Source organism: Microbacterium sp. NPDC089189 (assembly GCF_040685095.1).
Lineage (GTDB): Bacteria > Actinomycetota > Actinomycetes > Actinomycetales > Microbacteriaceae > Microbacterium.
Genome location: NZ_JBFBHG010000001.1, coordinates 170993 through 227334 on the forward strand (window position 1 = coordinate 170993; position 56342 = coordinate 227334).

The 56342-nt window shown below is 70.4% G+C and carries 57 protein-coding genes and 4 tRNA genes (2 of these 61 running past the window's edge); 42 read left to right on the plus strand and 19 right to left on the minus strand.

Going from position 1 to position 56342, the window contains the following annotated elements:
* The 5 genes in view from AB0N73_RS00830 to AB0N73_RS00850 are tightly spaced (at most 13 nt apart) and all read left to right on the plus strand, a layout consistent with a single transcriptional unit that may run on beyond the window.
* On the plus strand, nt 1-516 hold the 3' end of the coding sequence (locus AB0N73_RS00830) for an RNA polymerase sigma factor (RefSeq protein ID WP_363559363.1). The gene continues 810 nt to the left of window position 1, outside the view; only the last 516 of its 1326 coding nucleotides appear in the window; its start codon lies beyond the left edge, outside the window; it ends in the stop codon at nt 514-516.
* Between the two features lie 7 nt (nt 517-523).
* Nucleotides 524-1822 (plus strand): MurT ligase domain-containing protein, encoded by a 1299-nt coding sequence (locus tag AB0N73_RS00835; RefSeq protein WP_363559365.1) that lies wholly within the window; start codon nt 524-526, stop codon nt 1820-1822.
* Nucleotides 1819-2565 carry a glutamine amidotransferase gene (locus AB0N73_RS00840; RefSeq protein ID WP_363559367.1) on the plus strand — a complete coding sequence of 249 codons (747 nt, stop codon included), beginning with the start codon at nt 1819-1821 and terminating at the stop codon, nt 2563-2565. Before AB0N73_RS00835 ends, AB0N73_RS00840 begins: the two co-directional genes overlap by 4 nt.
* A 13-nt stretch (nt 2566-2578) precedes the next feature.
* Nucleotides 2579-3247, plus strand: a complete 669-nt coding sequence (locus AB0N73_RS00845; RefSeq protein ID WP_363559369.1) for an alanine racemase C-terminal domain-containing protein — start codon at nt 2579-2581, stop codon at nt 3245-3247.
* Complete coding sequence (locus tag AB0N73_RS00850; protein ID WP_363559371.1) at nt 3244-4278, plus strand: alanine racemase; 1035 nt, start codon at nt 3244-3246, stop codon at nt 4276-4278. Before AB0N73_RS00845 ends, AB0N73_RS00850 begins: the two co-directional genes overlap by 4 nt.
* A 7-nt stretch (nt 4279-4285) precedes the next feature.
* Here the strand turns inward: AB0N73_RS00850 and AB0N73_RS00855 are convergent, their stop codons facing one another.
* On the minus strand, nt 4286-4510 hold the full coding sequence (locus tag AB0N73_RS00855) for a hypothetical protein (RefSeq protein WP_363559373.1): 225 nt from the start codon (nt 4508-4510) through the stop codon (nt 4286-4288).
* A 162-nt stretch (nt 4511-4672) separates the two neighbouring features.
* Here AB0N73_RS00855 and AB0N73_RS00860 point away from each other — a divergent pair, with 162 nt between their 5' ends.
* Nucleotides 4673-6763: a DNA topoisomerase IV subunit B gene (locus AB0N73_RS00860; RefSeq protein ID WP_363559486.1), complete on the plus strand. Its 2091-nt coding sequence runs from the start codon at nt 4673-4675 to the stop codon at nt 6761-6763.
* A 9-nt stretch (nt 6764-6772) separates the two neighbouring features.
* On the opposite strand, the gene AB0N73_RS00865 is transcribed toward AB0N73_RS00860, so the two are convergent.
* Nucleotides 6773-9232 carry a DNA topoisomerase IV subunit A gene (locus AB0N73_RS00865; RefSeq protein WP_363559375.1) on the minus strand — a complete coding sequence of 820 codons (2460 nt, stop codon included), beginning with the start codon at nt 9230-9232 and terminating at the stop codon, nt 6773-6775.
* Nucleotides 9233-9287: 55 nt separating this feature from the next.
* Between AB0N73_RS00865 and AB0N73_RS00870 the strand changes: the two genes are divergently transcribed.
* The gene (locus tag AB0N73_RS00870) at nt 9288-10415 is read left to right on the plus strand and encodes an alkaline phosphatase family protein (RefSeq protein ID WP_363559377.1); all 1128 of its coding nucleotides are present in this window, start codon (nt 9288-9290) and stop codon (nt 10413-10415) included.
* Between the two features lie 18 nt (nt 10416-10433).
* On the opposite strand, the gene sepH is transcribed toward AB0N73_RS00870, so the two are convergent.
* Nucleotides 10434-11468 carry a septation protein SepH gene (gene sepH / locus AB0N73_RS00875; protein WP_363559379.1) on the minus strand — a complete coding sequence of 345 codons (1035 nt, stop codon included), beginning with the start codon at nt 11466-11468 and terminating at the stop codon, nt 10434-10436.
* Nucleotides 11469-11682: 214 nt separating this feature from the next.
* On the opposite strand from sepH, the gene AB0N73_RS00880 reads away from it, so the two are divergent.
* On the plus strand, nt 11683-11976 hold the full coding sequence (locus tag AB0N73_RS00880) for a DUF4193 domain-containing protein (protein ID WP_363559381.1): 294 nt from the start codon (nt 11683-11685) through the stop codon (nt 11974-11976).
* Here the strand turns inward: AB0N73_RS00880 and AB0N73_RS00885 are convergent.
* Complete coding sequence (locus AB0N73_RS00885; protein WP_363559383.1) at nt 11951-12424, minus strand: DUF3093 family protein; 474 nt, start codon at nt 12422-12424, stop codon at nt 11951-11953. The two genes, AB0N73_RS00880 and AB0N73_RS00885, sit on opposite strands and share 26 nt — an antisense overlap.
* A gap of 21 nt (nt 12425-12445) precedes the next feature.
* Here AB0N73_RS00885 and dut point away from each other — a divergent pair, with 21 nt between their 5' ends.
* From dut to dxs, 5 genes are all read left to right on the plus strand, one after another.
* On the plus strand, nt 12446-12901 hold the full coding sequence (gene dut / locus AB0N73_RS00890; RefSeq protein WP_363559385.1) for a dUTP diphosphatase: 456 nt from the start codon (nt 12446-12448) through the stop codon (nt 12899-12901).
* A complete protein-coding gene (locus AB0N73_RS00895; RefSeq protein ID WP_363559387.1) occupies nt 12898-13497 on the plus strand; it encodes a DUF3710 domain-containing protein in 600 nt (199 codons plus the stop codon). The genes dut and AB0N73_RS00895 overlap by 4 nt, the downstream gene beginning before the upstream one ends.
* Nucleotides 13494-14282 (plus strand): DUF3159 domain-containing protein, encoded by a 789-nt coding sequence (locus AB0N73_RS00900; protein ID WP_363559389.1) that lies wholly within the window; start codon nt 13494-13496, stop codon nt 14280-14282. The genes AB0N73_RS00895 and AB0N73_RS00900 overlap by 4 nt, the downstream gene beginning before the upstream one ends.
* 141 nt (nt 14283-14423) lie before the next feature.
* Nucleotides 14424-17258, plus strand: a complete 2835-nt coding sequence (acnA, locus tag AB0N73_RS00905) for an aconitate hydratase AcnA (RefSeq protein ID WP_363559391.1) — start codon at nt 14424-14426, stop codon at nt 17256-17258.
* 165 nt (nt 17259-17423) lie between these two features.
* On the plus strand, nt 17424-19385 hold the full coding sequence (gene dxs, locus AB0N73_RS00910; protein WP_363559393.1) for a 1-deoxy-D-xylulose-5-phosphate synthase: 1962 nt from the start codon (nt 17424-17426) through the stop codon (nt 19383-19385).
* A gap of 70 nt (nt 19386-19455) precedes the next feature.
* Here the strand turns inward: dxs and AB0N73_RS00915 are convergent, their stop codons facing one another.
* From AB0N73_RS00915 to AB0N73_RS00930, 4 genes are all read right to left on the minus strand, one after another.
* On the minus strand, nt 19456-21603 hold the full coding sequence (locus AB0N73_RS00915) for a 3-hydroxyacyl-CoA dehydrogenase NAD-binding domain-containing protein (protein WP_363559488.1): 2148 nt from the start codon (nt 21601-21603) through the stop codon (nt 19456-19458).
* A gap of 8 nt (nt 21604-21611) precedes the next feature.
* A complete protein-coding gene (locus AB0N73_RS00920; RefSeq protein ID WP_363559395.1) occupies nt 21612-22820 on the minus strand; it encodes a thiolase family protein in 1209 nt (402 codons plus the stop codon).
* Nucleotides 22821-22893: 73 nt separating this feature from the next.
* Nucleotides 22894-24090, minus strand: coding sequence for an HRDC domain-containing protein (locus tag AB0N73_RS00925; RefSeq protein ID WP_363559397.1), 1197 nt, complete (start codon nt 24088-24090; stop codon nt 22894-22896).
* Nucleotides 24083-24670 (minus strand): DUF3000 domain-containing protein, encoded by a 588-nt coding sequence (locus tag AB0N73_RS00930; RefSeq protein WP_363559399.1) that lies wholly within the window; start codon nt 24668-24670, stop codon nt 24083-24085. Before AB0N73_RS00930 ends, AB0N73_RS00925 begins: the two co-directional genes overlap by 8 nt.
* 25 nt (nt 24671-24695) lie before the next feature.
* Between AB0N73_RS00930 and AB0N73_RS00935 the strand changes: the two genes are divergently transcribed.
* On the plus strand, nt 24696-25919 hold the full coding sequence (locus tag AB0N73_RS00935; protein WP_363559401.1) for an alpha/beta fold hydrolase: 1224 nt from the start codon (nt 24696-24698) through the stop codon (nt 25917-25919).
* Here AB0N73_RS00935 and AB0N73_RS00940 read toward each other — a convergent pair.
* Genes AB0N73_RS00940 through AB0N73_RS00950 form a run of 3 tightly spaced genes read right to left on the minus strand, consistent with a single transcriptional unit; the run spans nt 25888 to nt 27969 of the window.
* Nucleotides 25888-26589 carry a dihydrofolate reductase family protein gene (locus AB0N73_RS00940; RefSeq protein WP_363559403.1) on the minus strand — a complete coding sequence of 234 codons (702 nt, stop codon included), beginning with the start codon at nt 26587-26589 and terminating at the stop codon, nt 25888-25890. The genes AB0N73_RS00935 and AB0N73_RS00940 overlap by 32 nt on opposite strands.
* 10 nt (nt 26590-26599) lie before the next feature.
* Nucleotides 26600-27040, minus strand: a complete 441-nt coding sequence (locus AB0N73_RS00945; RefSeq protein ID WP_363559405.1) for a SufE family protein — start codon at nt 27038-27040, stop codon at nt 26600-26602.
* Between the two features lie 29 nt (nt 27041-27069).
* A complete protein-coding gene (locus AB0N73_RS00950; RefSeq protein WP_363559407.1) occupies nt 27070-27969 on the minus strand; it encodes a sulfurtransferase in 900 nt (299 codons plus the stop codon).
* Between the two features lie 122 nt (nt 27970-28091).
* Here AB0N73_RS00950 and zapE point away from each other — a divergent pair, with 122 nt between their 5' ends.
* The 4 genes from zapE (at nt 28092) to AB0N73_RS00970 (ending at nt 31491) form a co-directional block, all read left to right on the plus strand.
* The gene (gene zapE / locus AB0N73_RS00955; protein WP_363559409.1) at nt 28092-29126 is read left to right on the plus strand and encodes a cell division protein ZapE; all 1035 of its coding nucleotides are present in this window, start codon (nt 28092-28094) and stop codon (nt 29124-29126) included.
* A gap of 59 nt (nt 29127-29185) precedes the next feature.
* Complete coding sequence (locus AB0N73_RS00960; protein ID WP_363559490.1) at nt 29186-29650, plus strand: type II toxin-antitoxin system PemK/MazF family toxin; 465 nt, start codon at nt 29186-29188, stop codon at nt 29648-29650.
* A gap of 109 nt (nt 29651-29759) precedes the next feature.
* On the plus strand, nt 29760-31166 hold the full coding sequence (locus tag AB0N73_RS00965; RefSeq protein ID WP_363559411.1) for a DUF222 domain-containing protein: 1407 nt from the start codon (nt 29760-29762) through the stop codon (nt 31164-31166).
* Between the two features lie 49 nt (nt 31167-31215).
* Entirely contained in the window at nt 31216-31491 is a 276-nt protein-coding gene (locus AB0N73_RS00970) for a hypothetical protein (RefSeq protein WP_363559413.1), read from the plus strand.
* Nucleotides 31492-31517: 26 nt separating this feature from the next.
* Here the strand turns inward: AB0N73_RS00970 and AB0N73_RS00975 are convergent, their stop codons facing one another.
* Entirely contained in the window at nt 31518-31889 is a 372-nt protein-coding gene (locus AB0N73_RS00975; RefSeq protein WP_363559415.1) for an SdpI family protein, read from the minus strand.
* Nucleotides 31890-31960: 71 nt separating this feature from the next.
* A tRNA-Val gene (locus tag AB0N73_RS00980) sits at nt 31961-32036 on the minus strand.
* Between the two features lie 150 nt (nt 32037-32186).
* Here AB0N73_RS00980 and AB0N73_RS00985 point away from each other — a divergent pair.
* From AB0N73_RS00985 to AB0N73_RS01020, 8 genes are all read left to right on the plus strand, one after another.
* Nucleotides 32187-32258, plus strand: a tRNA-Gly gene (locus tag AB0N73_RS00985).
* Nucleotides 32259-32313: 55 nt separating this feature from the next.
* Nucleotides 32314-32384: transfer RNA gene (locus AB0N73_RS00990), tRNA-Cys, on the plus strand.
* A gap of 26 nt (nt 32385-32410) precedes the next feature.
* Nucleotides 32411-32482, plus strand: a tRNA-Val gene (locus AB0N73_RS00995).
* A gap of 110 nt (nt 32483-32592) precedes the next feature.
* Nucleotides 32593-32910, plus strand: a complete 318-nt coding sequence (locus AB0N73_RS01000) for a hypothetical protein (protein WP_363559417.1) — start codon at nt 32593-32595, stop codon at nt 32908-32910.
* 68 nt (nt 32911-32978) lie between these two features.
* On the plus strand, nt 32979-33164 hold the full coding sequence (locus tag AB0N73_RS01005) for a hypothetical protein (RefSeq protein ID WP_363559419.1): 186 nt from the start codon (nt 32979-32981) through the stop codon (nt 33162-33164).
* 128 nt (nt 33165-33292) lie between these two features.
* A complete protein-coding gene (locus AB0N73_RS01010) occupies nt 33293-33487 on the plus strand; it encodes a hypothetical protein (protein WP_363559421.1) in 195 nt (64 codons plus the stop codon).
* The gene (locus AB0N73_RS01015) at nt 33484-33711 is read left to right on the plus strand and encodes a hypothetical protein (RefSeq protein ID WP_363559423.1); all 228 of its coding nucleotides are present in this window, start codon (nt 33484-33486) and stop codon (nt 33709-33711) included. Before AB0N73_RS01010 ends, AB0N73_RS01015 begins: the two co-directional genes overlap by 4 nt.
* A 28-nt stretch (nt 33712-33739) precedes the next feature.
* Nucleotides 33740-34186: a BLUF domain-containing protein gene (locus AB0N73_RS01020; protein WP_363559425.1), complete on the plus strand. Its 447-nt coding sequence runs from the start codon at nt 33740-33742 to the stop codon at nt 34184-34186.
* Nucleotide 34187: 1 nt separating this feature from the next.
* On the opposite strand, the gene AB0N73_RS01025 is transcribed toward AB0N73_RS01020, so the two are convergent.
* Complete coding sequence (locus tag AB0N73_RS01025) at nt 34188-35108, minus strand: SLC13 family permease (protein ID WP_363559426.1); 921 nt, start codon at nt 35106-35108, stop codon at nt 34188-34190.
* Nucleotides 35109-35411: 303 nt separating this feature from the next.
* Here AB0N73_RS01025 and thrS point away from each other — a divergent pair, with 303 nt between their 5' ends.
* Both thrS and AB0N73_RS01035 read left to right on the plus strand, forming a co-directional pair.
* A complete protein-coding gene (gene thrS, locus AB0N73_RS01030) occupies nt 35412-37418 on the plus strand; it encodes a threonine--tRNA ligase (protein WP_363559428.1) in 2007 nt (668 codons plus the stop codon).
* Nucleotides 37415-37972 carry an HIT domain-containing protein gene (locus AB0N73_RS01035; protein ID WP_363559430.1) on the plus strand — a complete coding sequence of 186 codons (558 nt, stop codon included), beginning with the start codon at nt 37415-37417 and terminating at the stop codon, nt 37970-37972. The genes thrS and AB0N73_RS01035 overlap by 4 nt, the downstream gene beginning before the upstream one ends.
* Before the next feature lie 36 nt (nt 37973-38008).
* Here the strand turns inward: AB0N73_RS01035 and pdxY are convergent, their stop codons facing one another.
* Nucleotides 38009-38860, minus strand: coding sequence for a pyridoxal kinase PdxY (pdxY, locus tag AB0N73_RS01040; RefSeq protein ID WP_363559432.1), 852 nt, complete (start codon nt 38858-38860; stop codon nt 38009-38011).
* A gap of 7 nt (nt 38861-38867) precedes the next feature.
* Complete coding sequence (locus tag AB0N73_RS01045; protein WP_363559434.1) at nt 38868-40214, minus strand: aminotransferase class I/II-fold pyridoxal phosphate-dependent enzyme; 1347 nt, start codon at nt 40212-40214, stop codon at nt 38868-38870.
* Nucleotides 40215-40310: 96 nt separating this feature from the next.
* Between AB0N73_RS01045 and pdxS the strand changes: the two genes are divergently transcribed.
* The 10 genes from pdxS to AB0N73_RS01095 all read left to right on the plus strand — a co-directional run bounded on the left by pdxS (nt 40311) and on the right by AB0N73_RS01095 (nt 50541).
* Nucleotides 40311-41201 carry a pyridoxal 5'-phosphate synthase lyase subunit PdxS gene (gene pdxS, locus AB0N73_RS01050; RefSeq protein WP_363559436.1) on the plus strand — a complete coding sequence of 297 codons (891 nt, stop codon included), beginning with the start codon at nt 40311-40313 and terminating at the stop codon, nt 41199-41201.
* Nucleotides 41191-41796, plus strand: a complete 606-nt coding sequence (gene pdxT, locus AB0N73_RS01055; RefSeq protein ID WP_363559438.1) for a pyridoxal 5'-phosphate synthase glutaminase subunit PdxT — start codon at nt 41191-41193, stop codon at nt 41794-41796. Before pdxS ends, pdxT begins: the two co-directional genes overlap by 11 nt.
* 43 nt (nt 41797-41839) lie before the next feature.
* Nucleotides 41840-42598, plus strand: coding sequence for a YebC/PmpR family DNA-binding transcriptional regulator (locus AB0N73_RS01060; protein ID WP_363559440.1), 759 nt, complete (start codon nt 41840-41842; stop codon nt 42596-42598).
* Nucleotides 42599-42648: 50 nt separating this feature from the next.
* The gene (gene ruvC / locus AB0N73_RS01065) at nt 42649-43224 is read left to right on the plus strand and encodes a crossover junction endodeoxyribonuclease RuvC (RefSeq protein ID WP_363559442.1); all 576 of its coding nucleotides are present in this window, start codon (nt 42649-42651) and stop codon (nt 43222-43224) included.
* Nucleotides 43225-43269: 45 nt separating this feature from the next.
* Complete coding sequence (gene ruvA / locus AB0N73_RS01070) at nt 43270-43887, plus strand: Holliday junction branch migration protein RuvA (protein WP_363559444.1); 618 nt, start codon at nt 43270-43272, stop codon at nt 43885-43887.
* On the plus strand, nt 43880-44908 hold the full coding sequence (gene ruvB / locus AB0N73_RS01075) for a Holliday junction branch migration DNA helicase RuvB (protein ID WP_363559446.1): 1029 nt from the start codon (nt 43880-43882) through the stop codon (nt 44906-44908). Before ruvA ends, ruvB begins: the two co-directional genes overlap by 8 nt.
* 79 nt (nt 44909-44987) lie before the next feature.
* On the plus strand, nt 44988-45443 hold the full coding sequence (locus tag AB0N73_RS01080) for a preprotein translocase subunit YajC (RefSeq protein ID WP_363559448.1): 456 nt from the start codon (nt 44988-44990) through the stop codon (nt 45441-45443).
* A gap of 38 nt (nt 45444-45481) precedes the next feature.
* Entirely contained in the window at nt 45482-47236 is a 1755-nt protein-coding gene (secD, locus tag AB0N73_RS01085; RefSeq protein WP_363559450.1) for a protein translocase subunit SecD, read from the plus strand.
* Entirely contained in the window at nt 47236-48225 is a 990-nt protein-coding gene (gene secF / locus AB0N73_RS01090) for a protein translocase subunit SecF (RefSeq protein ID WP_363559452.1), read from the plus strand. Before secD ends, secF begins: the two co-directional genes overlap by 1 nt.
* A gap of 60 nt (nt 48226-48285) precedes the next feature.
* Nucleotides 48286-50541: a bifunctional (p)ppGpp synthetase/guanosine-3',5'-bis(diphosphate) 3'-pyrophosphohydrolase gene (locus AB0N73_RS01095; RefSeq protein ID WP_363559454.1), complete on the plus strand. Its 2256-nt coding sequence runs from the start codon at nt 48286-48288 to the stop codon at nt 50539-50541.
* Here the strand turns inward: AB0N73_RS01095 and AB0N73_RS01100 are convergent.
* From AB0N73_RS01100 to AB0N73_RS01110, 3 genes are all read right to left on the minus strand, one after another.
* Nucleotides 50528-51067, minus strand: coding sequence for a type IV toxin-antitoxin system AbiEi family antitoxin (locus AB0N73_RS01100; RefSeq protein WP_363559456.1), 540 nt, complete (start codon nt 51065-51067; stop codon nt 50528-50530). The genes AB0N73_RS01095 and AB0N73_RS01100 overlap by 14 nt on opposite strands.
* Before the next feature lie 96 nt (nt 51068-51163).
* The gene (locus AB0N73_RS01105) at nt 51164-52438 is read right to left on the minus strand and encodes a DUF349 domain-containing protein (RefSeq protein WP_363559458.1); all 1275 of its coding nucleotides are present in this window, start codon (nt 52436-52438) and stop codon (nt 51164-51166) included.
* Nucleotides 52439-52524: 86 nt separating this feature from the next.
* The gene (locus AB0N73_RS01110) at nt 52525-52797 is read right to left on the minus strand and encodes a dioxygenase (protein WP_363559460.1); all 273 of its coding nucleotides are present in this window, start codon (nt 52795-52797) and stop codon (nt 52525-52527) included.
* Between the two features lie 92 nt (nt 52798-52889).
* Between AB0N73_RS01110 and AB0N73_RS01115 the strand changes: the two genes are divergently transcribed.
* From AB0N73_RS01115 to alaS, 4 genes are all read left to right on the plus strand, one after another.
* Nucleotides 52890-54224 carry a replication-associated recombination protein A gene (locus tag AB0N73_RS01115; RefSeq protein WP_363559462.1) on the plus strand — a complete coding sequence of 445 codons (1335 nt, stop codon included), beginning with the start codon at nt 52890-52892 and terminating at the stop codon, nt 54222-54224.
* A gap of 193 nt (nt 54225-54417) precedes the next feature.
* The gene (rpsD, locus tag AB0N73_RS01120) at nt 54418-55047 is read left to right on the plus strand and encodes a 30S ribosomal protein S4 (RefSeq protein WP_363559464.1); all 630 of its coding nucleotides are present in this window, start codon (nt 54418-54420) and stop codon (nt 55045-55047) included.
* A gap of 132 nt (nt 55048-55179) precedes the next feature.
* Nucleotides 55180-55407, plus strand: a complete 228-nt coding sequence (locus AB0N73_RS01125) for an ATPase (RefSeq protein ID WP_363559466.1) — start codon at nt 55180-55182, stop codon at nt 55405-55407.
* A 64-nt stretch (nt 55408-55471) separates the two neighbouring features.
* Nucleotides 55472-56342: the beginning of an alanine--tRNA ligase gene (gene alaS, locus AB0N73_RS01130; RefSeq protein ID WP_363559468.1), read on the plus strand. The gene runs 1796 nt beyond the window's last position; the window shows 871 of its 2667 coding nt (coding positions 1-871); it begins with the start codon at nt 55472-55474; its stop codon lies off the right edge, out of view.

Below are 56342 nucleotides of genomic sequence, written 5' to 3' on the forward strand. Positions count from 1 at the left end.
GCCATGGCCGACCAGGCGCGCACGATCCGCATCCCCGTCCACATGGTCGAGGTCATCAACAAGCTGGCGCGCGTGCAGCGGCAGATGCTGCAGGACCTGGGCCGCGAGCCCACCCCCGAAGAGCTCAGCCGCGAACTCGACATGACCCCCGAGAAGGTCATCGAGGTGCAGAAGTACGGGCGCGAGCCCATCTCGCTGCACACGCCGCTCGGTGAGGACGGCGACAGCGAGTTCGGCGACCTGATCGAGGACACCGAGGCGGTCGTTCCGGCCGACGCCGTGGGCTTCACGATGCTGCAGCGCCAGCTCGAGTCGCTGCTCGACTCGCTCAGCGAGCGCGAAGCGGGCGTCATCCGCATGCGCTTCGGCCTGGGCGACGGACAGCCCAAGACGCTCGACCAGATCGGCGACACCTTCGGCGTGACCCGCGAGCGGATCCGTCAGATCGAGTCGAAGACCATGGCGAAGCTGCGTCACCCCAGCCGCTCCCAGTCGCTGCGCGACTACCTGGAGTGATCCGCGCGTGAGCGGCAGCAGCATCCGTTACGTTCCTGCGGTCCTCGCCGGGAAGGTCGCGCGCGTCGCCACGCGCCTTCGCGGCGGCGGCTCGGCCTTCCCCGGCTACATCGCCAACCGGTTGGCGCCGTCCCTGCTGCAGACGCTGGGCGGCCAGTTCCGCTACGGCGTCGTGTTCGTGCTGGGATCCAACGGCAAGACCACCACGACGCACATGATCAGCGAGATCCTGCGCGCGCACGGGCTGCGGGTGTTCACGAACCCCACCGGCGCGAACCTGCCGCAGGGGGTCACGAGCGCCCTGCTGGCCGAGGCGACGCTCACCGGCCGGGTGCGGGCCGATGTCGCTGTCCTCGAGGTGGATGAGGGTTTCGCCGCGGATCTCGCGGACGTCCTCGCGCCCCGCGTCATCGTCGCGCTCAACGTCCAGGTCGACCAGCTCTACCGGTTCTACGAGACCGAACGCGTGGCCGACATGATGCTCGACGCGGCCACTCGGGCGAGCGTCCGGGTCGTGGTCAACCGCGAGGACCCGTACCTCAGCAAGATCGACGAGGCCACGTTGCGTTCCCCGGTGTCGTTCTTCGGCGCGTCGTCGGATGTCGTGGGCTCCTCCGCGCACGGTCTGGTCAACGCCGCCGATACCCGCAGCGGCAACGCCGGCACGCGCGAGCGCGACGCCGAGAGCGAAGTGGTCTCGGTCGACGGCCGCGCCGTGGAGATCCGCTCCGGCGACGAGGTCATCCCCGTCACGTTGCCCGCACGTGGGCTGCACTACGCCGTCGATGCGGCGGCGGCCCTGAGCGTCGCCCGTCACGTGCTCGCCGGAGAGTTCCGCGCCGCGGCCGCGTCCGACGGATTCTCGCGGATGGCGCCTGCCTACGGTCGCGGGGAGCTCGTGCCGCTGCGGCGCGATCCCGCGGGCGAGCAGGTCGAGTTCGTGATGTTCAAGAACGGCCCCAGCCTGCAGTTGAACGTCGATGCCCTGGACGGCGCGCCGGAGCGCGTGCTGATCGCCGTGGACGAGGGCACCCCCGACGTGTCGTGGCTCTACGACGTCGACCTTGGCGCCTTCGACCACGTCGACGTGGTGACGGGGGAGAAGGCCCATCAGATCGCGACGCGCCTCGCCTACGCAGGGATCCCGATCGGGGTCGTCGAGCCCGACATGGAGAAGGCCGTCGAGATCATGCGCGGTTTCGCCCCTGCCTCGACCGGTCGGCAGGTGTGGTTCGTGAACTACGAGCTCATGATGATCGGCCGGCGCATCCTCGGCTACGGCGACCAGGAGGTGGCACGTCGATGACCACGCTGCACATCGTCCAGCTCTACCCCGATCTGCTCGGCGTCACGGGTGACCGCGGCAACGTCGAGGTGCTCGCCGCGCGCGCCGGGCTGTCCGGCATCACCGCCGAGATCGCGCGCATCACGGTCGGCGAGGCGTCCCCGGAGGACGCCGACATCATCGTGATCGGCAACGGCCCGCTGTCCGCCCTGCGCGTCGTGCGCGAGGATCTCGTCGGGCGCGGGGACTGGCTGCGCGAGCGCGTCGCCGCGGGTGCGGTCGTGCTCGCGGTCGGCGGCGGTGCGGAGCTCCTCACCGACGGTGTCGACCCTCTCGAGGGTCCCGCGGTGGAGGGTCTCGGGATCATCGGCGGCCGCGTCGCCCGCACACGTCAGCGCCGTGTGGGCTACGTCGTCGCCGACACCGTCGACGGCAAGCTCATCGGTTTCGAGGACCACGCGTCGGTGTGGCGACTGAAGGATCCGTCCGCCGCCTACGGTCGCGTGATCGCGGGCGACGGCGGTGTCGAGGGCGGGTTCGAGACGGTCGTGGTCGGCTCCGTGTACGCCACCAACATCCAAGGACCGGTGCTGCCGCTGAACCCGGCGCTCGCCGACGTCCTCCTCACGCGCGCGCTCGCGCGGCACGGCGTCGCATACCGCACCGGCGACGCGCACGCCGAGATCGACCGTCACGCCGCGGCCGCGCGCGCCGAGATCGAGCGTCTCGCCGTGAGCAAGCGGTTCACGGCGATCCAGCTCTGATCGCGGCGACTCCGTGACCGTCGACGCCGTGCCCGTCGCGAGGATCGACCTCGCGGCCCTGGTGCGCAACGTCCGCGGCGCGTCGGGCGACCCCGTCGTCGCGCTGTCGCACGACGCCTACGGCCACGGCGCCCGCCGAGTGGCGGACGCATTGCTCGCGCAGACCGACGCCCGACTGCGCGTCGATGACGACCCCGGCCTGCGGGCGCTCCTGAGCGCCCATCCGCGCCGCGTCGCAGCACCGGATGCCGTCGCCGCGGACCCGGGTCGGATCTTCGGCTGGCAGGACGGCTTCGCTCCCGTGATGACTCTGATCGGCACGGTGCTGGCGACCAAGGACCTCCGCGCAGGTGAGGGCGTGTCCTACGGCTACCGGCATCGGGCCCCCCACGACACCCGGATCGCGCTCGTGACCGGCGGCTACGCGCAGGGCGTGGTCCGCTCCCTCGGCGGTCGCGCGTCGGTCGCGCTGGCCGGTGGTGCGGCGCCCATCGTCGGTCGGGTCGCCATGGACGTGTGCGTCGTCGACATCGCCTCGCACGCTGTCGCACGAGGCGACGAGGCCGTCTTCTTCGGCGCGGGCGGCGAGCCGGTGTCCGGCTGGACGCGGACGACGGGGCTCCGCGAGAGCGAGATCGTCGCCGCGGTCGGCGCGCACACCCGACGGGAGTGGGTCGCGTGAGCGCCGTGCTGCACGTCGATCTCGACGCCCTGGGTCGCAACATCGCTGTCGTCCGGGGTCGTGTCGCGCCGGCGGAGCTCATGCTCGTCGTCAAGGACGACGCGTACGGTCACGGGGTCGGGCCGATCGTCGAGCGGGCCACCGCCGACGGCGTCGAGTGGTTCGGGGCCTTCGACCTCGCCACGGCGCTGCGGGTGCGGGCCGTGGCGGGCGATCGGGCGCGCATCTTCGTATGGATGCTCGCGGGGCCGGACGACATCCGCACCGCCCTCGCCGCCGACCTCGACATCGGCATCGGCGACGCCGATCTGCTGCGGGACGTCGCCGCGTCGGCGGCCGCCGTCGGGCGCGCCGCCCGGGTGCACCTCAAGGTCGACACGGGGCTGCACCGCAACGGCATCCGGCCCGAGGAGTGGGCCGACGCGGTCGCGACGGTCGCGGCGTCCCGCGCATCCGGCGATGTCGACCTCGTGGGCGTGTGGAGTCACATCGCCGAGGCCTCCGACGCCGAGGATGACGAGTCGCGCGCCGTCTACGAGCGCGCGCTGGCAGAGGTGGCGTCCGCCGGGTTGCCGCGGCCGCTGCGGCATCTGGCCGCGAGCGCCGCCTCATCGGCCCGCGGCGACTTCCGGTACGACCTGGTTCGCGTCGGGGCCTTCTGCTACGGCATCCGCCCCGACGGCGGACCGAGCGAGTCGGCGCTCGGGATCGAGCCGATCGCGACGCTCGACGCCGCGGTGGTGCGCCGAGAGGGGGAGGACGTCGTCGTGGGCGTCGGCGCGCTGGATGGGCTGCCGTCGACTCTCGGCGGCAAGATCCAGGTCGCGACGCCCGGGGGAGCGCGGCGGATGCTGCGCATCGACGACACCGAAGCCGTCGTCTCGGGATGGCCTCTCGCCGCTGTCGGGCAACGCGTCACGATCTACGGCCGGGGCGCCGCCAGTGCGACCGACCTCGCAGAGACGATCGGCACGATCGGCGAGGAGATCGCTGTGCGGATCTCGCCGATCGTGCCGCGCCGTTACCGCTGAGGCGGAGTCAGACCGCGTCGACCAGGCGCGCGGTCTCGTCGTGCCACGAGGTGGCGACGGCGCGGAGCTTCTCTTCGTACTTGCGGCCGTGGTGGGCGCAGAAGAGGAGTTCGCTGCCGTTGACCTCGGCGGCGATGTAGGCCTGGGCGCCGCAGGAGTCGCAGCGGTCTGCGGCGGTGAGTCGGTGCTCGAGCACGACGGACTGCTCGGTGGGTGTCGACATGGTGTTCATCGGAGACCTCCTCGGTGCGTAGTGCGGCTGCGGATATGTCATACAACCACGGTGTCCTGTGTGTGATGCCCACGCGACGGCGTGTTTCGCTGACCGCGTACGTCGACCCTCCTGCCCCGTGTCTGTGCAGGCCGCTGTCGGAGGGCGCGGATACGCTTGAGAATTGTGACAGCCGAGTATTCCGCCCATCATCTGCAGGTCCTCGAAGGGCTCGAGGCGGTACGCAAGCGTCCCGGAATGTATATCGGTTCGACGGACTCCCGCGGCCTGATGCACTGCCTCTGGGAGATCATCGACAACTCGGTCGACGAGGCGCTCGGCGGGCACGGGTCGCGCATTGAGATCGTGCTGTACCCGGACGGCAGCGTCGAGGTCCGCGACCGGGCCCGCGGCATCCCCGTCGACGTCGAGCCGCGCACGGGGCTCACCGGCGTCGAGGTCGTCTTCACCAAGCTCCACGCGGGCGGCAAGTTCGGCGGCGGCTCCTACGCGGCCTCCGGCGGTCTCCACGGCGTGGGCGCATCCGTCGTGAACGCGCTCTCGGAACGCCTCGACGTCGAGGTCGACCGCGGCGGCAAGACGTACGCGATGTCCTTCCACCGCGGGGAGCCGGGCGTCTTCGCCGACGCCGGCGGGCCGCGTCCGGATGCGGTGTTCACCCCGTACAAGGACAAGAGCGAGCTGCGCACGGTCGGCAAGGCGCCCCGGGGCGTCACCGGCACCCGCATCCGTTACTGGGCGGACGGCCAGATCTTCACCAAGGATGCGGCCTTCCACCTCGAGGAGCTCGAGCAGCGCGCGCGCCAGACGGCGTTCCTCGTGCCGGGGCTCGAGATCGTCATCCGCGACGAGCGCGCCGAGGAGATGCGCGAGACGGTCTACCGCTTCGACGGCGGGATCTCGGAGTTCGCCGACTTCCTCGCGCCCGACGCGCCGATCACCGACACCTGGCGCCTCACCGGCAGCGGCACGTTCACCGAGACGGTGCCCGTGCTGCAGGCCTCCGGCGCCATGGTGCCGTCCGAGCTCGAGCGCACCTGCGAGGTCGACATCGCCCTGCGCTGGGGCACCGGGTACGAGACGACCTCGCGGTCCTTCGTCAACATCATCGCGACGCCCAAGGGCGGCACGCACCAGGCGGGCTTCGAGACCGGTCTGATGAAGGTGATCCGCACGCAGGTCGAGCAGAACGCCCGTCGCCTGAAGGTCGGCAACGACAAGCTCGAGAAGGACGACATCCTCGCCGGGCTCACCGCCGTGCTCACCGTCCGCATCCCCGAACCGCAGTTCGAGGGGCAGACCAAGGAGATCCTGGGCACCCCGGCGGTGCGTCAGATCGTCGCCAACGTGGTGAACCGCGAACTGACCGCGCGCTTCGCCTCGCCCAAGCGCGACGACAAGAACCAGACCGCGCAGCTGCTCGAGAAGGTCGTGTCGGAGATGAAGGCGCGCATCTCCGCGCGTACCCACAAAGAGACGCAGCGCCGTAAGACCGCGCTCGAGTCGTCGTCGCTCCCGTCGAAGCTCGCCGACTGCCGCACGAACGAGGTCGCCGCCTCCGAGCTCTTCATCGTCGAGGGCGACTCCGCCCTCGGCACCGCCAAGCTCGCGCGCAACAGCGAGTACCAGGCGCTGCTCCCCATCCGCGGCAAGATCCTCAACGTGCAGAAGGCCTCGGTCAGCGACATGCTGTCCAACGCCGAGTGCGCCGCGATCATCCAGGTCATCGGCGCGGGATCCGGCCGCTCGTTCGACATCGACGCGGCGCGCTACGGCAAGGTGATCCTGATGAGCGACGCCGACGTCGACGGCGCCCATATCCGCACCCTGCTGCTGACGCTCTTCTTCCGCTACATGCGGCCGCTCGTCGAGGCGGGCCGCGTGTACGCCGCCGTGCCGCCGCTGCACCGCGTCGTCGTCATGAACCCGGGCACCAAGCCCAACGAGACGATCTACACCTACAGCGAGAAAGAGCTGCACACGCTGCTCGCCAAGCTGCAGAAGTCGGGCAAGCGCTGGCAGGAGCCCGTCCAGCGGTACAAGGGCCTGGGCGAGATGGACGCCGATCAGCTCGCGACGACGACGATGGACCGTGCCGGACGCACGCTCCGCCGGGTCACGGTCGAGGACGCGGATGCCGCGACCTCCGCCAACGCCGTGTTCGAGCTGCTCATGGGCAACGAGGTCGCCCCGCGCCGCGACTTCATCGTGACCTCCAGCGACCGGTTGTCGCGGGAGTCGATCGACGCCTGACGGCTCGCGTCAGGCGATCGCGGAGCCGACGGCGCCGATCACGTCGTCGAACGGCTGCCCCGACGCATCCCGCTTCGCTCCCGCCTCGGGGAGCGCGCGCACGGCGCCGTCCGGGCCCACCGCGCGGGGTTCGTCGCCGACCCACGCGAGCATGAGGGTGTCCTCGCCCTTCAGGAACCGCTGCGCGCGGACGCCGCCGGTCGCGCGGCCCTTCGGGGGGAACTCCGAGAACGCCGACACCTTGCCGCTGCCGCCGTCCGTCCCGGCGAGCACCTGCGTCGCATCGGCGATCGTCACGACGACCGTGCGCTCGGAGGCGGTCACCGCGGTGAACGAGAGGACGCGCGCGCCGTCAGAGAGTCGGATGCCGGCCATGCCGCCGGCCGTCCGGCCCTGCGGCCGCACCGCGGACGCCTCGAAGCGCAGCAGCTGCGCGTCGGTCGTGACGAAGACGAGCTCGGCAGCATCGGGTGCGAGAGCCGCGCCCACGACGCGATCACCGGGCTTCAGCGCGATGATCTCGACCTCGGTCTTGCCGGGGGCGAGTTCGGTCGCAGCCACGCGCTTGACGACGCCCTGCGCGGTGCCGAGCGCGATCGGCACCGCGCCGTCCAGCGGCACGACCGCCAGGACGTGCTCGCCGGAGCCGAGCCCCAGATACTGGTCGGCCTTCGCCCCGGCGGCGGGCTGCACGCTGTTGCCGGGCACGGAGGGCAGATCGACGGGGGAGAACCGCAGCAGGCGCCCCGCGCTCGTCACGGCTCCCACATCGCCGCGCACCGTGGCGTCCACGGCGCTGCGGATCGCGTCGTGCTTGCTGCGCCTCGTCGGCGTCACGATGCCGGCGTCGAGCAGGTCGCCGGCGAACTCGGCGCGCAGCATGCGCCCGGTGGCGGTGAGGAAGACACGGCAGGGAGCGTCGGCGATCTGCAGGTCGGCGGGGGCCTTGGCCTTGGCGCCGCGGGGGGTGACCGGGCCGCCGTTGAGGAGCAGGGTGCGTCGCGGTGTCCCGAACGTCTCGGCGGCGGCCTCGAGCTCGCGGGCCACCTGGGCGCGCAGCAGCACGTCGCTGCCGAGCAGCTCCTCGAGCGCGGCGATCTCGGCCTTCAGCTCGTCTCGCTCGGACTCGAGCTCGATGCGCGAGAACCGGGTGAGGCGGCGCAGTCGCAGCTCGAGGATGTACTCGGCCTGCAGCTGCGACAGGTCGAACACGTCGATGAGGCGGGCGCGCGCCTGCTCGCCGTCGTCGGACGAGCGGATGACCTGGATGACCTCGTCGATGTCGAGGATCGCGATGAGCAGGCCCTCCACGAGGTGGAGACGGGCCTGCGTGCGCGCGAGACGGTGGCGGCTGCGCCGGGTCACGACCAGGATGCGGTGATCGAGGTAGACCCGCAGCAGGGGCTTGAGCCCGAGGGTCTGCGGCTGGCCGTCGACGAGGGCGACGTTGTTGATGCCGAAGGAGTCCTCCAGCGGCGTCAGGCGGTACAGCTGCTCGAGGACGGCCTTCGGGTCGAAGCCCGTCTTGATGGTGATGACCAGGCGCAGTCCGTGGTTGCGATCCGTGAAGTCCGCGACATCCGAGATGCCGGTCAGCTTCTTGGCGTTGACCGCGTCCTTGATCTTCTCGATGACGCGCTCGGGGCCCACCATGTAGGGCAGCTCGGTGACGACGAGCCCGGTCTTGCGGGGGCCGAGGGATTCCACCGACACCTTCGCCCGGGTGCGGAACGTCCCGCGCCCCGCGGCGTACGCATCCTTGATGCCGTCGAGACCGACGATGACACCGCCACCGGGCAGGTCGGGGCCGGGGACGAACTCCATGAGCTCCTCGAGGGATGCCTCGGGGTTCTCGAGCAGGTGCACGGCCGCCGCGACGACCTCGTTGAGGTTGTGCGGCGCCATGTTGGTCGCCATGCCCACGGCGATGCCCGTGGTGCCGTTGACCAGGAGGTTGGGGAACGCGGCGGCGAGCACCTCGGGCTGCTGGAACTGCCCGTCGTAGTTCGGGATGAAGTCGACGACATCCTCGTCGAGGTTCTCGGTGAGCGCGAGGGCGGCGGGAGCGAGTCGCGCCTCGGTGTAGCGCGCCGCCGCGGGGCCGTCGTCGAGAGAGCCGAAGTTGCCGTGTCCGTCGACCAGCGGCACGCGCAGCGCGAAGTCCTGAGCGAGGCGCACGAGCGCGTCGTAGATGGGGGAGTCGCCGTGCGGGTGCAGCTTTCCCATCACCTCGCCGACGACGCGCGCGCTCTTGACGTGGCCGCGGTCGGGTCGCAGCCCCATGTCGGCCATCTGATAGAGGATGCGTCGCTGCACGGGCTTGAGGCCGTCGCGCGCGTCGGGCAGCGCCCGCGAGTAGATGACGGAGTAGGCGTACTCGAGGAAGGAGCCCTGCATCTCGGTGGACAGGTCGATGTCCTCGATGCGGCCTTCCTCGGCGGGCACGGACTCGGAACGAGAAGGGGACATGAGCAGAACCTCGGGTAGAGAAGGGGGCGTGCGCCGGTGTGCGAGACTGGCCCCGATGACCCTCAGCCTACCGGCGGACCCGCCAGGAGCCCTGCGGCTCACCGATGTGCTGCCACAGCTGATGGCCGCGATCGACGGACACCCCTCGCGGTGGCCCGCGGCCCGCAGCGCCGTCGTCTTCGTGGTCGACGGCCTCGGGGCGAACAACCTCGCCGAGCACACCGGGCACGCCCGGTTCCTCGCCGCGCACCGCGGCAAGAAGCACGTGGCGGCCTCCGTGTTCCCCAGCACGACGGCGGCGGCGCTCACGAGCCTGCTCACCGCGTCGCCCGTCGGCGTGCACGGTCTCGTCGGCTACCGCGCCCTCGATCCGGTCGAGGGGGTTCTGCGCAACCAGCTGACGGACTGGGGTCCCCGCGCGCTCGACCCGCTCACCTGGCCGCGGGCGCGGCCGTTGAGCGAGACGGACGACCGGCACCGCTGGGTCGTCGCCTCGAAACCGGAGTACGCCGGCACCGGCTTCACCGTCGCGACACTGCGCGGGGCTGAGATCACCGGCGACAAGGACCTGACCGCGCGCGTCGATCTCGCGGTGCGCGCCGCCCGGTCGGAGCCCGGCACGATCGTCTACCTCTATGCCCCCGAGCTGGACTCGGCCGGACATCGGCACGGCGTCGACTCGGAGCAGTGGATCGCCGCCCTCGAAGCGGTGGATGCGGCCGCGCGGCGTCTGCACGACGCGGCAGCGGCGGCGGGGATCGGGGTGGTCCTCACCGCCGACCACGGCATGGTCGACGTGCCCGCGCACCGTCAGATCGTGCTGGAGGAGGGCGACGCCCGTCTCGGCGGCGTCGCCGCGATCGGCGGCGAACCGCGGATGCTGCACCTGTACGCCGAGCCGGGAGCCGCGCCGGCGCTGCGCGCCGCCTGGGCCGATGAGCCGACCGCGTGGGTGTTCTCCCGCGACGAGGCGATCGAGGCGGGTCTGTTCGGTGGGCCCGTGGCCGCGGATGTGGCGGCGCGGATCGGTGACGTCCTCGTCGCGGCTCGCGGGCGGTACGCCTATTACGACGGCAGGTTGGCCGACACGTCGCTGCAGAAGATGATCGGCCAGCACGGGTCGCTCACGCCCGAGGAGCGCATCGTCCCCCTGTTGCCGCTCGGCGCGTTCTCGCGCGTGTGATCGGCGCTCGGCGCGCTGTCAGCTCTCGTCGGTGCGCGCGCCGAACACGATCTCGTCCCACGAGGGCATCGAGGTGCGCCCCTTGCGACGGGCGGCATCCGCTGATCCCTCGCGAGACGCATCGCTCGGCGCGGGCTCCGCGGCGACGGGCTCGTCGTAGCCCGGCTCGACCGCGTCGAACAGAGCCACGGGCGCGGACGGCCGCGGCTGCTCGGTGGCGGTGTCCTCGTTCGGTGCGCCCACTCGCTGGCCGCGTCGGCGGCGCAGCGCCTCGAGCAGATCGGCGGTCTCGGCCGACGTCACCGGAGCATCGGGTGCGCGCTTGATCGCGGCATCCTGCACCGCCGAGGTCGAGGACGCGGTGGCCGAGGGCGCCGTCGGCGGGTGCTCGGGCATCTCGTGACGGGGTCCGAAGGCACCGCTGTCGAAGCGCGAGTCGTCCTTGATGCCGGGCGTATCGAGGGCGCGGAGGCGGGGGATGAGCCCCTCGGGGAGGGAACCCTGGCGCGAGAGCTGCGTGGCGTCGGCGTTGAGGGGGGCGAGGGAGCTGCGGCGGGGCTCGAAGCTCCAGCGCGCGTCGCGCTCGACCTCGCCGGCGAGGAACCCGAGCTTCACGACCCAGCCCGACTCCTCCTTCCAGCTCGTCCACTGCTCGTCGGTGGCGCCGGCTTCGGCGAGCTTGGCGCGCACCGCGTCGCCGAAGCTCGTCTGAGCGTCGCCGTCGAAGTCGCTGCCGAGGAGGACCGGGACGGCGAGTGCCTGGCCGACGATGAACTCCCGCTCGGCCAGAACCGGAGGCTCGAACCGGGCGACGTCCTCGAGGGTGGCACCGAGCACCTCGGCGACCTCGCGGGCCGAGAGGCCGGCGCGGATCTGCGCCTGGATCTCACGCGGGCTCGGACGCGGCCCGCGGGCGGGTTCTTCGCGCTCCTTGCGTGCGCGGCGCAACTCCGCCCGAAGAACGTCGTCGACCACGAGGGAGTAGCGCTGACCCGAATCGGTCGTCACCACGAGTACGCCGTCTTCGGTACCGATGACCCTGAGCTGTTCCATACGTCACACGCCTCCTGCCGCCGTGTGCGCCCATGCTGTCACACGGTACGGCGGGCGGCGGGAATATCGCGCGCGTGGCGCGAGTTTGACCGCGTGCAGACCTGGTCCCGGCTCCCGGGCGCCGCATTTGCGAAATGCCGAACGGTCATGCAAACTATCGCCGCCCGCCGACAGGCGGACGCACCACACGCGACACAAAAGAGACACGAGAAGAATGGCTACGGATTACGACGCCCCCCGCAAGACCGAGGATGACAGCGAGTCGATCGAGGCGCTCAAGGAGCGAGTCCCCGACAAGATGTCCGGTTCGGTCGACGTCGAGGACGCCGACAACCCCTCGGGCTTCGAACTGCCCGGCGCCGACCTCTCGGACATCGAGCTCGACGTCGTCGTCCTGCCTCCGCAGGAGGACGAGTTCACCTGCGTCAGCTGCTTCCTGGTGAAGCACCGCTCGCAGATCGACCACGACGAGGCTCTGGGCGCTATCTGTGTGGAGTGCGCGGCGTAGTCCGCGCCCGGCGCAGCGCCGCGGCCAAACGGTCCGGCGTCCGCGTCGACAACACCCAGGACGGGGTGGGGTCGTCGTCGTCCCGCACGGGGACGACCACCAGCCCGTCCACACCTCCCCGGACGAGCAGCCACGAGCGCGGGTCGAGCAGTGTTCCCCGCGCCGCGCGCGCCTCGTCTCCGGTCAGCGCCACCGGTTCTCCCAGCAGATCGACAGGGATGCGGGCGCGACCGGCGTGCAGCATCCCGTCATCGACGCGGATGGAGGGCGAGCTCGCGATGAGCGCCCAGACGATGAGAGCACCCACGACCCCGCCGGCGACGAGAGCCAGCGTGCGGTCGAACGGTGTGAGGACCAGCGCCACCATCGGGGCGCAGACGGCCGCGGCGGCGAGAGCCCACAGAGACGGGCTGAGCCGTTCCCGATAGGGGGCGGTGTCGGAGTGCATGATCTGCATTACCCTCGTGAGGTGGCCGAAAGCGTGGACGTCCCCATTATCGCGCCCGTCGCGCCCTCCTACGCCCACCCGGGCGATGCGGGTGCCGACCTGATCTCCGCGGAGACCGTCCTGCTCGGTGCGGGCCAGCGCGCCCTCGTCGGCACCGGCGTGCGTATCGCGCTGCCCGACGGGTACGCCGCCTTCGTGGTTCCCCGCAGCGGTCTGGCCGCCAAGCACGGCATCACGATCGTGAACTCCCCGGGCACGATCGACGCCGGGTACCGCGGCGAGATCAAGGTCGCGCTGCTGAACACCGACGCCATGAACGACTACCAGATCACCGCGGGCGACCGCATCGCGCAACTCATCGTGATGCCCGTCCCGCGCGTCCGTTTCCTCCCCGTCGACGAGCTGCCCGACAGCGTGCGCGGCGACGGCGGATTCGGATCCACCGGTTACGACACATCTGCGAGGACACCCCGATGAGCGACGCATCCCTCGAGCCCGCGGCCAAGTCGGCTCCCGCCGACCGGGCCGTCGACGGTCCCTTCGACGAGTCCGAGGTCAACCCGGTCCGCCCCTACATCGATCTCGGTGCCATCAAGGTGCTGCCGCGCGAGGGCCTGAACCTGCGGCTCGAGGTCGAGGAACAGACCAAGCGCATCGTCGCCGTCGGTCTCGACTACGCCGACTCGACGCTCCAGGTGCAGGCGTTCGCCGCGCCGCGCTCGACGGGGCTTTGGGAGGAGACGCGCGAGCAGATCCGCCAGCAGGTGCGTCAGCAGGGCGGACGCGTCGAGGAGCGCGAAGGCCCGCTCGGGCCCGAGCTGCTGGCCGAGGTGCCCGTGACGGTCGGCGGCGACGCCACCTCCGGCAGCAAGCGCCTCGCGCGCTTCGTGGGCATCGACGGCCCGCGATGGTTCCTCCGCGGCGTCATCGGCGGCGCCGCGACATCCAGCGTGGAGGCGGCGGCGCAGGTCGAGGACCTCTTCCGTTCCCTCGTCGTCGTGCGGGGCGGGTCTCCCATGCCGCCGCGCGACCTCATCCCGCTGAAGATGCCGGCCACGCCGGGCAGCGCGTGAGTTCGCCCGAGACCCCCGAGCCCGATCCCCGGCTCGTCCCTCCCCGCGAGCCCTCGGCATCCGAGGTGCTCGGCTCGGCCCTGGGGGCGGCCGCGCGCCGTGCGGGCCTCGACCCCGCGCAGGAGGCCAGCACCGGGCACGTCGTCTGGCGTGCCATGGGCGGATGGCGCGGCGTCGTCGAGTCGGTCCTGCCGAGCCTGCTGTTCGTGGTCGTGTACACGGTCACGACCGAGCTCGTGCTCTCGCTCGTGGTGTCGGTGGGCGTCGCCGCGGTCTTCACGGTCATCCGCCTCCTGCAGAAGTCGCCGCCGTCGGCCGCGATCGGCGGGCTCATCGCGGCATCCGTCGCCGCCATCCTCGCGCTCATCACGGGCAACCCCTCCGACAACTTCGTGCCGGGTCTCCTCACGAACGCGGGCTACGGTCTCGCGATGCTCGTCTCCGCCCTCATCGGCTGGCCGATCATCGGCCTCGCCGCCGGCTACCTGCTGGGGGAGGGCACCGCGTGGCGCGCCGACCGGCGCAAGCGTCGGACCTACTTCTGGCTCACGATCGCCTGGGCGGGTCTGTTCGCGGCGCGCCTGGCCGTGCAACTGCCGATCTACCTGAGCTCGCTCGATCCGGCCAACCGCGAAAGCGCCGTCGCGCTGCTCGGCACGCTCAAGATCGCCATGGGGCTGCCCCTGTTCGCCCCCCTCATCGCGGTGACCTGGCTGACGGTGCGTGCCGTCCACGCGCGATCCGGGGCGGGTCGCGCGGCCCGCGAAGACACCGCGTCGGAGTGATAGGATTTATCTCGACATCGAGATAAATTTGCGGGTTCGCGGGTAAGGCTTGCCTTCCTAGCCAGCGTTCCGAGACGCAGGGAAAGATGATCTCATCGGGCCCCGCGACGACGCCCGTCCTCGCCGACGAAGGAGACACACGTGTCCACGGTTGACAGCTTCGGTGCCAAGAGCACCCTGACGGTCGGCAGCACCGACTACGAGATCTTCCGGATCGAGACGGTCCCCGGCTACGAGAAGCTCCCCTTCAGCCTCAAGGTGCTCCTCGAGAACCTCCTGCGCACCGAAGACGGTGCGAACGTGACCAAGGAGCAGATCCAGGCGCTCGGCTCGTGGAACCCCGACGCCGAACCCGACACCGAGATCCAGTTCTCGCCGGCGCGCGTCGTCATGCAGGACTTCACCGGCGTGCCCTGCATCGTCGACCTCGCCACGATGCGCGAGGCCGTGACCGCCCTCGGCGGCGACCCGAACAAGATCAACCCGCTCTCGCCCGCCGAGATGGTGATCGACCACTCGGTCATCGCCGACCTCTTCGGCTCCGAGAACGCGCTCGAGCGCAACGTCGAGATCGAGTACGAGCGCAACGGCGAGCGGTACCAGTTCCTGCGATGGGGCCAGACGGCGTTCGACGACTTCAAGGTCGTCCCCCCGGGCACCGGCATCGTCCACCAGGTCAACATCGAGCACCTCGCGAAGGTCATCTACGACCGCTCGGTCGACGGCGTGCTGCGGGCCTACCCCGACACCTGCGTCGGCACCGACTCCCACACCACGATGGTCAACGGTCTGGGCGTGCTCGGATGGGGCGTCGGCGGCATCGAGGCCGAGGCCGCCATGCTGGGCCAGCCGGTCTCGATGCTCATCCCGCGCGTCGTCGGCTTCAAGCTCACCGGCGAGATCCCCGCCGGCGTGACCGCGACCGACGTCGTGCTCACCATCACCGACATGCTGCGCAAGCACGGCGTCGTCGGCAAGTTCGTGGAGTTCTACGGCGAGGGCGTGGCCTCGGTGCCGCTGGCCAACCGCGCCACCATCGGCAACATGAGCCCGGAGTTCGGCTCCACCGCGGCGATGTTCCCCATCGACGACGTGACGATCGAGTACCTGCGTCTCACCGGCCGCAGCGACGAGAACCTCGCGCTCGTCGAGGCCTACGCCAAGGCGCAGTCGCTCTGGCACGACGCCGACCGCGAGATCGCCTTCAGCGAGTACATGGAGCTGGACCTGTCGACGGTCGTGCCCTCGATCGCCGGACCGAAGCGCCCGCAGGACCGCATCCTCCTCTCCGAGGCCAAGGAGCAGTTCGAGAAGGACATCCTCAACTACGCCGCCGCGGCGACGTCGCACTCGATGGTCGACCTCGAGTCGGAGCAGTCCTTCCCGGCCTCCGACCCCGGTTCCGTGCCCGGTGACGAGCACGTCCACACCGGCGAGATCCTGATCTCGAGCGGGGGACCCGCCGCGGCATCCAAGCCCGTCCGCGTCACCCCGCCCGAGGGCGCGCCGTACATCCTCGACAACGGCGCGGTCACGCTCGCGGCGATCACGTCGTGCACCAACACGTCGAACCCGTCGGTGATGCTCGCGGCGGGCCTGCTCGCACGCAACGCCGTCGAGAAGGGCCTCAAGCAGAAGCCGTGGGTCAAGACCACGCTCGGCCCGGGCTCGAAGGTCGTCACCGACTACTACGAGAAGTCCGGCCTCGACAAGTCGCTCGAGGGCCTCGGCTTCTACACCGTCGGCTACGGCTGCACGATCTGCATCGGCAACTCGGGACCCCTCATCGAAGAGGTCTCGGCGGCGATCAACGACAACGACCTCGCCGTCACGGCCGTCCTCTCGGGCAACCGCAACTTCGAGGGTCGCATCAGCCCCGATGTGAAGATGAACTACCTCGCCTCTCCGCCGCTGGTCGTGGCGTACGCGCTGGCCGGGTCGATGAACTTCGACTTCGAGACCGATGCGCTGGGCAAGGACCAGAACGGCGACGACGTCTTCCTGAAGGACATCTGGCCCTCGACCGACGAGGTGCAGTCCGTGATCGACTCGTCGATCTCGCGCGAGCAGTTCATCAAGCAGTACGCGACGGTCTTCGACGGCGACGAGCGCTGGCAGAACCTGCCGACGCCCACCGGCCCGGTCTTCGAGTGGGATGCCGACTCCACCTACGTGCGCAAGGCGCCATACTTCGACGGCATGTCGATGGAGCTGACCCCGGTCTCCGACATCACGGGCGCGCGCGTCATGGCGACGCTGGGCGACTCGGTCACGACCGACCACATCAGCCCGGCCGGCAACATCAAGGCGGGCACGCCCGCCGCGCAGTACCTGACCGAGCACGGCGTGGCGCAGAAGGACTTCAACTCCTACGGCTCGCGTCGCGGCAACCACGAGATCATGATCCGCGGCACGTTCGCGAACATCCGCCTGAAGAACGCGCTGGTCAGCGCGGTCAACGACGGAGCGGTGGTCGAGGGCGGCTTCACGCGTGACTTCACGCAGCCCGGCGGCCCGCAGTCGTACATCTACGACGCGTGCCAGAACTACGCCGACCAGGGCACGCCGCTGGTCGTCTTCGGCGGCAAGGAGTACGGCTCCGGCTCGTCGCGCGACTGGGCGGCCAAGGGCACCAGCCTCCTGGGCGTCAAGGCCGTCATCACCGAGAGCTTCGAGCGCATCCACCGCTCGAACCTCATCGGCATGGGCGTCGTGCCGCTGCAGTTCCCCGCCGGCGAGAGCTGGGAGTCGCTGGGCCTGGACGGCACCGAGATCATCTCGATCACGGGACTCGAGCAGCTCAACGAGGGCGTCACGCCCAAGACCGTGCGGGTGACCGCGGAGCCGAGCGAGTTCTCGGCCGAGGGCAAGCAGACCGTCGCGTTCGACGCGGTGGTGCGCATCGACACCCCCGGAGAGGCGGACTACTACCGCAACGGCGGCATCCTGCAGTACGTGCTGCGGTCGCTGGTCTGACCCACCGCATCCGTTCGAGAGCCGGTCTCCTGTCGGAGGCCGGCTCTCGTCGTTCGCGGCAAGGCGATGCCGGCGGTGCTGCGCGAGACCTGATCGGCGCTACCGGCCGGGGTGCCCGCCCGAAGCTAGACTGGACGGATCGTCCGTCGCGGAAAAGGGGACCGCATGTCTTTGCTCCCGTCTCTTGGCGGCCCGCACGAGCTGCGGTCGCTCTCGCCCGAGCAGCTCGGTCAGCTCGCCGCCGAAGTGCGCGCGTTCCTCATCGAGAACGTGGCACGCACGGGCGGTCACCTGGGGCCGAACCTGGGCGTGGTCGAGCTGACGATCGCGCTCCACCGCACGTTCGACTCGCCGAACGACCCGATCGTCTTCGACACCGGGCATCAGTCGTACGTCCACAAGCTGCTCACCGGGCGCCAGGACTTCTCGGCGCTGCGCTCCCGCGGGGGATTGGCCGGGTACCCGCAGCGGTCCGAGAGCCCGCACGACATCGTCGAGTCCTCGCACGCCTCCAGCTCGCTGAGCTGGGCGGACGGCATCTCGCGCGCCTTCGCGCAGACCGGGCGGCGCGACCGTCACGTCGTCGCCGTCGTGGGAGACGGCGCGCTCACCGGCGGCATGACGTGGGAAGCGCTCAACAACATCTCCGACGACAACGACCGCAATCTCGTGATCGTCGTCAACGACAACGGACGCTCGTACGCACCCACGATCGGCGGCATGGCGCGCTACCTCAACCGCGTGCGCACCACCGACGCGTACGAGAGCCTGCATCGCGGATCGCGCAACCTGTTCACCCGGCTCGGTCCGGCGGCGCGCGCCGTGTACCGCGGGGTGCGCGGCGGGACGCGGGGATTCCTGTCGCGGTTCACCAACAACGCGGCGCTGTACTCGAATCTGGACATCAAGTACCTCGGTCCGATCGACGGGCACGATCTGCCCGCGCTGCTCGAGACGCTCGAGCTCGCGAAGAACTACGGCGCCCCGGTGATCGTGCACGTCATCACCGAGAAGGGGCGGGGCTTCCAGCCCGCGCGCGATGACGAGGCCGACCAGTTCCACGCCGTCGGCCGGATCGATCCGTCCACCGGGCAGACGATCGGCTCCGACGCGGGAACCGCATGGACCGATGTGTTCGCCGAGGAACTCGTGCGCATCGGCGACGAGCGACGCGACGTGATCGCGGTGACCGCCGCGATGCTCCGCCCCACCGGGCTCCTTCCCTTCGCCGAGAAGTACCCCGACCGCGTCTACGACGTCGGCATCGCCGAGCAGCATGCCGCGGCATCCGCTGCCGGCCTCGCCTACGGCGGGCTGCATCCCGTCGTCGCGATCTACGCGACGTTCATGAACCGTGCGTTCGATCAGGTGCTCATGGATGTGGCGCTGCACCGCGCGGGGGTGACGTTCGTGCTCGATCGGGCCGGCGTGACGGGACCCGACGGCCCGAGCCACCACGGCATCTGGGACCTCGCGATGCTGCAGCTCATCCCGCACATCCGCATCGCCGCTCCCCGTGACGACGCCCGGCTGCGCGAAGCCCTCCGCGAGGCGGTGGCCGTTGACGATGCGCCCACGGTCCTGCGCTACCCCAAGGGCGCCGTGGGCGTCGAGCTCCCGGCCGTCGAGCGCCTGCACGACGGCGTCGACATCCTCGCGGCGTCCGCATCCGCCGATGTGCTGCTGGTCGGCATCGGACCGATGGCGCATCTCGCGATGGAGGTGCGGGAGCGCCTGACGGCGCAGGGGATCGGTGCCACCGTCGTCGATCCCCGGTGGGTGGTTCCGGTCGCGTCGTCGCTCGTGGACCTCGCCGCCTCCCACCGCCTGGTCATCACGATCGAGGACGGCATCCGCGTCGGCGGCATCGGCACGCGGATCCGCCAGGTGCTGCGTGAGAACGGCGTCGACACGGCCGTGGACGAGCTCGGACTGCCCGATGAGTTCATCGACCACGCCACGCGCGACCAGATCCTGACGGATGCGGGGCTCACCGCATCCAAGATCGCGCAGGACATCGTCGCCCAGGTGCTGGGCACCCGGATCCCCGTCGCCCGGCCGGCGGTCGACGACACCGGCGAGATCGACTCGGTCGCGGCCGCCTGGGGCGCCGGCGACAGCGCCTGACGCGCGTCCGCATCGCCACCGCCACACGCAGAAGGCCGGCCCCTGAGGGACCGGCCTTCTGCGTGTGCGCTCAGCGCGCGGCGACGCCGCGGATGGGCGGGTGGTGGAACGCGTCGCCCGACACGCGCTCGGAGGCGCCTTCGCGGTCGAGGTAGACCGACGCACCGCCGTCGATGAACGGCCAGCCGGCCCCCAGGATGAGGCACAGGTCGATGTCCTCGACCTCCGGCACGACCTCGTCGTCCAGCATGATGCGGATCTCCTGCGCCAAGCCGTCCTGCACGCGGCGGAGGATCTCATCCGCTCCCGCGGGGGTCGATCCCACGGCGCCCTTCAGGACCTTCTCGGCGGCCTTCGTCCAGCCGGTGACCCGGCCGCTCTTGTCCTTCTCCACGACCTCGGGCAGCTCCGCCAGCTGGTGGAAGTTCTCGGACGCGAAGAACCGGTCGGGGAACGCGGTGGCCATGGTGTCCTGCACGTGCGCGGCCACCTTCCACCCCACCAGGTCGATCAGCTGGAACGGCGTCATCGGCAGCCCCAGCGGCGCGAACGCCTTCTCGACCGTGAGCAGCGGCGTGCCCTCGTAGACCGCACGAGCCGCCTCGCCCATGACCTTGGCGAGCAGCCGGTTGACCACGAAGCCGGGTGCGTCCGCGGTGAGCACCGCGTTCTTCCCGAGCCCCTTCGCCACGACGAACGCGGTCGACAGCGCCGCCTCCGACGTCGCGTCGGTCTTGACGATCTCGATGAGCGGCATCACGGCCACGGGGTTGAAGAAGTGGAATCCGACGAGCCGCTCGGGGTGCGCGAGCGTCGAACCGATCTCGGCCACCGACAGCGAGGAGGTGTTGGTCGCGAGGATGGCGTCGTCGGCGACGACCGCCTCGATGTCCGCGAACACCTGCTGCTTGACGCCCACCTCTTCGAAGACGGCTTCGATGACGAAGTCGCAGTCGGCGTACTCGCTCTTGTCGGTCGTCCCGCGCACGAGGCCGCGCAGCTGGTTGGCGGTGTCGGCGTCGAGACGCCCCTTCGCCTCGAGCTTGCCGATCTCGTCGTGGATGTGGGCGACGCCCTTGTCGACGCGTGCCTGATCGAGGTCGGTGATGAGCACCGGGACCCGCAGGCGACGGACGAACAGCAGTGCGAACTGGCTGGCCATGAGGCCGGCGCCGATGACGCCCACCTTCGTGACCTTCTTGGCGAGCGCCTTGTCGGGGGCGCCGACCGGGCGCTTGGCGCGCTTCTGCACCAGATCGAACGCATACATCGAGGCCGCGAACTGGTCGCCGACCACGAGGTCGGCGAGCGCGTCGTCCTCGCGTGCGAATCCCTCGGCCTTCGTGCCGCCGCGGGCCTTCTCGAGAAGATCCAGGGCGACGTACGGCGAGCGGGGCACCGTGCCGATCTTGCTCTCGAGCATGCCGCGCGCCATCTTGATCGCGATGGGCCACTTGGTGAGCCGCTCGATCTTGCCCGGCTCGTTCTTACGCTCGACCTTCACCGCGCCATCGAGCACGCCGTCCGCCCACGCGAGCGACCGCTCGAGGAACGTGGCGGGCGGGAAGATCGCGTCGAACATGCCGAGGTCGAACGCCTGCTGGGGCTTCAGCGTGCGGTTCTGCTTGAGCGGATTCGAGACGACGACCTCGAGCGCGTTCTCGATGCCGATGAGGTTCGGCAGCAGGTAGGCGCCGCCCCATCCGGGGATGATGCCGAGGAACACCTCGGGCAGCGCGATGGCCGCGGCGGACGCATCCACCGTCCGGTAGGTCGCGTTGAGCGCGATCTCGACACCGCCGCCCAGCGCGAGGCCGTTCACGAACGCGAACGAGGGCACGCCGAGCTCGGACAGCGAGCCCAGCACCTGATGCCCGCGCTGCGCGATGAGCTTGGCGATCTCGCGGGAGGGGACATGCGCCACATCCGACAGGTCGGCGCCCGCCGCGAGGATGTACTGCTTGCCGGTGATGCCGACCGCGTGGATCTCGCCCGCGGCCGCACGGGCCGCGAGGGTCGCGAGGGTCTCGCCCAGCTCTTTGAGCGTGGCGGGTCCGAGGGTGTTGGGCCGGGTGTGGTCGCGGCCGTTGTCGAGGGTGATGAGGGCCAGGATGCGCCCCGACGGAAGGCGCACATCGCGCACGGGGGAGTGCGTGATCACCTCGTCGTCGGTGAAGGCGTCGAGCGGGGAGAAATCGACCGAGTCGTAAGAGGTCATGGCGCCGGTCACTTCCGCTTCTTCTTGCCGTCGAAGTAGGGGTTCTCCCAGATGACGGAGCCGCCCTGTCCCAGACCCACGCACATCGCGGTGAGCCCGTACCGCACGTCCGGGCGCTCCCGGAACTGCGCGGCGAGCTGGATCATCAACCGCACGCCCGAGGCCGCCAGCGGGTGCCCGAGCGCGATCGCGCCGCCCCAGGGGTTCACGCGCGGGTCGTCGTCGGCGATGCCGAAGTGGTCCAGCAGCGAGATGACCTGGATGGCGAAGGCCTCGTTCAGCTCGAACAGGCCGATGTCGTCGATCGTCAGCCCGGCGCGGCGCAGGGCCTTCTCGGTGGCCGGGATCGGGCCGATGCCCATGATCTCCGGCTGGACGCCCGCGAAGGCGAACGACACGAGACGCATCTTGGGGACGAGTCCCAGCTCCTTGACCGCGGTTCCACCGGCCAGCAGGCCCATCGTGGCGCCGTCGGTGAGGGGCGACGACGTTCCTGCCGTCACGCGCCCGTGCGGGCGGAAGGGCGTCTTGAGCTGTGCGAGCCCCTCCATCGTGGTCTCGGGGCGCCGGCCCTCATCCTCCGTTGCGAGCCCCCAGGCGCCGTCGGCACCCTTGGTGGCGACCGGGACGAGGTCGGGCTGGATGACGCCGGCGTCGTACGCGGCCTGCGCCTTCTGCTGGCTCCGCATGCCGAACCGGTCGCTGCGCTCCTTGGTGAGGTGCGGGAAACGGTCGAAGATGCGCTCCGCCGTGACGCCCATGTTGAGGGCGCCCGGGTCGACGAGCTTCTCGGCGACGAAGCGCGGGTTCGGGTCGGAGTTGGCGCCGATGGGGTGGTGCCCCATGTGCTCGACGCCGCCGGCGAGGGCGACGTCGTACATGCCCACGCCGATGGAGGCGGCCATCGTGGTGACGCTCGTCATGGCGCCCGCGCACATCCGGTCGATCGCGAAGCCGGGGACGGTCATCGGCAGGCCCGCCAGGATCGCCGCCGATCGCCCGAGCGTCAGACCCTGGTCGCCGGTCTGGCTGGTCGCGGCGATCGCCACGTCATCCACCCGCTCGCCGGGCACCTCGGGGTTGCGGGCCATGACGCCCATGATCGCCTTGACGACGAGGTCGTCCGCGCGGGTGTTCCAGTACATGCCTTTTTCGCCGGCGCGCCCGAAGGGTGTGCGCATGCCGTCGACGAAGTAGACGTCCGAAATCTCGGCCACTCTGCCTCCAATGATCGGGGTTTCTCCCAACGTAGAGAGCGCCCCCGAGCCGGAAGAAACGGTTGGGTCGAACCTACGAAGCGGTTTCCGTCTCGCTCGCGGGCTCTTGCACGGAATCCACAAAAGCATCGGCGATCAACTGTGCGGTTTCTCGTATCTGCCAGGAGCGCGCACCCAGGGTCGCGAGCGCCTCGCCGATGGCCTCGGCCGTCGCGGGCTCCGGCGGCTCCCACGCCACGCGCCGCAGCAGCTCGGGCGTGAGGAGATTCTCGGTCGGCATGGTCAGATCGACCGCGCGCTCCTCGACGACGGGTCGCGCTGCCTTCAGACGCGCGTCGGCCTCGGGGTTGCGATCGATCCACGCACGCGGCGGCGGGAGGGTATCGGAGCTCACCCGCTCGAACGGCAGATCGGATGTGGCGCGCCCGCGCTCGATGGCCGCCCACCAGCGGTCGAGCTCGGATCGGCTGGCGCGTCCGGTGAAGTCCTTGATGGATGCGAGCGCGCGCTTGCTGTCGGGCGCGGCGGCGATGGCCGCCACGAGGGCGCGGTCCGGGACGAGGCGCCCCGGGGAGACGTCCTGCGCGATGGCGAAGTCCTCGCGGGCCTGCCAGAGCTCGCGCGCGATCGCGAAGTTGCGGCGGCCGCGGAGGGTGTGGAGGCCGCTCAGCCGACGCCACGGATCCACACGGGCGGGCTTGAGGGGGCGGTCGAGGACGGCCTGGAACTCCTCGGCCGCGATCTCGACCTTGCCCTGCTCCACGAGCTCGGCGGCGAGGGCGTCGCGCACGTCCGGCAGGTGCAGGACGTCGAGGGCGGCGTACTCGAGCCACGACTGGGGGAGGGGGCGCGTCGACCAGTCGGCCGCGGAGTGCGCCTTCGCGAGGGTGATGCCCAGGGTCGCCTCGACGACGGCGCCGAGACCGACCCGGTCGTGTCCGAGCAGCCGTGCCGCGAGCTCGGTGTCGAAGATGCGCGGCGGCTCGAGACCGATCTCGCGGAGCGAGGGGAGGTCCTGGCTGGCGGCGTGGAGAACCCACTCGTCGGTGCGCAGGACGTCCTGGAGCTCGGCGAACGCCGTCAGCGCCGGGGGGTCGAGCAGGTAGACCCCGGCGCCGCGGCGGTGGATCTGCACGAGGTAGGCCCGCTGCGAGTAGCGGAATCCGGAGGCGCGCTCGACGTCGACGGCGAAAGGACCGTGACCTGCGGCGAGTTCCTCCGCCGCCGCGATCAGACCAGCATCGTCGGCGATGACGGGATACTCAGGCACGTGCCGTTCCCCTTCCACGGATCTGCTCGATCCCCTCCGAGCCCGGGGGGAGTCCCGCGAGCATGCACACCAATTCTGCCCAGGCCTCGACGTGGTCGCCGAGGTCGCCGGTGGGCGACCAGGAGGCACGCAGTTCGATCTGGGCGCCATCGCCCTCGGCGGCGAGCGATCCGAACCCCTTGGAGAGGGTCTTGGTCGCCGTTCCCGACGCGGCTTGGTAGCGCGCGCCGCGTGAGGCGAGGGCGTCCACCAACCAGCTCCAGGCCACATCCGCGACCAACGGATCCGCTCCGATGTCCGCGTCCAGCGGCGCCTGTGCGAAACACACGATACGCCAGGGGCCGCCCCACGGTTCCGGCTCTGACAGGTCGTGGAGCAGCAGGAAGCGCCCGGTGCCGTACAGCGACTCGTGCGCGCCGGGCTCGGGGCGCACGTCGCCGGCCAGCGCGTAGGAGGAGGGGGCGAGACCGGTGGGCGCGGGGATCTCGCGCACCGTCAGGTCGTCGCGGAACGTCACCGCAGCCAGCTCCGCCACGGCGAGATCGAGCGGCGAGCCGGAGGCGGGACGGTCGTGGGCCACGGCGACAGACTAGAGTGAAGGCACCATGATGGACTCCAGGCGCGCCGCCCGTCGTGGCGCCTCACCGGTGCTTCGGACCCTGCTCAAGGGAACCGTCGTCGGTCTCGGGGCAGCGACAGCTCTCACTTCCGCCCTCCTCGGAGGCGTCGCCATCCGCGTCGCCCGCCGTGTCGTCACCCCGGCCGCGCGTCGCGCCGACACCCGCATCCTCGCGTTGGATCCGGCGTCGCAGACGATCACGCTCGAGCGCAACGACGACACGTCGCTGCCCGGGCGCTACGGCCTCTTCACGCGCGGCAGCGAGGACTACGTCAAGCTCGGCAGCGTCCTGGCCGAGAACGAGGAGGGGGTCAAGCGCAAGCTGCTGACCCATGTGTCCTCGGACGCGCATCTGTCGGCCGAGGCGGCGTTCAGCGGTTGGTACTACGACCGGCCCGAGCAGCTGCAGCTGCCCTTCACCTCGCAGCTCATCGGCTCCGCCGTCGGACCGTGCCCGGCCTGGCTGTTCCCCGCCGCCGAGGCCACCGACGTGTGGTGCATCCAGATCCACGGGCGCGGCACCACCCGCGCCGAGTGCCTGCGGGCGGTGCCGTTGATGCACGGTCTCGGCATCACGACGCTCATCGTGTCGTACCGCAACGACGGCGAGGCTCCTCGCAGCCGCACCGGCACCTACGGCCTCGGCTCGACGGAGTGGCGCGATGTCGACGCCGCCATCGGCTTCGCGCGGCGCAACGGCGCCCGTCGCATCGTGCTCATGGGGTGGTCGATGGGCGGCGCGATCGCGCTGCAGCTGGCGCTCAGCTCGGCGCACCGCGACATGCTGGCGGGCATCGTGCTGGACTCGCCGGTCATCGACTGGCGTGTCGTGCTCGACTATCAGGCCAAGGCGATGAACCTGCCCAAGTCCGTGACCCAGGTCGCCCTCTCGGCGTTGGAGTCGGACTGGGGCACCGCGTTCACCCGCACCGGGCACCCGATCCCATTCGACCGGTTGGATGTGGTCGCCCGTGCCGGCGAGCTGCGCCACCCCACGCTCATCCTGCACAGCGACGACGACGGCTTCGTGCCCTCCGACGCCTCGCACGACCTGCAGGCCGCGCGCCCTGACCTCGTCGAGCTCGAGGTCTTCGACACCGCGCGCCACACGAAGCTGTGGAACTACGACGAGCAGCGCTGGACGGGTCGCATCCGGGAGTGGCTGCGGGAGCGGTCGCTCACGCGTGAGGACGCGAACGCAGGTAGCTGAAGCCCGCGTCGTCCACCAGCATCGCGTGCGGGGGAGCGAGGCGGATGTCGGCGGCGTGACCGAGGAGCGGTGTGCCCGGGGGAGTGAACTGCGGCGCCAGCGACAGGCAGAACTCGTCGATGCACCGGGCCTCGGCGAACTGCCCGGCCAGTGACGGGCCGCCCTCGCAGACGACCCGGGTCCAGTCGCGGGTGGCGAGGGCTGTGAGGATCGCGGCGGGGGAGAGCTCCGCCGCGTCGGCGACCACGGTGTCGATGCCCAGGGCCGAGCCCGCGCGCTCCACAGCCGACGCGTGGGTGGTGTCGGCCACCAGCACGACCCGGTCGCGGTCCTCCTCGGCGAAGCTCACGTCGCCGAGGTCGCCCGTGCTCGTCACGATCGCCAGACGCGTGCGGCGGGGCGCGATGTAGCGTTCGGCGCGGACGGTCGCCGCTCCGACCACGACCACGTCGCTCGCCGCGCGGATGACGCCGAGGATGCGTCGGTCGACCGGGCTCGAGAGCGTCTCGCTCGTGCCGTCGCTGCCGCTCGCCGTGCCGGTGAGCGAGGTGATCATGTTGAGCCGGACGTAGCCGCCCTCGGGCGGCGCGTACTCGTTCTCGAGCCAGGCGAGCCCGTCCGCCGAATCGATGTCGTGACGGATCGTCGGCTGGGGGATGACGCGGGTCACCAGCACGGCGTCACGCCGCCCGCTTCTGCCGCACCTGTCGCTTGGCGCGCAGCAGCATGCCCGTCATCCCCGCGATCCGCAGGGGCGAGACCGCCCGGGTGAGTCCGATGCTCTGCGGGAAGTCGTCGGGGATGGCGAGGACGGCGTCGGCGGTGAGACCGGTGATCCCCTGCGCCAGGATGCTGGCGAAGCCGCGCGTCGTCGGGGCCTCGGGCGGCGCGGTCGCGTGCATCGCGACGATGCCGTCGGCATCCACATCCACCACGATGTACACGGGGGACTGGCACTCGGCGACGCGTTCGCAGAGTTCGGGGTGACCGTCGTACTCGGCGGGGACCGGCGGGAGCTCCTGCGAGAACTCCAGCAGCAGCTGCAGGCGTTCGGGCTCGTCGAGGGCCAGGAATTCGTCGCGGATCTCGGCGAGACTCTGCGGAAGGACGCTGTCGCTCATCCGCCACATTCTGGCATGCGGCGCGTCCGTCAGCGCGGCAGTTCGCCCGCTGCGGCGCCCTGGACGATCGGGACACGCACGGCGCTGCCCCACTCGGTCCAGGAACCGTCGTAGTTGCGCACGTCGTCGAAGCCCAGCAGGTGCTTCAGCACGAACCAGGTGTGGCTCGATCGCTCACCGATGCGGCAGTAGGCGACGACCGCGTCGCCGTCGGCGAGACCGGCGCCCTCGCGGTAGACGGCGTCGAGTGCGGCGCGGTCCTTGAACGTCCCGTCCTCGGCGACTGCGCGCGCCCACGGCACGCTCTGGGCGGTGGGGATGTGGCCGGCCCGCAGGGCGCCCTCTTCCGGGTAGGCGGGGGCGGTCGTGCGCTCACCGCTGTACTCCTCGGGGGAGCGCACGTCGATCAGCGGGTTGCCGAGGTGGGCGAGCACGTCCTCCTTGTAGGCGCGCAGCGTGCTGTCGTCGCGCTCGACCACGGGGTACTCGACAGCGGGGCGGGTCGTCTTGTCGGTCGTGAGGGGACGGCCTTCGGCGATCCAGCGGTCGCGGCCGCCGTCGAGAAGACGGACGTCCTCGTGGCCGAAGAGCGAGAAGACCCACAGGGCGTACGCGGCCCACCAGTTGTTCTTGTCGCCGTAGATGACGACGGTGTCGTCGCGGCTGATGCCCTTGCCGCCCAGGAGAGCGGCGAAACCGGCGCCGTCGACGTAGTCGCGGACGACCGGGTCGTTGAGCTCGGTGTGCCAGTCGACCTTGACGGCGCCCGGGATGTGGCCCGTCTCGTACAGCAGCACGTCCTCGTCGGATTCGACCACGACCAGGCCCGGCTGACCGAGTCGTTCTTCGAGCCATTCGGTCGTGACCAGACGCTCGGGGTGGGCGTAGGCCGCGAACTTGTCGGACGTGGAATCGAGGTCGACGGGCACGGGAAGCTCCTGTTCGGTCGGGAAGGGGCTACCGCGTAGGGTGGTAGCCGCCAGCTCCGACCCTAGGTTCGCCCGGACGCTCGCGCATCCTTCTCGTAACCAGGTGACACAGGATCCCAGGCATGACATCCACCGCGCATCCGACCGTCGTCGTCAAGCTGACGGATCGATCCCCTCAGGTCTCGGGGGCGGAGATGGTCGCAGCCCTCGCGCCGCCGCCGCAGTTCGCCGACGCGAGCTTCGACTCCTACCGCACCGACGACGCCTATCCCTCGCAGCAGGAGGCGAAGGACGCTCTCGTGGCGTTCGCGCTCGGCGGTGCCGAGGCGCCGCGGCGCGGACTCTTCCGACGCGCCCCCAAGGTCGTCGAGCGCAAGCCCGGGATGTATCTGGACGGCGGGTTCGGCGTCGGGAAGACCCACCTGCTCGCGTCGATCTACCACGCGATGCCGGCGCGACGGAAGTACTTCGGGTCGTTCATCGAGTACACGGCGCTCGTGGGTGCGCTGGGCTACCAGAAGACCGTCGAGCTGTTCCGCGGGGCGGACCTGTTGTGCATCGACGAGTTCGAGCTCGACGATCCCGGCGACACGATGGTGATGACGCGTCTGCTCGCCGAGCTCGTGAAGACCGGCACGAAGCTCGCCGCGACGTCCAACACCCCGCCGAACGCGCTGGGTGAGGGCCGTTTCGCCGCGCAGGACTTCCTGCGCGAGATCAGCGCGATGTCCGACAGCTTCGAGACCCTGCGCATCGACGGCGTCGACTACCGCCAGCGTGCCGTCGACGGTCACGCGGTCTCGCTGGAGCCCGCCGCGTACGACGAGGCGATCGCGGAGGCGGCCGCGTCCGGGCTGGCGTCCGACGACGACTTCACGGCGCTCGTGCGCCACCTCGCCGCCGTGCACCCCTCGCGCTACCTGCGGCTGCTCGACGGCCTGACGACGATCGGTCTGCGTGACGTGCACGTGCTGACGGATCAGTCCGCGGCGCTGCGTCTGGTGGCGTTCGTCGACCGCGCATACGACGCGCAGATCCCCATCCGGGCGACCGGTGTGCCGCTGCACGAGGTCTTCGGCGACGAGATGCTGGCGGGCGGATACCGCAAGAAGTACCTGCGCGCGATCTCGCGCCTGATCGCGCTCACGCACGCCTGAGGCCGGTTCCGGGTGAGCGGGGTCACGGGTCGGGCGGGCAGGGGGACGCCGTGGGTGTGATGTCGTTCCTCGGACGATCGCTGCTGCGCGTCGTCGCGCCGCGTCGGGCCGCCGCCGCGGCCGCGGTCACGCGCGAGGTCGATCCGCACGCCGTGGGGCGACTGCGCCTGGTCTACGAACCGCGCGCCGACGCCCTCCCCGACGGCGGCGAGGTCGTCTGGACCTGGGTTCCCTACGCCGAGCACGACGGCCGAGGCAAGGACCGTCCCGTGCTCGTGGTCTCCCGGCACGGGCGCGACCGTGTGTACGCGGTGAAGCTGACCAGCAAGCCCCACGCATCCGACACCGGATATGTGTCGATCGGGGCCGGCGGCTGGGACCCGCAGCGGCGTCCGTCGTGGGCGGATGTGGATCAGCTCTACTCCGTGCATCGTCAGGGGCTGCGCCGCGAGGGATCCGCGCTCGATCGGGCGCGTTTCGAGCGTGTCGCCGCTGTTCTCCGAGCGCGGTACGGCTGGCGCTGACGAGCGCACATCCGGGACGCGTCCTGCGGGATTCATTCGGCGCATTTGTGCGCGCCGACCGGGGTTTTGTCGACGGGGGAATGTCGGAGGGGGTCGGCAGAATAGGGGTATGTCGGACGCAACGCAGAGTGATCGGGTGGGGGAGCTGGTCGCGCAGTTGCGTGCGGCCCTGCCGGTCGATGCGGCGTCGCTGGCCGCGCTGCCCGAGGATGATCTGCTCGCCCTCGTGCAGACGGCCGAGGCGCTCGGGCGGGTCGTCGACGGTGCGCGCGTCCTGGTGGCGGGCGAGGTGGCGGAGCGCTCCCGGCCGGCTCTCGGCCCGGAGCGGATGGACGCGCGTCGGGGGTGCCGGAGCCCGGGCGAGGTGCTGGAGCGCGCCGGGCTGATCTCCTGCCAGACGGCGCGTGGTCGGATGCGCGCGGCCTCCGCGATGCGGGCGACGTGGTCGCTGTCGGGCGAGATGCTGCCCGGCGGATTCCCCATCCTGCGCCGCGCGGTCGAAGACGGCAGGGTGTCGGTCGATGCCGCGGTGGCGATCGTGGGCGAACTCGGTCCCGTCGTGGACCGTGATGTCGCCTCCGATGCGATCGGCGTAGCGGAGGCCGAGCTGGTGGGCGCCGCGGCCGGCGGGACGGGGGCACCCGCGGCGTCGGCCGACGAGGTGCGGGTCATGGCGCAGGCATGGGCCCTCTTCCTCGACCCCGACGGCGCTGCTCCGGATGCGGCGCCGGCCGATCGACGGCGGGGTCTCACGATCGGGCGGGTGCGGGACGGCCTGGTGAGCGTGCAGGCGGGATTGCTGCCCGAGGTGGCGGCGCAGCTTCGGCGCGTGCTCGATGCCTACGCCGGGTCGCCGGTCGGGCCGACGTTCGTGGAGGCGGCCGAGGAGGGTCTCGACGGCATCGCCGCCGACGTCGACCACCGCTCGCCGGCGCAGCGGCGCCACGACTCGTTCGCCGGCATCCTTACCGTCGCCGCGGGGCATGCCGCCGCGCCGCAGATCGGGGGAGCGGCGCCCACGCTCGTGGTCACCGTGTCCGCCGATGAACTCGCCCGTGAGGGCGGTGCGGCATTCGTGTCAGGCGACGAGGGCGAGATTCCCGTCGCGACCGCGGTGGCACGCCACGCGGGGTGCGCCGGAGCGGTGCAGCGCGTCGTGTTCGACCAGGCGGGGCGGATCATCGAGATCGGCGTCCCGCAGCGGATCTTCGGCGCGCATCAGCGGCGGGCGATCGCCGCGCGAGACGGCGAATGCATCATCCCCGGGTGCCATGTCGCGGCGGCGTGGTGTGAGGTGCACCACGTGAGCGCCCACGCCCGCGGCGGGCCGACGCACACCGACAACGGCGTGTTGCTGTGCTGGCGGCACCACTCGACCATCGAGACCGGCGGGTGGCAGATCGAGATGCGAGAGGGCGTGCCGTGGGTGCGCGCGCCGGGATGGATCGACGCTCATCGGTCGTGGCGCCCCGTGCAGGGCACCATCCGACATCGCCTCGCGCGGATGCGGGCGTGACGGGCAGCGCCTTGTCGGTCCACCGCGCGCGGCGGCATACGCTGGTCGCATGCTGATCGGTCTCATCCGCCCGAAGGAAACCACCACCGCAGAGGTGGAGGGCTCTTCTCTCGCCGACATCACCGAGCAGCTCGAGCCGTTCCGTCCCGAGGGCTGGGACCTGGTGCAGACGACCGCGAACCTCATCAAGGGCACGGCGCGGTTCTCGTCGACCGGCACCTTCGCCGCCCGCGGGCCCGTGCACGAGATCGAAGCCGACGATCGTGCGGCGCTCGACGCGAAGATCCCGGACGGATGGCAGCTCCTCAACATCCGCTACGTGTGACGCCAGGCGCCGCCGGACGCGCTCGATCAGCCGTCCGACTCGGCTGAGACCGTCTTCGCTGCTCGACCGCCGACGCGCGCTCCGTAGAGCACGAAGCCGAGCATCATCCCGCAGCCGACGAGGACCACCGCCGCAAGAACCGGCGCGGGCACCGGGAGGAGCGCGAGGAACCCGGTTGCGACGGACGAGATGCCGGCGATCATCGTGGCCCGCTTCGCGCGGATGTGGGCGGCCAGCCACGCCTCTTCGCTCGCCATGGTGCTCGGGATGCGGATACCCGCGATCGCGTTCCGCTTCAATCGGCCCGAGGCCGTCGCGCGGGCCATCCAGATGAGCAGGAGACCCGACCCCGCCATCACGACGAGCAGCACGATCCGTACGGCCAGGTCGTTCTCCATCCAGCCCATTCTACGAATGCGGCCGAACAGAGCCGGAGAAACACGAAAACCCCCGAGAAATCGAGGGTTCGTGGTGGGCGATGCGGGACTTGAACCCACGACCTCTTCCGTGTGAAGGAAGCGCGCTACCAACTGCGCCAATCGCCCGTAGCCCCGAGGGGCCGAAAATCGAGCATACCGGATGTGATCGGGTGCTGCCGACACGGGAGGGTGGACACGCGCGGGCCGTCATCGGTTTTGCGCGTCGCCGGAGTTGGGCTAATGTTTAACAAGTGCCCGAGAGATCGGGAACGAAATGCGGATGTAGCGCAGTGGTAGCGCATCACCTTGCCAAGGTGAGGGTCGCGAGTTCGAATCTCGTCATCCGCTCGAGTGCGGTGGTCTTCTTCACGGAAGATCACGTCACGTGGGTCGAACCACACATGGTGGCGTGGCCGAGCGGCTAGGCACCGGCCTGCAAAGCCGTTTACACGGGTTCGAATCCCGTCGCCACCTCGCCTATAACTGAACAGCCTGTACAGGCGCGATTGGCGCAGCGGTAGCGCGCTTCCCTGACACGGAAGAGGTCACTGGTTCGATCCCAGTATCGCGCACCGAAGAAAACCCCCGGTCTCCCGGGGGTTTTTCGGTTTCTGGAACACGATTCATGCACACCCTGCTCCACCCTGAGACGTCGTCGGGCAGGATGGATGCGGAGGTCAGGATGTCGCGCAACGATCAGAAGAAGCTCGTCCAGCACAAGGATGTGGCCGAGCTGCTGCTCACCGAACCGCTCTACGTCATCACGCGGGCCCTGCAGAACGTGCCGCGCAAGCGTGAGCAGACGCAGGGCGGCGCGCGCCAGGCGGTCGACCGGTGGAACGCCCTGCTGCGCACACACGACGTCGACGGGCTCCGCGCGGCCCTCCTGGGTGACGACGACGACAGCCGGATGATGCGCAACAACTCGGTCTTCGTGGGTGTGCGCGCCTCGTCCGCACCCGACGGCACGAACGTCGAAGCCGAGGCGACCTCCCGCTGACCCGCCGGGCCGCGGGCCTTGTCGCTCCCGGTGCTGCCTGTTAGGTTGGCGCTGACGGGGGGTGCACGATGGCCGGACTCATCGCTGCGCTGGCGGCGGGTGGTGCAGCGGCGATCGCCGTGGCGGTGATCGCTGCGATGACGATCCCGCGTCTGCGTCGCAGCCGCACGGAGACGAACGCGGATCCCGAACTCGCGCGCGCGGCCGCCGACATCCAGTCGCAGATCGACCGCGGACGCGGGCTCGGCTTCTGACCCCGCCCTTTCCCACCCGGCCGGGCCCTCCCCGCGCGACCTATCACGCGCGGGGACGGCGGTCCAGGCCGATCCCGCTGTGACGCCCGCCCTCTAGGGTCGGGAGTCAGAACGACGGGAGAATACTCATGTCAGATCACACCACCCCCGCGTCGCACGACGAGGACTCGTTCGAGGGACCCGACGTCGAGACGACCGACGGCACGGAGAAGAAGGACGGGCTCGGCAAGGACGGCACCATCCCCGCGCACCCCGACGGCGTCGCCGCGGGTCACACGGGCGAGGCATCCACCTTCGAGCCCGAGGAAGACGAAGGCGCGTGAGCGACACCCGACCCGCCCGCACCGGCTCCGGCATGGTGTGGGCGCGGGTCGAGGACGGCTTCCACGTCTGCAGCCAGGGAGGCAACTTCCTCGGCTACATCGACCGCAACGGCGCGGGGCGCTTCGTCGCCTACGACATGCGCTCTCGCGAGGTCGGAGAGTTCACCGACCTGACCTCCGCGATGCGGGCGGTGGCGGCGCAGCCCTCGCTCGAACCCCGCTAGCGATCCTTCGACTCCCAGGATGATGACGATGACCGAGCACGACCGCCTCCTCTCGATCGTGTACGCGAGCCAGGCCACCGAACCGTTCGACGACGCCCGCCTCGCCGCACTCCTCGCGCAGAGCCGCGCGTCGAACGCCGAGCACGGCTTGACCGGGATGCTGCTGTACCGGGCCGGGCGCTTCGTCCAGGTGCTCGAGGGGCCCGAGCAGACCGTGCGCCGCCTCGTCGACGTCATCCGCGCGGATCCGCGGCACACCGGCATGCGCATCCTCGTGGAGGAGAACGTCCGCGAGCGCGAGTTCGGCGACTGGACGATGGGCTACGAGCCGATCAGCGAGACCCAGGAGCCGATGCCCGAGGGCTTCCGCAGCACCTTCGACGATCTCGAGAGCAGCGACGACCCGAGCGCCACCCTCCGGGCCGCGCGGGAGCTCAGCCTCTGGTTCCGCGTTCGGGCGAACCGCGGGTCGTAGCTCACGCCGCCGCGATGGCGAGGGGGAGCACCGCGAGCCCGACGACCAGCGGTGCGGCGAGGCAGCCCCACAGGATGAAGGACCGCCACGACACGTCCTCGCCCGCCGCGCGCAGCCGTTGATGCCACAGGAGCGTCGCCAGCGACGCCCACGGCGTGATGAGCGGACCGGCGTTGACGCCGACCAGGAGCGCCGCCAGGTGGATCGGCGCTCCCGCGACCGCGGGTTCCAACGCGAGGTACGCGGGCAGGTTGTTGACGACGTTCGCCGCCGCAGCGCCGGTGCCGGCCACCGCGTACACGGCTCCCGCGCCCTCGGCGTGCCCGAGCAGCACAGCCAGTGCGTCGAGCAGCCCCGCCGCATCCACGGCCGCCGCGGCGAGCAGAAGCCCCGAGGCGAAGACGACGAGCGACCACGGCACGAGACGCACCGAGAGCGCCCGGGGCGCGCGGACGACGAAGACCACGATCAGCACCAGCGCCGCAGCGGATGCGGGGAGCCAGGGCTCGAGGCCCGACACCAGCAGCGGCAGCAGCGCCGCCACGACGACGGCGCACCACAGCAGCAGGGTGCGATCGGCCACGCGGGGCGCGGGCTGCGGGGTGAACGTCCCCCGCAGGTGCCGCCGGAACCGCACCCACAGCAGCAGCACCGTCACCCCGACGGCGATGACCGCGGGCGCGGCGAGCAGCAGCAGGAACTCACCGGTCCCGCCGCCCAGTCCGGGCGCTGCGAGGAGGTTCGTGAGATTGGAGACCGGCAGGAACAGGGACGCCGTGTTGGCGAGCCAGACGGTCGTGAAGGCGAAGGGGAGTGCCGGCAGTTTGTGGGCGCGCGCGGCCGCCACGACGACCGGTGTCAGGAGCACCGCCGTGGTGTCGAGCGACAAGAACGCGGTCGAGGCGACCGCGAGCAGGACCACCCACATCCACAGCCCCCCGGACGCGTCCGCGCGAGGCGCGGGCGAGCCCGCCCGCGATGACGTCGAACAGGCCGGCACGGGTCGCGAGCTCGGCGACGACGGTGATCGCGGCCACGAACAGCAGCACCGGCCAGATGCGTTCCGCGGTCGCCAGAGCGTCCTCGGGGCTCAGGATGCCGAGAGCCACGGCCGCGCCGCCCGCCACCAGCAGCACGCCGCCGATGAGGGCCAGCTTCACCCCTCCATCTTGGTGCGTCCCGACCTCGATAGGATCGATGACAGAGCCATCTTCTGGAGACTTCCTTGACTGATCTGACCCCGGCCGACGTCGCGTACCCCGCCGACGGATTCGCCCTCTTCCCCGACCGCTCCGTCATCGCGCTGCGCGTGGACGGCAACCTCGTCGACCTCGCGACCACCGTCACGGCCGACGACACGGTCGAACCCGTGACGATCGACTCGGCGGACGGTCTCTCGATCCTCCGGCACTCGGCCGCGCACGTGCTGGCCCAGGCCGTGCAGCGCATCAAGCCGCAGACGAACCTCGGCATCGGCCCGCCCATCACCGACGGCTTCTACTACGACTTCGGCACGGACACCCCGTTCACGCCCGAGGACGTCAAGGCGATCAAGAAGGAGATGGAGCGCATCGTTCGCGAGAACCAGCGCTTCGTCCGTCGCGTCGTGACCGACGACGAGGCGCGTGCCGAGCTCGCCGACGAGCCGTTCAAGCTGGAACTCATCGGACTCAAGGGCGGCACGAAAGAAGCCGCCGAGGGCGCGTCCGTCGAGGTCGGCGCCGGCGAGCTGACGATCTACGACAACGTCAACCGCGACGGCGAGACGGTCTGGAAGGACCTGTGCCGCGGCCCGCACGTTCCCACCACCCGCACGATCGGCAACGGCTGGGACCTGCAGCGCATCGCCGGCGCCTACTGGCGCGGCAGCGAGAAGAACCCGCAGCTGCAGCGCATCTACGGCACGGCGTGGCCGACGAAGGACGAGCTGCGCGCCTACCAGCAGCGCCTCGAAGAGGCCGCCAAGCGCGATCACCGCAAGCTCGGCAAGGAGCTCGACCTGTTCTCGTTCCCGGATGAGATCGGGTCCGGCCTCAGCGTCTGGCATCCCAAGGGCGGTGTCATCCGCGGCGAGATGGAGCAGCACGCACGCCGGCGCCACATCGAGGGCGGCTACACGTACGTCTACACGCCGCACATCTCGAAGGAAGACCTCTTCCTCACCTCGAACCACCTCGTGACCTACCGCGAGGGCATGTTCCCGCCGATCACGATGGATGAGGAACGCGATGCCGACGGCACCGTGACCAAGCCCGGCCAGGACTACTACCTCAAGCCGATGAACTGCCCGATGCACATCCTGATCTACAAGGAGCGTGCGCGCAGCTACCGCGACCTGCCCATGCGACTGGCCGAGAACGGCACCGTCTACCGCAACGAGCTCTCGGGCGCCCTCCACGGGCTCACGCGCGTGCGCGGTTTCACGCAGGACGACTCGCACCTGTTCGTCACCCCGGAGCAGCTGGAGTCCGAGGCCACCCGCGTCCTCGAGTTCGTCATCTCGATGCTGCGGGACTTCGGTCTCGAGGACTTCGAGCTCGAGCTCTCGATGCGCGACGACGAGAAGTCGAAGTGGATCGGGTCGGAGGAGTTCTGGGAGTACTCGACCAACGCGCTGCGCAACGTCGCGGTCGCGAGCGGCCTGAAGCTCACCGAGGTGCCCGGTGAGGCCGCCTTCTACGGCCCCAAGATCGACCTGAAGACGCGCGACGCGATCGGCCGCACCTGGCAGCTGTCGACCGTGCAGGTCGACCCCAACCTGCCCGAGCGGTTCGAGCTCGAGTACACCGGATCGGATGGCGAGAAGCACCGCCCGATCATGATCCACCGCGCGCTGTTCGGCTCGATCGAGCGGTTCTTCGCGATCCTTCTCGAGCACTACGCCGGCGCGTTCCCGGTGTGGCTCGCCCCGGATCAGGTCGTGGCGATCCCCGTCGCGGAGCAGTTCGGCGACTACCTCGACGAGATCGTCGACCGGCTGCGCGCCCGGGGCGTCCGCGCCCAGGTCGACCACTCCGACGACCGCATGCAGAAGAAGATCCGCACCCACACGACCCAGAAGGTGCCGATCCAGCTCATCGCCGGCGAGCAGGACCGGACGGCGGGCACGGTCTCGTTCCGTTTCCGCGACGGCACCCAGACCAACGGCATCCCCGTTGACGACGCGATCGAGCGGATCGTCACGGCGATCGCCGAGCGCACGCTCGTGAACACCGCGGAGGACCTCGCGTGACCGCCACGCCGGGCGACTCGGATGCGGCCCTCGTCGCGGCATCCGAGTTGGCCGGCGTGCCGGACGAGTTCCAGCGGCTGTGGACGCCGCATCGGATGGCGTACATCCAGGCCGGGCCCGAGCCGATGGCCGACGACTGCCCGTTCTGCGCCGCGCCGCACAAGTCCGACGAGGACGCCCTCATCGTGCACCGCGGCACCCACGCCTACGTGCTGTTGAACCTGTTCCCGTACAACTCGGGCCACCTGCTCGTCTGCCCCTACCGCCACATCCCCACCTACGACGAGGCGTCGGACGCCGAGGTCGCCGAGATCGGCGCGCTCACGCAGACGGCCATGCGGGTGCTGCGGGTCACCTCACGGTGCGACGGCTTCAACATCGGCATGAACCAGGGCGCCGTCGCGGGCGCCGGCGTCGCCGGGCACCTGCACCAGCACGTGGTGCCCCGGTGGGCGACCGACGCGAACTTCTTCCCGATCATCGCGAAGACGAAGGCACTGCCGCAGCTGTTGGGCGATGTCCGCACCACGCTCGCGGACGCCTGGCCGCGCTGAGGCGAGCGCAGGACCGAGCCGGATGAGGCGGGGCGTTCAGCGCACCTGACGCACCGGGAACTGCAGCTTCGGGTGCGCGTAGGACTCCTGCGCCTGCACCAGCTGCAGCTCGCGCTCGCCCGAGCGGTGGGTGAGCTCGAGCAGATCGAACACGCTCGAGGTGGTGCGCGCGAGCGCCTCGGCGGCGTCCCCGGTTGCACGGTAGTGCGCCGTGAACAGCGCCGCCGTCACGTCTCCCGAGCCGTTGGCCTTCATCGGCAGCAGCGGCGTCTGCACGATCCAGGCGCCGGCGTCGTCGACGACCATCATCTCGATGGTGCCCTCTTCGCGGTCGGGCCGCTCGACGCTCGTGACGAGGACGGTCCGCGGTCCCATCGCACGCGCCGCGTCGGCGGAGTCGAGTGTCTCGGCGATCGTGCGCGGCTCCGTGCCGGTGAGGAACCCGAGCTCGAACTGGTTGGGAGTGATGATGTCGGCCACCGGCACCACCCGCTCGCGCAGCAGCTCGGGGATGGCCGGGGCGACGAAGCACCCGGACTTGGCGTTGCCCATGACGGGGTCGCACGCGTAGATCGCGCTCGGGTTGGCCGCCTTGACCCGGGCGACCGCATCGACGATGACATCGGCGATTCCCTCGGAGCCCTGGTAGCCCGAGAGCACGGCGTCGATGTCGGCGAAGACACCGCGGTCCTCGATCCCCGTGATGACATCGCTCACGTCGGCGGGGGAGATGAGGGGCCCGCGCCACGCCCCGTAGCCGGTGTGGTTCGAGAAGTTCACCGTGTAGACGGGGAGCACCTCGACGCCGATGCGCTGCAGGGGGAACACGGCGGCCGAGTTGCCGACGTGGCCGTACGCCACAGCGGACTGGATGGAGAGGATCTTCACGGGTCGATCATCCCACCTTCTGCATCGCCACCGCGTCGAGCGCGGCGGCGATGTCGGCGGCGAAGCGGTCGGCCTCGGCGTCGTCGAGCTCGTGCACGGTGAGGCGCAGGTGACGGGTCGTGGCGGCATCGGCGAGGACGAACTCGTCGCCGGTCCGCGCGAGCCAGCCGCGTCGCATGAGCTGCTCGGACACGGCGCGCGCCGCGACGGGTAGCGCCAGCCAGAGGTTCAGGCCGTCGCCCACGGTCACCGCCACGCCGCGCGCGCGAAGCCGCTCGGCGAAGGCGCGGTTCCGCGCGGCGTAGTGGGTGCGGGCGGACTCGATGGTCGTGAGCGCCCCCGCATCGGTCAGCTGCGCGTGGGCGAGGCGCTGCAGCAGGTGGCTCACCCACGTGGTGCCCGGGCTCAGCCGCATCGCGAGGCGGCGCGCGGTGTCGGGATCGGTGGCCGCGATCGCCATGCACATGTCGGGGCCGAGGAACTTGGACACCGATCGCACGAGCGCCCACCGCTGGTGCCCCGGCGGGATGATCGAGCGGTAGGGCGTGCTGGCCAGCAGCGAGAAGTGGTCGTCCTCGATGACGAGCACGTACGGGTGGTCCGCCAGCACGGCGCGGAGCGCGCTCGCGCGGGCGGGGCTGAGGCTCGCACCGGTCGGGTTCTGCGCCCGGGGCGTGCAGACGATCGCCCGCACGCCCGCCTCGAGCGCGGCGCGCAGCCCGTCGACCGTCATCCCCTCGGCGTCCACGGCGACGGGCACGGCGCGGTACCCGCCGAGCCGCACGGTCTGGATGCTCGCGAGGAAGCACGGGTCTTCGAGGGCGACGGCGTCGTCACGCGTCAGGGCCTGGGCGAGCAGGCGCTCGACGGCGTCGACGGCGCCGCTGGTGATCGTCAGGCGGGCGTCGCGGTCGTCGCCGACGGCCTCGCGGATCCACTGCGTGCTCCACTGCTCGAGCGCGGCGTCGATGACGGGCTCGCCGTACAGCACGGGTCGACCCGCGATCGCCCCGAGGACGTCGGCGATCGGGGGGATGAGGGCCGGGTCGGGATTGCCCGATCCCACATCGCGCAGCACGGTATCGGGGGAGAAGCCGTCCTGCGCGAGCGGCGCGCGGCGGGCGACGAGCGTTCCGCCGCGGCCGTGGGAGGTCACCAGGCCCGCCTGGGCGAGATGACGGTACGCGGACACCACCGTGTTGCGATTCACACCGAGCGCGCTCGCGAGGGTGCGCACGGGCGGGAGGGCGTCGCCCGGGGCGAACGTCTCGCGCTCGATCAGCGCCCGCACGCTGTCGGCGATCTCGACGGCGGACTCGCCCTGGATCCGGATGGCGGCGTCAGGCGTGGTCATGGGGCGATTCTACGTCGGAGGCCGTGCTAGCTTTTGGCCTAGGTCAATCAGCACGTCGACACGGGTCGCCGCAGCGGCGCCCGAGAGGAGCACACCATGACAACAGCGTCCACCGGCTCGTCGCGCGTCAAGCGCGGTCTCGCCGAGATGCTCAAGGGCGGCGTCATCATGGACGTCGTCACCGCCGACCAGGCGAAGATCGCCGAGGATGCGGGCGCCGTCGCCGTCATGGCCCTCGAACGCGTGCCCGCCGACATCCGCGCGCAGGGCGGCGTGGCGCGGATGAGCGACCCGGATCTCATCGACGCGATCATCGACGCGGTCTCGATCCCGGTCATGGCGAAGGCCCGCATCGGTCACTTCGTCGAGGCTCAGGTGCTGCAGGAGCTCGGCGTCGACTACATCGACGAGTCCGAGGTGCTCTCGCCGGCCGACTACGTGAACCACATCGACAAATGGGGCTTCACGGTGCCGTTCGTCTGCGGCGCCACCAACCTGGGCGAAGCGCTCCGACGCATCACCGAGGGCGCGGCCATGATCCGCTCGAAGGGCGAGGCCGGCACGGGGGACGTGTCGGAGGCGACGAAGCACATCCGCACCATCCACCGCGAGATCCAGGCGCTGCGCGCGACCTCGAAGGACGAGCTGTACGTCGCCGCGAAGGAGCTCCAGGCGCCGTACGAGCTGGTGGCCGAGGTCGCCGAGACCGGGCGGCTGCCCGTGGTGCTGTTCACCGCCGGTGGCGTGGCGACCCCCGCGGACGCCGCGATGATGATGCAGCTCGGCGCGGACGGCGTCTTCGTGGGCTCGGGGATCTTCAAGTCGGGCAACCCCGCCGAGCGCGCCGCGGCCATCGTGCGGGCCACGACCTTCGCCGACGACCCGGCCGTGATCGCCGAGGTCTCGCGCGGTCTCGGCGAGGCCATGGTCGGCATCAACGTGTCCGATCTCGCCGCTCCGCACCGCCTCGCCGATCGTGGGTGGTGACACGCCCCGCATCGGAGTGCTGGCCCTCCAGGGCGATGTGCGCGAACATCGCCTCGTCCTGGAGCGGCTCGGCGCCGAGGTCGTCGACGTGCGCCGCCCGTCCGAGCTGGCCACGGTCGACGGGCTCGTGCTGCCCGGGGGAGAGTCGAGCGCGATCGACAAGCTCGCGCGTCGCTTCGGGATGCAGGAGCCCATCCGCACGGCGATCGCCGGGGGACTGCCGGTCTACGGCACCTGCGCGGGCCTGATCCTGCTCGCCGACCGCGTGATCGGTGCGATCGACGGGCAGCAGACCTTCGGCGGGCTGGACGTCACGGTCACCCGTAACGCGTTCGGCGCCCAGGCGGAGTCGTTCGAGGCCGACCTGGACGTCGAGGGCTGGGATCGTCCGGTGCGGGCCGCCTTCATCCGCGCACCCGTGGTGACGCAGGTCGGCGCCGGGGTGCGGGCGCTGGCGACGCTGCCGGGGGGCGAGGTGGTCGCGGTCGAGGCCGGCAACCTGCTGGGCACCGCCTTCCACCCGGAGGTCTCCGGTGATGCGCGGTTCCACGAACGCTTCCTGGAACGCGTGCGCGCGGCGCCCCGCCGTCGCTAGCGTGCTGAGCGGGGCGGACGGTGCTCCCGTCTAGACTGGTGTCATGTCCGGTCACTCCAAATGGGCAACGACGAAGCACAAGAAGGCCGTCATCGACAGCCGTCGCGCGAAGTCGTGGGCCAAGCTCATCAAGAACATCGAGGTCGCGGCCAAGCTCGGCGGCGCCGACCTGCAGGGCAATCCGACGCTCTTCGATGCCGTCCTCAAAGCCAAGAAGACGTCCGTCCCCAAGGACAACATCGATCGCGCGATCAAGCGCGGCGCGGGCATCGGCGGCGAGTCCGTCGAGTACGCCTCGATCATGTACGAGGGGTACGGCCCGAACGGCGTCGCCCTGATGATCGAGTGTCTGACGGACAACAAGAACCGTGCCGCGGCCGAGGTGCGGACGGCGCTGTCGCGCAACGGCGGCAACCTGGCCGACCCGGGCAGCGTGGCCTACAACTTCACGCGCAAGGGCGTCATCGTCGTCGACGGCGAGTCCACGACCGAGGACGACGTCATGCTGGCCGTCCTCGAAGCCGGCGCCGAAGAGGTCGAGCCGCACGGGCAGGGATTCGCGGTCATCACCGAGGCGACCGACCTCGTGACGGTGCGCTCGGCGCTGCAGGACGCCGGCATCGACTACGAGTCCGCCGACGTCGAGTTCGTGCCGAACCTCAAGGTCGAGGTCGACGCCGACACGGCCCGCAAGGTCTTCCGGCTCATCGACGCCCTCGAGGACAGCGACGACGTCCAGAACGTCTTCAGCAACTTCGATCTGACCCCCGAGGTGCAGGCCGAGCTCGAAGCCGACGACTGATCACCGCGCGCCGCGCCACCAGCCACCCCGTCAGCGCTTAGCGTGAGGGGGTGGCTGTTGCGTTGCGCGTGCTGGGAGTCGACCCGGGTCTGACCCGATGCGGGATCGGGGTGGTCGACGTCGCCGCCGACCGCAGTGCCCGCCTCGTGCACGTCGGCGTCGTGCGCACCTCGCCTGATCTGCCCACCGCCGAACGCCTGCATCTGATCGCGCAGGGGCTGCGCGCCGTGGTGAGCGAGCACCGGCCCGGCGTCGTGGCGGTGGAGCGCGTGTTCGCGCAGCAGAACCGCAGCACGGTGATGGGCACGGCGCAGGCGAGCGGGATCGCGCTGCTCGTCGCCGCCGAGCATTCGCTACCGACGGCCACCCACACGCCCAGCGAGGTCAAGGCCGCGATCACCGGCTACGGCTCGGCCGAGAAGCTCCAGGTGCAGACCATGGTGGCGCGCATCCTCCGGCTTCCCGAGCTGCCGCAGCCCGCCGACGCCGCCGACGCCCTCGCGATCGCGCTCTGCCACGCGTGGCGGGGTGGCGCGGTCGCGTCGGATGCGGCCGGGCCGGGCGCCGAGGCGCTGACCCCCGCCCAGCGCGCCTGGCGGGCCGCGGAACGGTCGACACGACGCTGAGCGTGTCCGATCGAACATACGTCCGAACGACACTAGGCTGAAGGAATGATCGCTTCTCTCCGCGGCACCGTCGTGCACGCCGGCGCCGACACCGTCATCCTGGACGTCGCCGGGGTCGGATACGCGGTGGCGGTGACGCCCGAGGTGTCGCGCGGCGCGCACCTCGGCGACGAGCTCCTCCTGCACACCCATCTGATCGTCCGCGAGGACGCCATGTCGCTCGTCGGCTTCGGCAGCCGGGAGGAGCTGGCCGTGTTCGGCGCCCTCATCGCGGTGTCGGGGGTCGGCCCCAAGTCCGCGCTCGGCGTGCTCGCCGAGATGTCGATCGACCAAATCGCGCAGGCGGTCACCGATGAGGCCGACGCCCCGTTCCGCAAGGTCTCCGGGATCGGGCCCAAGACGGCCAAGCTCATCGTCGTGCAGCTGGCGGGCAAGCTCGCCCCGCCCACCTCGGCCCCCGGCGGGTCCGCCGGCGCCGCGCCCCAGGGGCTCGGCGACCAGCTGGCCCAGGCGCTGGTCGGCCTCGGCTGGTCGGAGCGCACCGCCGCCGAGACGGCCACCCAGGTCGTCGCCGACGCGCCCGAGGAGCGCACCGTCTCGGCGCTCCTGCGCCTCGCACTGGCGGCGCTCGGTCCCGCCCGCGGGGAGAGCGCCCGTGGATGACGTGAGGGATGCCGGCGAGCCCGCCGACGACACCGAACTCGCCATCGAGGGCGCGCTCCGGCCGTCCTCCCTCGCCGACTTCGTCGGGCAGCAGAAGGTGCGCGGGCAGCTCCAACTGCTGCTGGACGCCGCCCGCATCCAGAGCCGCCCGCCGGACCACATCCTGCTCTCCGGCCCTCCCGGGCTCGGCAAGACGACGCTCGCCATGATCGTGGCGTACGAGAGCGGTCGTCCGCTGCGCCTCTCGAGCGGCCCCGCCATCCAGCACGCCGGCGATCTGGCTGCCCTGCTCTCGTCGCTCACGAGCGGCGAAGTGCTCTTCATCGACGAGATCCACCGCATGGCGCGCTCCGCGGAGGAGATGCTCTACCTCGCCATGGAGGACTTCCGCATCGACATCATGGTCGGCAAGGGTGCGGGGGCCACCAGCATCCCGCTCGAGCTGGCGCCGTTCACGCTGGTGGGCGCGACGACCCGTTCGGGGCTGCTGCCCAATCCGCTGCGCGATCGCTTCGGCTTCACCGCGCACCTCGAGTACTACGAGCCCGAGGAGCTCGAGCGCGTCATCGGGCGCTCCGCGCAGATGCTGGCCGTCGAGCTGCCGCACGCGGCCCGGGCCGAGATCTCCCGCCGCTCGCGCGGCACGCCCCGTATCGCCAACCGCCTGCTGCGGCGGGTGCGCGACTACCTGATCGTGCACGCCGACGCCTCCGCGGGCGATCTGGCGAGCGTCGACGCGGCTCTCGACCTCTACGACGTCGACCCGATCGGGCTCGACCGCCTCGACCGCGCCGTGCTCGACGCGCTGATCCGGCGCTTCCGGGGCGGCCCTGTCGGCCTCGGCACACTCGCCGTCGCCGTCGGGGAGGAGGCCGACACGATCGAGTCCGTCGTCGAGCCGTATCTCGTGCGCATCGGATTCATGGGGCGCACCCCGCGCGGGCGGATCGCCATGCCCGAGGCCTACGCGCATCTGGGAGTGCCCCATCCGACAGGGGCGCTTCGCCTGCATGACCTATAATCGCTGAAGGCTTTCGCCGACTCCGACTTGACCAGCGCCGTCCCGACGTGCGCTGCCCCTGAAAGGGACCCTCCGCTTCATGGATTTCGCGACGTTCTTCGCCAACTACGGTCTGATCATCCTGCTGGTGGCTCTGCTGATCTTCATGTTCTGGAGCTCCCGCCGCCGGATGCAGAAGGCGAAGGCCGAGCAGGAGCAGAAGGCCCGCCAGACGATCCCCGGCGCAGAGGTCCTCCTCCAGGGCGGTCTGTACGGAACGATCGTCGAGTTCGATCCCGAGAACCTCGACCAGCCCGCGCTCGTCGAGATCGCCCCCGGCGTCGAGATCAAGGTCCACAGCCAGGCCATCCTGCGTGTCGTCGACCCCGCTGAGGGCGTCGTGACCGAGGACGAGTTCATCGAGGCCGAGGCGAGCGAGGCCGAGTACATCGCCGGCGTCGCCGACGGCGACATCACCTCGATCAGCGACGACCACAAGTACTCGTCGCATGTCGACGAGGTGGAGCACGACAAGAAGGACAAGCCCGAGGCCTGATCGCGCCTCCGCTTCTTCGACGAGAAAGCTGACCTTCCGTGGCGACACCCACCCCTGTCCGTCGTGCCTGGCGTGCCCTTCTCGGGCTCCTCGTCATCACGGCCGTCCTGTTCGGCATCAACGCGCTCGGCGTGTACGTCTTCAAAGACTCCGCCGGCGAGCCCGCGAGCTCCTGGGTCCCCGAGCTCGCGCTCGACCTCCAGGGTGGGACGCAGATCATCCTCGAGGCGCAGGTCGCCGACGGCGCCAGCCCCACGGGTGAGCAGCTCAACCAGGCCGTGACGATCATCCGTCAGCGCATCGACGCCACGGGCGTCGGCGAGGCGGACGTCACCACGGAGGGCGGCCGCAACATCGTCGTCCAGATCCCGGGCGAGGCCGACGAGGAGACGCGCGCCCGCATCCAGGCGTCCGCACAGCTGCAGCTGCGCGCGGTGCTGTTCGTCTCGGGCGAGGTCTCCGGATCGTTCATCGGCGAGGACGGGACGGCGACGCCGTACCCGACCCCCGACCCGACCCTCGAGTCCACGCCGTCGGCGAGCCCGAGCAACGGCAGCGACGTGTCGTGGATCACGCCGGCGTTGCAGGCGCAGTTCCAGGCGTACAACTGCGCCGACCCGGCCAACGACCCCGCCAACGCTCCGGCCGACCAGCCGCTCATCACCTGCGACGCGACCGGCACGGCGAAGTACATCCTCGGACCGGTCGAGCTGAACGGCGAGGCGATCAGCGACGCGAGCGCCGGTCTCGTGCAGACCACGAACCAGTGGGCCGTCAACATCGTCTTCAACGGCGAGGGCACCGAGACGTTCTCGTCGATCAGCTCGCGCCTGTACCCGCTGTCGACGCCGCTCAACCAGTTCGCGTTCATCCTCGACGGCGACGTCCTGTCGGCGCCGTCCATGAACGGCATCATCACCGACGGCAAGCCGCAGATCACCGGACAGTTCACGCAGGAGACGGCGCAGACCCTCGCCGACCAGCTGAAGTACGGCGCCCTGCCGCTCAGCTTCACGGTGCAGAGCTCCGACACGATCTCGGCGACGCTCGGTTCGCAGCAGCTGATGATCGGTCTGCTCACCGGACTCATCGGCCTCGTGCTCGTGGCGATCTACTCGCTCTCGGTGTACCGGGCGCTCGGCACGGTGATCGTCGCCTCGATCCTCGTGATGGGCATCCTGACCTACATCTCGCTGTGCATCCTGGCGTGGCGGATGGGCTTCCGGCTCTCTCTCGCCGGTGTCGCGGGTGTGATCGTGTCGATCGGATTCACCGCCGACTCGTTCATCGTCTACTTCGAACGCATCCGAGACGAGCTCCGTGACGGCAAGTCGATCACGTCCGCCGTCGAGGACGGATGGGCGCGCGCCAAGCGCACGATCTACATCTCGAAGTCGATCAACATCCTGGCCGCCGTCGTGCTGTACATCCTGGCCGACGCCACGGTGAAGGGCTTCGCGTTCACGCTCGGCCTCACGACCGTGATCGACGTGCTGATCTTCATCCTCTTCACCCACCCGGTCATGCAGCTCCTGGCGCGGACCCGGTTCTTCGGGTCCGGCCATCCGCTGTCGGGCCTCGACCCCACCGCGCTCGGCGCCGTGTACCGCGGCCGCGCGCAGTTCCGCGCGCCCGTCGGCACGGTGGCGAAGGGCAAGGGGGCGCGCTCCCGCGGTGAAGCGGAGCGCCGCCAGACGATCGCGGAGCGCAAACGCGCCGCCGAGCTGTCCGGCACCACATCCACCACTGCGGACCACAACGGCGCCGTCGACGCGAAGGGCGGCCGCGACTGATGCGCACCATGACGCAGTTCGGTAACGACCTCTACACCGGGAAGACCTCGTTCCCGTTCATCGGGCGCCGCCGGCTCTGGTTCATCCTCGCCGCCGTCCTCGTGCTCGCGTCGGTGCTCGTGCCGTTCGTGAAGCCCGTGCAGTTCTCGATCGAGTTCACCGGCGGATCGCAGTTCACGATCACCGGCCTGGACGAGCCCGACCAGCTGCTGGCCACCGAGGCGGTGCAGTCGGTCGTCCCGACCGCCAGCACCAAGGTGACCACGATCGGCTCGGACGCCGTGCGGGTGCAGACCGACCAGCTGCAGCCGGAGGAGACCCAGCAGGTCACGGCGGCTCTCGCCGAGATCTACGAGGTGCCCACCGCCGAGGTCACGTCCTCGTTCATCGGCCCCAGCTGGGGTGACAGCGTGACGCGGCAGTCCCTGTGGGGTCTGGCGATCTTCCTCGCGCTGACCTTCCTCATCCTGGCGCTGTACTTCCGCACCTGGAAGATGTCGGCCGCGGCGGTCATCGGCGTCGTGGACGTGCTGGTGATCACCGTGGGCGTGTACGCGCTGGCGGGGTTCCCCATCTCTCCCGCGGCGGTGATCGGCTTCCTCACGATCCTGTCGTACTCGCTCTACGACACGACGGTGGTGTTCGACAAGATCCGCGAGAACACGCTTGAGGACGGCGAGATATCCGCGCGCACGTTCGGTGAATCGGTGAACCTCGCCGTCAACCAGACGCTGATCCGGTCGATCAACACGACGATCGTCGCGATCCTCCCCACCGGCGCGATCCTCTTCATCGGATCGATCTGGCTGGGTGCGCAGACGCTCACCGACATCTCGCTCTCGATCTTCGTCGGCACGATCGTCGCGGCCTACTCCACGCTGTTCGTGGCCGCCCCGATGTACTCGCTGCTGCGCGAGGGCGAGGCCGGCATCAAGGCCAGCGACGAGCGCGTGCTCGCTGCACGCGAACGCGCAGGCGTCCCGGCCTGAGCCGGGCGCTGTGCGCCGAGCGTAGGATGATTCGATCCGACGAAGGGCGGTGATTCGAGCATGGCGGAAACGGTTCCCGCGGGCGCCCAGAGCTCGTCGCTGCGCCGTCTGATCCCTCGGATCTTCTCGCGCGCGGCACGCCGCGACGACGTCGACAAGCTGGTGCGCACCGTGCGTGCCCACCATCCGCGCGGTGACATCACGGTCATCGAGCGCGCCTACGCCGTGGCTGACCGCGCGCACGCCGGGCAGAAGCGTCAGAGCGGTGAGCCCTACATCACCCATCCGCTCGCCGTGGCGCAGATCCTCGCGGACCTCGGGCTTGGCCCGAAGGCGGTCGCGGCGGCCCTCCTGCACGACACCGTCGAGGACACCGGATACCGCCTCGACGAGCTGAGCGCGGAGTTCGGCGACGAGGTCGCCATGCTCGTCGACGGCGTGACCAAGCTCGACAAGGTCAAGTACGGCGACAGCGCGCAGGCCGAGACGGTGCGCAAGATGATCGTCGCGATGTCGCGCGACATCCGCGTGCTCGTCATCAAGCTCGCCGACCGCCTGCACAACGCCCGCACCTGGGGCTTCGTCCCGCCCGAGAAGGCCGCGAAGAAGGCCACCGAGACGCTCGAGATCTACGCGCCGCTGGCCAATCGACTCGGCATCCAGGCGATCAAGTCCGAGCTCGAGGACCTCTCGTTCGCCGTCCTGCACCCGAAGCTCTACGTCGAGATCGACAGCCTGGTCAAGCAGCGCACGCCGCAGCGCGAGGAGTACCTGCAGAGCGTCATCCACGCGGTCGAAGAGGACCTGCGGGAACTGCGCATCCGCGGCCGCGTCGCGGGCCGACCCAAGCAGCTCTACTCGGTCTACCAGAAGATGATCGTGCGCGGACGCGAGTTCGACGACATCTACGACCTCATCGGCATCCGCGTGATCGTGGGCACCGTCCGCGACTGCTACGCCGTCCTCGGCGCGCTGCACGCCCGCTGGACCCCGCTTCCCGGCCGGTTCAAGGACTACATCGCCACGCCGAAGTTCAACCTGTACCAGTCGCTGCACACGACGGTGATCGGCCCCAGCGGGCGCACCGTCGAGATCCAGATCCGCACGAACGAGATGCACCAGCAGGCCGAGTACGGCGTGGCCGCGCACTGGAAGTACAAGGAGCGGATGGCGGGCGGCAAGGCCGACCCGAAGGCGCTCGACAACGACATGGCGTGGCTCGCGCACATCTCGGACTGGCAGGCCGAGACGGCCGACCCCGGCGAGTTCCTCGATTCGCTGCGCTTCGAGATCGGCGCGAAAGAGGTCTACGTCTTCACGCCGAAGGGGCGCGTCATCGGCCTGCCCGGCGGCGCCACCCCGGTGGACTTCGCCTACGCCGTGCACACCGAGATCGGTCACCGCACCATGGGCAGCAAGGTCAACGGGCGTCTCGTGCCGCTCGAGTCCGAACTGCACTCGGGCGATGTCGTCGAGGTCTTCACCTCCAAGAACCCCGATGCGGGTCCCAGTCAGGACTGGCTGGGCTTCGTCAAGAGCACCCGCGCGCGCAACAAGATCCGCGGATGGTTCACGAAGGAGCGCCGCGAAGAGGCGATCGAGCAGGGACGCGAGTCCATCGCCCGCGCCATGCGACGGCAGAACCTGCCGCTGCAGCGCCTGATGAGTCAGGACTCCTTCACGCAGGTCGCCCAGCAGCTGCGCTACGAGGACGTCTCGGCCCTCTACGCCGCCGTCGGCGAGGGCCACGTCTCGACCCAGTCCGTGATCGAGAAGGTCACCTCCCTCGTCGCCGCGGACGGCGACACGGCCACCGGACCGATCGACATCCCCCACGTCGGGCGCGGGCGTCGTCCCCGCGACGGCGACTCGGGCGTGCTCGTGCGCGGTGCCCCCGACATCCTGGTGAAGCTCGCCAAGTGCTGCACGCCGGTGCCGGGCGACGAGATCGTCGGGTTCGTCACGCGGGGGAGCGGCGTCTCGGTGCACCGCACCGACTGCACGAACGTCACCGCGCTCATGAACGACTCCGAGCGCATCATCGACGTCGAGTGGGCGCCGACCACGAAGAGCGTCTTCCTGGTGCAGATCCAGGTCGAGGCGCTCGATCGGTCGGGTCTGCTGAGCGATGTCACCCGAGTGCTGAGCGAGCACCACGTCAACATCCTGTCGGCGACCGTCACCACGAACACCGACCGTCTGGCACTCAGCAAGTTCGTGTTCGAGATGGGTGACACCGTGCACCTGGACCGCGTGCTCAACGCCGTGCGTCGCATCGACGCGGTGTACGACGTCTATCGCGTCACGTCGTCCTGAGCGCCGCATCGATCCGCTCTATCGCGACCCGGCGGTGGGGGATGCGGTGGCTGTCCTGCACCCATTTGCCGGCGGCGCGGACCGCATCGACGTCTTCTCGGGCCCACCGGGTGAGGAGTGCGGGAGCACCGTCTGCGCTCCGGGCGAGATCGACGATCGTCCGGGGCGCCGAGGTCACCCGCACGCCGCCGATCGTCACGAGGTCGTGGTCGGGGATCTGCGGATCGCGGTAGACGAAGCGCCGGCCCACCGGCTCGTGCAGCCGGCGCGGCGTCGTGCGCTGCACGCGATGACGCGCCGGCGGGTCGTCGGCGATCCCGTGCACCCACGCCGCGCTCTCGTGCGTCGCGGCGAGCTGGGTGCCGAGCAGCTCGGCGAGTGACGCCGCGCGGAGGGACGCCGTCTCGATCGTGTCGGCGGGGATGAAGCCCTCGCCGAGCCCGACCAGGTGGCCGTCGAGGCACGCCGCGGTGAGTTCGGCGGTGCTCAGCCGATCACCGGCGAAGTACAGGAAGACCGATCGCATCGTCCCAGTGTGGTCGGCGACCTCGCGACGCGGCGGCACGGAAAACCCCCTGTGGACAACCGCGCCGGGCTGCCCACAGGGGGAGGAAAGGTCTGATCAGCCGCCGACGGCGCGCAGCCACGCCTTCCGGGCTTCGAGAGCCTCGCGGGCCTCCTTGACCGCACGCGGGTCCTTCCGCGCCTCGGCCTCGGCGAGCTCCGACTCGAGCTTCTCGATCGCGTCTGTCAGCTGGCGCGTCATGTCGTTGGCCCGCGCGGTGGTCTCGGGCTCGTTGCGCTTCCACTCGGAGTCCTCGCGGGTGCGCACGCTCTGCTCGATCTTGCGCAGATCGTCGTCGAGCGCGCGCTCACGGTCGCGCGGGAAGATCCGGCCGATCTCGTCCCACTCGCGCTGGACGGCGGTGAGCTGCTGGCGCGCCGCTGTGAGGTTCTTCTCGTCGACGATCGGCCGCGCACGCTCGAGGAGCGCCTTCTTGGCCTCGATACGCCCGAGCGACTCCTCGGCCTCGACGCTCTCGCGCTCGACGCGTGCTCCGTAGAGCGCGTCGCCGGCGGCCTTGAAGCGTGCCCACAGGGCGTCGTCCACCCGCTTGCCGGCGCGGCCGGCGGCCTTCCAGTCATCGAGCAGGTCGCGGTATGCGGGGATCGCGTCCTCACCGCGGGGCGCGAGCGCCTCGGCCTTCTCGACCAGCTTGGTCTTGGCGTCCTTCGCGGCCTTGTGCGTCTCATCGAGCTCGGCGTAGAACGCACGGCGGTGCTTCTCGACCGTGCTCCGTGCATCGCGGAAACGCGTCCACAACTGCTGCGAGACGGACTTCGGCAGACGCGGGGCGTTCTGCTGGTGCGCCTGCCACTGCTCGAAGAGCGTGTTGAGCTCGGTGGTGACCTGCTTCCACTGCACCGACTTGGGGTCGCGTGCGGCCAGCGCCTCGGCCTGTTCGACGAGCGCGGTGCGCTCGACGACGGCCTCGTCGACGGCGGCCTTGGCAGCCTGAGCCTCGCCGGCGGTCGCCTCCTCGAGGGCGGCGAGCAGCGTGTCGAGGCGCGTGGTCAGGGCGGCGAGATTGCCCACGGCGGCAGCGCCGGAGACCTTCTCGCGCACGGTCACGGCGGTGTGGCGCAGGTCCGAGGCGGACGCGCCGCCACGGCGGTGGCGCACCTCGAGGAGCGCCACCTCGCCGGCGAGGTCGGAGAACTTGCGGGTGAAGTAGGCCAGAGCCTCATCGGCCGTGCCGTCGGGGTACTGGCCGACGACGCGCCACCCCTCTGCCTCACGGACCGAGACGTTGCCGTCTTCGTCCACGCGGCCCCAGGGCTCGCTGGCGGTCCCGGTGTCGGGCTGGTCGGGGGTGTGGTCTGTCGCAGCAGTCACGGGGCACCTCAAGCGTCTCGCGTTCGGCGGTGGGCAATCGGCTTCAGCCTAGTACCCGCCGTCCGCGGCGTCGGGTCACCGTGTGGTCAGGGCGCGGGCGTCGCCGGGGTGGGGGTGGGCGTCACGTCGGCCGGCGCGGGGGTGGTCGCCGCCGGAACCGGAGTGCCCGGGCCGACGGTGTAGTAGGCGAGCTGCGCTCCGGCCACGGCCAGGATGAGGACGCCGCCGACCAGGCCCGCGAGGAGGTTGTCGCGGCGACGGCGCGAGATGCGGCTCTCGTGGAACGCGCGCCGCGCCTGGTACAGCCGCGCCCGTTCGCGCTCGGCACGCTGCTGACTGGGGCCGCCGGTCTTCGCCACATCTCCTCCTGGACACTCGAGCGGCCCGATCCTACGCGGCGGCGCACCACCGCGACAAAGCCGGTGTCGGCCACCGCGGCTAGCCTGGTGGGGTGAGTACGTCCGGCGCCCTCTTCCAAGGGCAGACCCCTTTGGCCGTGCGCATGCGTCCCACCTCGCTCGACGAGGTCGCCGGTCAGCAGCACGTACTGCGCCCGGGCTCGCCGCTCGTGGCACTGGCCGACCCCGGCCGTCAGACGACGGGGGCCGTCTCGGTGATCCTCTGGGGCCCGCCGGGTACGGGCAAGACCACGCTCGCGCAGGCGATCGCCCGATCGTCCGGGCGGCGTTTCGTGGAGCTCTCCGCCATCACCGCGGGTGTGAAGGACGTCCGCGAGGTGATGCAGGAGGCGCTGAACCAGCGCGATCTGTACGGGGCGTCGACGATCCTGTTCCTCGACGAGATCCACCGTTTCACGAAGGCCCAGCAGGACGCCCTGCTGCCCGGCGTGGAGAACGGCTGGGTCGTGCTGATCGCCGCGACCACCGAGAACCCCTCGTTCTCGATCATCTCGCCGCTTCTCTCGCGGTCGCTCCTGCTGACGTTGAAGCCGCTGGGCGACGACGATCTCGGGATGCTGGTGGATCGGGCGGTGTCGGATCCGCGGGGCCTCGCCGGCCACGTGGTGCTCGCGCCGGACGCGCGCGACGCGCTGGTGCGTCTCGCCTCCGGCGACGCGCGTCGTGCGCTGACCGCCCTGGAGGCGGCGGCCGCGATGACGGCGGGCGAGGGCGATGACGAGGACTCCCCGCCGACCGTGACGGCGGAGGTGATCGCGCAGGCCGTCGACCGGGCCCTGCTGCGGTACGACCGTCAGGGCGACGAGCACTACGACGTCATCAGCGCGTTCATCAAGTCGATCCGCGGCTCGGACCCGGACGCCTCGCTCCACTACCTCGCGCGGATGATCGAAGCGGGGGAGGACCCCCGCTTCATCGCGCGGCGGCTCGTGATCTCGGCGTCGGAGGACATCGGTCTCGCCGACCCGCAGGCATTGACGATCGCCGTCGCGGCCGCCGACGCCGTCGCCTTCATCGGCATGCCCGAGGGACGCATCCCGCTCGCCGAGGCCACGGTCTACCTCGCGACGACGGCCAAGTCGAACGCGGCGTACCTCGGCATCAACGCGGCGATCGCCGACGTCCGTGCGGGCGGGTTCGGGCGCGTCCCGGTGCATCTGCGCGACGCCCACTACGCCGGCGCGAAGCGGCTCGGCCACGGCAAGGGCTACGTGTACCCCCACGACACCGAGGTCGGCATCGCGACGCAGCAGTACCTGCCCGACGAGCTCCGCGGGCGGCGCTACTACGACCCGACCTCGCACGGGCGCGAGCGCGACGTCGCGACGCGCCTCGAGAAGATCCGCCGCATCCTCGACGGCGAATGAGCCGCGTTCCGCCCGTTCCGCGGCGGATGCGGCGGTTCTGTTAGGATTAATCGGCTCGAAACCTCGTTTTCGGGCATCCCCCTCCTTCTGGAACACCGTTCGACACGCCCCGGCGTGCGCGTCGGACGGGCGAAGTCGGGTGATACGTCCGTGAGCCGCGAAGTGCGCGGCCACGTCATCGGAAGGAATCTTCGTGACCACGAAGTCCCAGGACCGCCGCAAGGTCCGTCTCTCCCGTGCGCTCGGCATCCCGCTGACGCCGAAGGCCGCCCGCTACCTCGAGAAGCGTCCCTACGCTCCGGGTGAGCACGGTCGCACCAAGCGCAAGGCCGACAGCGACTACGCCGTCCGTCTGCGTGAGAAGCAGCGTCTGCGCGAGCAGTACGGCATCCGCGAGAAGCAGCTGCGCATCGCGTTCAACGAGGCCCGTCGCACCGACGGTCTGACGGGTGAGAACCTGGTCGAGCTGCTCGAGATGCGTCTTGACGCGCTCGTTCTGCGCGCCGGCTTCGCCCGCACCACCGCTCAGGCCCGCCAGTTCGTGGTGCACCGCCACATCCAGGTCGACGGCCAGATCGTGGACCGCCCCTCGTTCCGCGTCAAGCCCGGTCAGCTGATCCACGTCAAGGCGCGCAGTGAGGGCACCGAGCCCTTCCAGGTCGCCGCTGCCGGTGGTCACGCCGAGGTGCTGCCGAACGTCCCCGGCTACATCGAGGTCGAACTCGACAAGCTGCAGGCACGTCTGGTCCGTCGCCCGAAGCGCGCCGAGGTCCCCGTGACCTGCGACGTGCAGCTGGTCGTCGAGTACTACGCTGCTCGCTGATCCATTCAGCACACAGAAGGGCGTCGGGGTTCCCCCGGCGCCCTTCGTCGTCCGCCGCGTACGCGCGGACGATGTCGCCTACGATGGAAGACGGTCTGCGAGTCGCGCGGATCGTCTGAGGAAGAGGTCCCGGTGAAGAGTCTCCTGTGGTTCGTGCTCGGCACATCGGCCGGGTTCGTGCTCGCTCACCTCGTCAACAAAGATCCGCGCGGTCACGAGGTGCTCGCCGACATCGACGCGCGCATCACGGAGTTCACGGATCGGATCGGTGACGCGTACCGCGACCAGCAGTCCCGTTTCGTCGCGGATGACGACGCTCCGGACGCGGCCGCCACGCCGGCCGACACCGACGCACGCTGACACCCCGTAGACCCGTGTCGCCGCAGCGCGGCGGCGAACGCTCCTGCCCGAGGATAGACATCGCATGAAGACCGCCGAGATCGCCCAGCGATACCTGAATTACTTCGAGAAGAACGACCACGTCATCGTGCCGTCGGCGTCACTGGTCAGCGATGACCCGACGCTGCTGTTCACCGTGGCCGGCATGGTCCCCTTCGTGCCGTACCTGAACGGCACGGTGCCTGCGCCCTTCCCGCGCGCCGCCGATGTGCAGAAGTGCATCCGCACCAACGACATCGAGGAGGTCGGGCACACCGCCCGTCACGGCACCTTCTTCCAGATGCTCGGCAACTGGTCGTTCGGCGACTACTTCAAGGAAGAGGCGATCGGGTACGCCTGGGAGCTGCTGACCTCCTCGGAATCCGACGGCGGCCTCGGCTTCGACGAGAAGGATCTCTGGGTCACCGTCTACGAGACGGATGACGAGGCCGCCGCGCTGTGGCAGAAGGTCGCGGGGCTGCCCGTGTCCCGCATCCAGCGGCTCGGCAAGGAGGACAACTACTGGTCGACGGGGCAGCCCGGTCCCGCCGGTCCCTGCTCCGAGATCTACTTCGACCGCGGCCCCGCCTACGGGCGCGACGGCGGCCCGGCGGTCGACGACACCCGGTTCACCGAGATCTGGAATCTCGTCTTCATGCAGGACGCGATCGCGAACGTCCGCTCCAAGACCGACTTCGACATCGTCGGCGAGCTGCCGAACAAGAACATCGACACCGGTATGGGTCTGGAACGTGTCGCGTTCATCAAGCAGGGCCTCGACAACATGTACGAGACCGACCAGGTGCGCCCGGTGCTGGACCGCGCCGTGGAGCTCTCGGGACGCGCCTACGGACGCGAGCACGAGGACGACGTGCGCTACCGCGTCATCGCGGACCACGTGCGGTCCTCGCTCATGC

Excerpts from the sequence above, each read along its gene's own strand:
- AB0N73_RS00840 (WP_363559367.1), top strand. The coding sequence starts at position 1,819 with ATGACCACGCTGCACATCGTCCAGCTCTACCCCGATCTGCTCGGCGTC.
- AB0N73_RS00855 (WP_363559373.1), bottom strand. The coding sequence starts at position 4,510 with ATGAACACCATGTCGACACCCACCGAGCAGTCCGTCGTGCTCGAGCAC.
- AB0N73_RS00865 (WP_363559375.1), bottom strand. The coding sequence starts at position 9,232 with ATGTCCCCTTCTCGTTCCGAGTCCGTGCCCGCCGAGGAAGGCCGCATC.
- AB0N73_RS00870 (WP_363559377.1), top strand. The coding sequence starts at position 9,288 with ATGACCCTCAGCCTACCGGCGGACCCGCCAGGAGCCCTGCGGCTCACC.
- sepH (WP_363559379.1), bottom strand. The coding sequence starts at position 11,468 with ATGGAACAGCTCAGGGTCATCGGTACCGAAGACGGCGTACTCGTGGTG.
- AB0N73_RS00880 (WP_363559381.1), top strand. The coding sequence starts at position 11,683 with ATGGCTACGGATTACGACGCCCCCCGCAAGACCGAGGATGACAGCGAG.
- AB0N73_RS00885 (WP_363559383.1), bottom strand. The coding sequence starts at position 12,424 with ATGCACTCCGACACCGCCCCCTATCGGGAACGGCTCAGCCCGTCTCTG.
- AB0N73_RS00895 (WP_363559387.1), top strand. The coding sequence starts at position 12,898 with ATGAGCGACGCATCCCTCGAGCCCGCGGCCAAGTCGGCTCCCGCCGAC.
- dxs (WP_363559393.1), top strand. The coding sequence starts at position 17,424 with ATGTCTTTGCTCCCGTCTCTTGGCGGCCCGCACGAGCTGCGGTCGCTC.
- AB0N73_RS00915 (WP_363559488.1), bottom strand. The coding sequence starts at position 21,603 with ATGACCTCTTACGACTCGGTCGATTTCTCCCCGCTCGACGCCTTCACC.
- AB0N73_RS00935 (WP_363559401.1), top strand. The coding sequence starts at position 24,696 with ATGATGGACTCCAGGCGCGCCGCCCGTCGTGGCGCCTCACCGGTGCTT.
- AB0N73_RS00945 (WP_363559405.1), bottom strand. The coding sequence starts at position 27,040 with ATGAGCGACAGCGTCCTTCCGCAGAGTCTCGCCGAGATCCGCGACGAA.
- zapE (WP_363559409.1), top strand. The coding sequence starts at position 28,092 with ATGACATCCACCGCGCATCCGACCGTCGTCGTCAAGCTGACGGATCGA.
- AB0N73_RS00960 (WP_363559490.1), top strand. The coding sequence starts at position 29,186 with ATGTCGTTCCTCGGACGATCGCTGCTGCGCGTCGTCGCGCCGCGTCGG.
- AB0N73_RS00965 (WP_363559411.1), top strand. The coding sequence starts at position 29,760 with ATGTCGGACGCAACGCAGAGTGATCGGGTGGGGGAGCTGGTCGCGCAG.
- AB0N73_RS00970 (WP_363559413.1), top strand. The coding sequence starts at position 31,216 with ATGCTGATCGGTCTCATCCGCCCGAAGGAAACCACCACCGCAGAGGTG.
- AB0N73_RS00975 (WP_363559415.1), bottom strand. The coding sequence starts at position 31,889 with ATGGAGAACGACCTGGCCGTACGGATCGTGCTGCTCGTCGTGATGGCG.
- AB0N73_RS01000 (WP_363559417.1), top strand. The coding sequence starts at position 32,593 with ATGTCGCGCAACGATCAGAAGAAGCTCGTCCAGCACAAGGATGTGGCC.
- AB0N73_RS01005 (WP_363559419.1), top strand. The coding sequence starts at position 32,979 with ATGGCCGGACTCATCGCTGCGCTGGCGGCGGGTGGTGCAGCGGCGATC.
- AB0N73_RS01010 (WP_363559421.1), top strand. The coding sequence starts at position 33,293 with ATGTCAGATCACACCACCCCCGCGTCGCACGACGAGGACTCGTTCGAG.
- AB0N73_RS01020 (WP_363559425.1), top strand. The coding sequence starts at position 33,740 with ATGACCGAGCACGACCGCCTCCTCTCGATCGTGTACGCGAGCCAGGCC.
- AB0N73_RS01045 (WP_363559434.1), bottom strand. The coding sequence starts at position 40,214 with ATGACCACGCCTGACGCCGCCATCCGGATCCAGGGCGAGTCCGCCGTC.
- pdxS (WP_363559436.1), top strand. The coding sequence starts at position 40,311 with ATGACAACAGCGTCCACCGGCTCGTCGCGCGTCAAGCGCGGTCTCGCC.
- AB0N73_RS01060 (WP_363559440.1), top strand. The coding sequence starts at position 41,840 with ATGTCCGGTCACTCCAAATGGGCAACGACGAAGCACAAGAAGGCCGTC.
- ruvA (WP_363559444.1), top strand. The coding sequence starts at position 43,270 with ATGATCGCTTCTCTCCGCGGCACCGTCGTGCACGCCGGCGCCGACACC.
- AB0N73_RS01080 (WP_363559448.1), top strand. The coding sequence starts at position 44,988 with ATGGATTTCGCGACGTTCTTCGCCAACTACGGTCTGATCATCCTGCTG.
- secF (WP_363559452.1), top strand. The coding sequence starts at position 47,236 with ATGCGCACCATGACGCAGTTCGGTAACGACCTCTACACCGGGAAGACC.
- AB0N73_RS01095 (WP_363559454.1), top strand. The coding sequence starts at position 48,286 with ATGGCGGAAACGGTTCCCGCGGGCGCCCAGAGCTCGTCGCTGCGCCGT.
- AB0N73_RS01100 (WP_363559456.1), bottom strand. The coding sequence starts at position 51,067 with ATGCGATCGGTCTTCCTGTACTTCGCCGGTGATCGGCTGAGCACCGCC.